This window comes from Steroidobacter sp., assembly GCF_016790065.1.
GTDB lineage: Bacteria > Pseudomonadota > Gammaproteobacteria > Steroidobacterales > Steroidobacteraceae > Steroidobacter.
In genome coordinates, this window is record NZ_JAEUPY010000505.1 from 1 (window position 1) to 40763 (window position 40763).

Here is a 40763-nt window from a genome sequence, read left to right on the forward strand (position 1 = left end):
GCCCGAAGCGCAAGCTCTCGCCTTCGACGTTGTGGAAACAAACGTTCAGCACGCCGGCCACGCGCTCGGTGGGATGACCGTTCAGCTCGACGCCGCCGATGTCATTCAAGCCCTGCCACAGCCGCTCACGCAGCACACTGAGGCGAGCGACGTCCGCTTCACGATCACGCTCGCCGAGTTCGAACGCCAGGCCCATGCCGACGATCTGATGGGTCGGCAACGTGCCCGAACGCAGACCCGTCTCTTGCCCGCCGCCGTAGAACAGCGGCCGCAAGCCCAGCGGCGGCCGGCGACGCACGTACAAAACGCCAATGCCCTTGGGGCCATAAGCCTTGTGCGCCGTGAGTGATAACAAATCGATGTTCATCGTCTCGACGTTCAACGGCAGCTTGCCGGCGCTTTGCGCAGCGTCGACATGGAACGGGATGTTTCGCTCGCGACAAATCGCGCCGATGGCGGCGACGTCCTGAATCACGCCCGTCTCGTTGTTGACGTGCATGAGCGAGACCAACTGGGTATCAGGCCGCAACGCTTCGCGCACCTGTTCCGGCCGCACGATGCCGTCGCTGCCAGGCTTGAGCCAGGTGACCTCGAAGCCTTCTTTTTCGAGCTGCTTGAAGGCATCGAGCACCGCTTTGTGCTCGGTCTTGGCAGTGATGACATGACGGCCGCGATCCGCATGAAAGCGAGCAACGCCGAGGATCGCAAGGTTGTCCGACTCAGTCGCACCCGACGTCCAGATGATGCATTCCGGCCGCGCGCCAATTGCCGCTGCGACTTGTTGCCTGGCCTTCTCCACCATCGCTCGAGCGCGAGTGCCGAAGGTGTGGCCGGATGAAGGATTGCCGTGCGCGCCGTCGGGACGCAGGCATTCGATCATCAGCTCGGCGACCCGAGGGTCGACGGGCGTGGTGGCGGCGTAATCGAGATAGATGGTCTTGGCGGAATTCATGAGGACACAGACTTGCCGGCCGTGCGTCGGCGCGCTTGCACGGCGGTCAGGATGCCACGAAGGATGTTCATTTCGTTCTGATCCAGGCGCGCGCGATTGAACAAGCGTCGGATGCGCGCCATCAGATGACCGCCACCGGTGCGGTCGCGAAAATCGATGTCTTCCAGCACGCGATCGAAGTGCTCGTACAGCAACTCCATTTCGCGCGCGGTGGCGAACGGTACTTCAGGTGGTTGCGGCGTGGGTGCGCCGGGGCGAGTCGCCAACATGATGTCATATGCGATGACCTGCACGGCCATGGCCAGATTCAGCGAGGCGTACTCGCCGGCGGTGGGAATGGTCACCAGCCGGTGGCAACGAGCCAGCTCGACGTTCGACAGCCCGTACTTTTCCGAGCCGAACACCAACGCGACATTGCCGAGCTGAGCGGCCTCAGCCACCAGCTGAGCGCATTCGCGCGGCTCCACTAGGTCGAAGCTCAAATAGCGATGCCGAGCACTGGTGCCGACCACGAAGCCGCAATCGGCAATGGCGTCGTCGAATTCCTGGTGCACCCGGGCCGCTTCCAGCACGTCGTCTGCACCGGACGCGCGCGCCGTTGCCTCCGCATGCGGAAAAGCCTTGGGCCGCACCAGGTGCAGCTCATTCAGCCCCATGTTTTTCATGGCGCGCGCCACCGCACCGATGTTACCGGGGTGGTTGGGATCGACCAGGACGACACGAATACTCATCGTAATGGGGTATTCTAACGCCCCCCGGCAGTTTCGCTGCCACGCTCTTTACCATCCCCTGCCCCTACCCTGGTCCGTTGCTTCGGATCGGGGGTTCGTTCGAGGTTTCGTCGCATGCAGCCTTTGCTCAATATCGCCGTCCGTGCCGCCCGCCGTGCCGGAGAAGTCATCGTTCGCGGTATGAACCGCGTCCATCGCCTCGACATTCGCCAGAAGGGGCAGAACGATTTCGTCTCGGAGATCGACACCCAGGCCGAGATGGAAATCATCGAGACGGTGCGTAAGAGCTACCCCGATCACGCCTTCCTGGCCGAGGAAAGCGGTTCGCACGGCGGCTCCCCCGATAGCGAATTCGTGTGGATCATCGATCCGCTCGACGGCACCACCAACTACTTGCATGGCTTTCCTCAATTCGCCGTTTCCATCGGCGTGCAGCGTCGTGGGCGCATGGAACACGCGGTGGTTTACGACCCGCTACGACAAGAGCTGTTCACCGCTTCTCGCGGCGAAGGCGCGCAGTTGGATGGCCGACGCATTCGCGTCAGCCCGCATGTGGGCTTGGACCGGTCGCTGATCGGCACCGGCTTTCCTTATCGCACCAACTTGCATTGGCTGGACAACTACATGGCCATGTTCAAGGCGGTGACTCAAGCGACTGCCGGTATCCGCCGGCCGGGCGCGGCAGCGCTGGATCTGGCTTACGTGGCGGCGGGTCGACTCGATGCGTTTTGGGAGTTCGGGCTGTCGCCTTGGGATACGGCGGCGGGGACTCTGCTGATTACTGAGGCAGGCGGGTTGGTGAGTTCGCTGCAGGGGACGGAGTACAAACAGGGCGGCAATATTTTGGCCGGCACGCCGAAGGTGCATGCGCCTTTGCTGGAGCTACTGGCTCCGCACGTTCCGCCCGAACTGACCTGACAATAAAAACGGCCGCTGGACCTGAAGCCCAGCGGCCGTGTTTCCTACCTTACTGTGACGTTACTGCTTCTGGCCAAGCGGGCTGCGCTTGTAGCCGTAGACGGCGTACACGACCAACCCGATGCCGGCCCACACAAAGAACGTCAGCTGCGTGCGCAGCGGCAGCGAGAACATCAAGAACGCGCAGCCAGCCATCGCCAGCGGCGCAACGATCCACACGCCAGGGGCGCGGAACGGGCGATGACGATCCGGCTCGCGCTTGCGAAGAATCATCACGCCAGCGGCGACCGTGAGGAACGCGAACAGCGTGCCGCTATTGGAAAGATCGGCCAGCACGCCGACCGGGAAGAACGCAGCGAACACCGTAACCGCAAGACCCGTGACGATCGTCACCACGTGCGGCGTCTGGAACTTGGGATGAATGCGGGTCAGCGCCTCGTTGAACGGCAATAGCTTGTCACGCGCCATCGCAAAGAAGATGCGCGTCTGGCCGAACAACATCATCAGAATCACCGACGGCAGCGCCAGGAACGCGGCCAAGCCGATCAGCTGCGACACCTTCTTCCAGCCGATCTGATCCAACACGTGCGCCAGCGGCTCGCCGCTGCACACCAGCTTGTCGGCCTCGGCCGGCTGACGGCAGGCGATCGCCATGTCGGCACTGCCCGGCTCATAGGCCAGGTTGGTGGCGGGATCGATCACCGGCTGCGCGCCGATCGTACCCACGGCGCCACCGGCGACCAGGATGTAGAAAATCGTGCAGATCACCAAGCTGCCGATCAAGCCGATGGGCATGTTGCGTTGGGGGTTCTTGGTTTCCTCCGCTGCGGTGGAGACCGCGTCGAAACCAACGTAAGCGAAGAAGATGGAAGCGGCGGCGCCGGCGATGCCCATGCCGGAGATTTCACCGATGAAGCCGTTCGGCGAGAACGGTTCGAAGTTGTCCATGTTCATCACCGGCACTGCCAAGGCGACGAACAGCGTCAACGCAGCGACTTTCACGCTGACCAGGATCGCGTTCACGGTGGCGCTCTCACGCGTACCGAGCACCAGCAGACCAGTGACCAACAGAGCGATCACGGCAGCCGGCACGTTCATGATGCCGCCGACATGCAGGCCGCTGGTGAAGGCCGCGGGGAGGTCTATGCCAAAGGATCGTTCCATCAAGCCGACGAAGTAATTCGACCATCCGACCGAGACGGCGCTGGCGGCCACCGCGTATTCCAGGATCAGGGCCCAGCCCACCATCCAGGCGACCACTTCGCCGAGCACTGCATACGAATAGGTGTAGGCGGAGCCTGAGACCGGCACCATCGCGGCCAGCTCTGCGTAACACAACGCCGTGACGGCGCAGACGAAGCCGGCGATCACGAACGACATCATCATGCCGGGACCGGCCTTTTGCGCGGCCTCCGAGGTCAGCACGAAAATACCGGTGCCGATCACGGCGCCGATGCCGAGCATGGTCAACTGGAACGCGCCCAGGGTGCGCGCCAGCGATTTCTTCTCGGCGCTCGCCAAAATATCGGCGAGAGGTTTGATACGCCAATTCATTATGTCGGTTTCCTCGGATCTGCAATGCCGGCACTTGGACCGGAATTAAGGGAACACACCGCGCGCCAGCAGCCTGGGGTGCAAGGCGGAGCGGATCATAGGCTCATCGGCCAGCGCACGTCACCCGACTTGCGCTGCATCCGGCGGCTCGAAACATGGGCGCACCGTCGCGGTCCACCCGGTAAATCGCGGGCACCGTAACGGGGCTAATATCGGTAAAGTCGCGCCCATCAATGGGCTTTTGAGAAACTCGATTCGCTATGAACGACGTCCTGCTGGTGATGTTCGGCGTCACGATCACCTCGTGGAAGCTGGTCGGCTACCTCGGTGTGTTCCTGTTCGCCGGCCGCTGGTTCGTCCAGCTGGCCGCGTCCAAGGCTTCCGGCAAGCCGGTCATGCCCACCCTGTTCTGGTACATGAGCGCCGTCGGCAGCGTGCTGCTACTGGCCTATTTCATCTTCGGCAAGAACGACTCGGTCGGCATCATGTCGAATCTTTTCCCGCTGTTCGTCGCGCTCTATAACTTATATCTGGACACCAAGAACAAAAAGCGTCTGGCGGCCCTGGGATGACCGGAAACACGAAAAAAAGCCAGGATCGCTAAGCGCTCGTCTCGCTCGGTTAACTCGAGCGCACTTGGAGTCAAGACGAACGAGCGCTACGACTCCACCAGCGTTTCCTACTCTTCCTCGATTTTCTTACGCAATTGCACCGGCTCTTCCGGCGGATGGCGCCCCTTGCGTACCCTGATGTTCAGCATTTCCACCGCCACCGAGAACGCCATGGCGAAGTAGATGTAGCCCTTGGGGATGTGGAAGCCCACCGACTCGCCCAGACCTTCGCCCACCAGCGCCACGCCGATCAGGATCAGGAACGCCAGGGCCAGCATCTTGACGGTCGGATGCCGGTCGACGAAGTCGCTGATCGGGCCGGCCAGGAACATCATCATCAACACGGCCACGACCACCGCGGCGATCATCACTTCGACGTCGTCAGCCATGCCGACCGCGGTGATCACCGAGTCCAGCGAGAACACGATGTCGATGATGGCAATCTGAATGATCACCGAGTTGAACGTCGCTCGGCCCTTGGATTCGCGCTGTTCCTGCTCGCCTTCCAGACTGCCGTGAATCTCCATGGTGCTCTTGGCCACCAGGAACAAGCCGCCGCCGAACAAGATCAAGTCGCGGCCCGAGAAGCCGTGGCCCATGACCGAGAACAGTTCCGCCGACAGGCCCATCACCCAAGTGATCGACAGCAACAACAGGATGCGCGTGATCATCGCGAGCGCCAGACCGATGGTGCGGCCTCGGGCGCGCTGTTCGGGCGGCAAGCGTCCGACCAGGATGGAAATGAAAATGATGTTGTCGATGCCGAGGACGATCTCCAGGGCCGTCAGCGTCACGAACGCCAGCCATACCTGAGGATCGGTCAAAAATTCCACAGTCGGGACCTCATGCAATAAAAGTCATGAATCTCAATCGTTGCGCAGATCGACGGCACCGCGCGCAGCTTCGCGCCGGGTCGACCACAACGATGCCACTACACCGATCGCCAGGAAGCCGACGATCACACCGAGCGAAATGGCGTGCGGGATTTCCAGATGATGATGCAACATCATCTTCACGCCGACGAACGCCAGGATAAAGATCAGGCTGAACTTGATGTACTTGAACATCATCATCAGACCGGCAATGGCGAAATACAGCGAACGCAGGCCGAGGATGGCGAAGGCGTTCGAAGTGAAGACGATGAACGGCTCTTGCGTGACCGCGAAGATGGCCGGGATGGAATCGACTGCGAACACCACGTCGGCGAAGTCCACCAGCAACAACGTGACGAACAACGGTGTGGCGGCCTTGGCGCCGTTGACCACGGTGAAGAAGCGTTCGCCATCGAGCTGGTCGGTGACCGGATAAACGCGCCGGGCGATTTTCACCAGCACGCTCTTGCCCGGATCGAACTCGTCATCCTCGCTCTTGAGCATGCGCGCCGCGGACAGCAGCAGGATGGCGCCGAACACGTAAAACATCCAATCGAACGCATGGATCAGCGCCGCACCGGCCGCGATCATCGCACCACGCAACAGGATGGCGCCGACGATGCCCCAGAACAGCACGCGGTACTGATACTGACTCGGGATCTTCATGTAGGTGAAGATCACGGCGATCACGAAGATGTTGTCGACCGACAGCGACCACTCGAGCAAGTAGCCGGTGATGTATTGAATCGCGGCTTCAGAACCGCTGGGCGAGTCCGGGGCAACTCGCCAATCGAACCAGTGGTGTTCGTAAACGCCGTACACCAGGCCGGAGAACGACAGCGCCACCAGCACCCACACCACGGTCCAGCCGAGTGCCTGGCGGACGCTCATCTCTTTGGATTCCCGGTGCAGGACCACCAGGTCCAGCGCCAGCACGCCGAGATACAGAGCGAAGAAGACTACCCAGACCATCCAACTCATGGCAGTGCCGCTATTGCTGGTGTTATTGCGGTATCCGCCATGAGGCTCTCAGGTTCCGGGCTCGTTATGGAATCGCGTCGAGCTCGGAGGTGTCTTTCTTTTGTTCGATCAAGTCCTGCGCCGACAGCTTCATGTCCAGCGCCAGCGCGCCGGCGACGTAGATCGATGAGTACGTGCCGACCAGGATGCCGATGGTCAGTGCCCACGAGAAGCCACGCAGCGTCTCGCCGCCTTCGATCAGCAACACCACCACCACCAGCAACGTGGCGCCCGAGGTGATGATGGTTCGGGACAACGTCTGGTTGATGGACGCGTCCATGATTTCTTCGGCCGAGGCTCGGCGCATCGAGTGGAAGTTCTCACGTACCCGGTCGAACACCACCACGGTGTCGTTGAGCGAGTAACCGATGACGGCCAGGATGGCGGCCAGCACCGCCAGGTCGAACGGAATGTCGGTGACCGCGAAAAAGCCCAGGATCAGCAACGGATCGTGCAAGGTCGCGATCACGGCGCTGACACCCATCTTCCATTGGAAACGGAACCAGGTGTAGATGCCGATCAGCACGAAGGTGAACAGGATGGCCAGGCCGCCTTGGTTGGTGAGCTCCTCGCCCACCTGCGGGCCGACCACTTCGGCACGACGCAGCTCGACATCGGGATCGATCTTTTTCAGCGCGTCGGTCACCGACTTGCTGACCTGGTTCACGTCCTGGCCCTCGGTGGGCAACAGACGCACCAGCACCGTGTGCTCATCGCCGAAGTTTTGTACTTGAGCTTCGTGGAAGCCCGCTTCGGACAACGCGCCACGCGTGCGTTCGATGTTGGCCGTCTTGGGATAAGCGAACTCCAGCACCACGCCGCCGGTGAAGTCGATGCCCAGATTCAAGCCGTGCACGAACAACAACACGATGGACGCGATGATGGCCACGCCCGACACCCCGTACCACACCTTGCGGGTGTGCATGAACGGGTACTTGGTGACCTTGTGGAAGAACTCCATGGCGGTACTTCCTTAAATGGACAAGTGGTCGAGACGACGACGACGACCCCAGATCGCATGGACCAGGGCGCGGCTGCCGACTACCGACGTGAACAGGGACGTGACGATACCGAGCGTCATCACGATGGCGAAGCTGCGGATGGTGCCGGTGCCGAACGCGAACAGCACCACGCCGGCGATCAACGTAGTGACGTTGGAGTCGGCGATGGTGGCAAAGGCTTTTTCGAAACCGACATTGATCGCCGCCAGCGGCGAGTTGCCGTTGCGTAACTCTTCGCGAATACGTTCGTAGATCAGGATGTTGGCGTCGACCGCGATACCCATGTGGAAGACCACGGCAGCGATACCCGGCAACGACAACGAGGCTTGCAGCATCGACAACATGCCGACGGTGAGGATCAAGTTCGAGAACAACACCAGGTTGGCGATCCAGCCGAACGCGCGGTAGTACACCGCCATGAACGCGAACGTCAGCAACAGGCCGATGGCCATGGCGCGAATGCCGCGATCGATGTTGTCCTGACCCAGGCTCGGGCCGACCGAACGCTGCTCGACGATGGTCTGCGGAGCGGCCAGTGCACCGGAACGCAGCAGCAACGCCAGCTCGCGCGACTCGACCGCTTGCAGGCCGGTGATGCGGAAGCGCGACGACAGCACGCTCTGGATGGTCGCGGCGCTGATCACCTTCTCTTCGGTACACAGATCGCCGTTACGCTGACCTTCGCAGCGCTCGCCCTGCGCCAATTGTTTCTTTTCGATGTACACCACGGCCATGCGCTTGCCGACGTTGTCGCGCGTGGCTTCGAGCATCGACTGACCGCCGCGCGCGTCGAGCTGCACGTTCACTTCGGGCGAACCTTCGGAGAAGCCGGAAGTGGCATCGGACAACTGCTCGCCAGTGGCGATGATGTCGCGCTTGAGCAGGATGGGCCGGCCGTCGCGTTCCTTCAGCAGCTTCGAGCCGATGGGCACGCGCTTGGTCTGTTCGGCCTCGTAGGGATTGTTGGTCTCGTCGACCAGGCGGAATTCCAGGGTCGCGGTGGCACCGAGCACGCGGATCGCTTCGTTCGGATCCTGCACGCCGGGCAGCTGCACGACGATGCGATTCACCGCCTGCCGGGTCACGATGGGCTCGGAGATGCCGAGTTCGTCGACGCGATTACGCAGCGTGGTGATGTTTTGTTGAACCGCGATGTCCTGGCGGCGTTTGACTTCGGCCGGGGTCATGCGCATTTCGATGACCGGACCTTCGGCGCTTTGGCTGGTGGTCAGCTGAATGCCGCCATCGGGCGTCTTCAACGCGTCCTGCGCCTTGCTCAGATCGTCCGAGCTACGCAGTGACACGCGCACCACATCGTTCACCGTGGTGACGGCGCCATAGGGAATACGCTTGTCACGCAGAGTGGTGCGAGTGTCGCGCTCCAATCGATCGATGGCTTGCACGACCGCGCCTTCGACATCCACTTCGTACACGAAATGCACGCCGCCCCGCAGATCCAGGCCGAGACTCATCGGCTTGATGCCCCAACGGCGCATCCAATCCGGAGCGCGCGAGGCCGTCGACAAGGCCACCAGATATTCGCCTTCGCCATGGCTGGCGATGGCGGTGCGGGCCTTGCCTTGGGTCTCGCTGTCTTTGAAGCGCAACACCAAACGGTCCTTCTGGGTGTAGGACGCTTCCACCGGAATGCTGTCGGCGTCGAGCAGCCCTTGCACTTTGTCGGCGCTGGCCTGGTCCATGGCCTGCCGGTCGTTACGTGACAGCTGTAGCGCCGGCCCCTCGCCGAACACGTTGGGTAACGCGTACAGCGTGCCGACCACCATCACGATGATGACCAGCCAGTATTTCCACTTGGCGAATTGATACATGTGTAGTTGTGAGTCGCGGATAGCGCCGGCGGCTGGGCACCGGCGCTACCGAAGGAGTTAGACGCTTTTCAACGTGCCCTTGGGAAGCACTTGCGCCACGGCATGACGCTGCACCTTGACGTTGACGCCAGGAGACACTTCGACGGTGAGGAACTGCTCGCTGACCTCGGTCACTTTGCCGAGGATGCCGCCGTTAGTGACCACCTCGGCGCCCACTTCCAGTGCAGTCACCATGGCGCGATGTTCTTTGGCGCGCTTGGTCTGCGGCCGGATCAGCAGGAAATAGAACACCACGAAAATCAGCACCAGCGGGCCGAACGTGGTCAGGAAATTGGGTTGGGCCGGGGCGCCGGTCGCCTGCGCGGCTGCGGTGGAGATCAACCAATCCATCTTGCAATGCCCCCGAAAACTACTAAAAACTAACGGAAAACCTAAGGAAACGGCCGCTGCCGACGCATGCGAGCGCGCACCCGGAGGCCTGCCGGGCCGGCGAAAGAGCGGCGCATTATACACACCGCCCCCCACGCCACTATCCAGATGCTCACTGCCGTACACTGTGCAGCCCTCTGAGTCGCCCGGCGAGGCCGAACCCTCTACATGCTTTCCCGCGATCTGCTGATCTTGCTGCTGTTGATCCTGTTGAACGGATTCTTCGCGCTGTCGGAAATGGCGCTGGTCGCCGCCAAGCGGGCACGTCTGCAGGCCGCCGCTGACCAGGGTCGCGCCGGCGCCAAGTCAGCCCTGGCCCTGATGGCCGACCCCACCACCCTGCTGTCGGCCATTCAGATCGGCATCACCGTCATCTCGTTCGTCACCGGCATCTACAGCACCAACGTATTTGCCGATCCATTGGCCCGGCAGCTGGTAGACCTCGGCCTGCACGCCCGCTACGCCGAAGAAACCGCCTATGTGGTGGTAGTGGCGCTGGTGACCTTCGTGTCCTTGATCCTGGGCGAACTGATGCCCAAGCGCGTGGCTTTGTTACACGCCGAGTCCTTGGCCGTGATCATCGCGCCGGTGATGCGCTTGTTCGCCACCGCCATGGTGCCGTTCGTCTGGTTGTTGCGCGTGACCGTGAACCGACTGCTGAAACTATTACCGGTGTCGTCTGCGCCTCAGCAGGCAGTCACTGAAGACGACGTGCGCGCGCTGGTCGCTGAAGGCACCACTGCCGGTGTATTCCTGGCTTCAGAGCGCCGTTTGCTGGAAGGCGTGCTGGCACTGGCCGACCGCAAGGTCGGCTCCATCATGATTCCGCGTCAGGACGTGATCTGGCTGGACATCGAAGAGCCCATCGAAGTGCTGTGGCAACGAGCCAAGGAAAGCGGCCATGCGCGCTTCCTGGTGTCGCGCGAAAAGTTCGACAACCTGCTCGGCATGATCACGCTGGCCGACATGAGCGAAGCGCTGCACCGGGGCGAACTGGATCCGGAACGCGACCTGGACCCGCCACTGCACATTCCCGACTCGATCTCGGTGTTACAGCTGTTGGATCAGTTTCAGCGCTCCAGCACCCACCTGGCGGTGGTGACCGACGAATACGGCGAAATCGAAGGCATCACCACGCCCATCGACATTCTCAAAGCGATCGCCGGCGAGCTGCCTGACCTCGGCAGTCGCGAGCGCGCCGAGTACGTGCAACGCGAAGACGGTTCTTGGCTGGTGGACGGGCACATGCCCATCGAAGAGTTACAACAGCGCTTGGGCCGCCGTGACATGGGCGGCCGCGACTATCACACCGTGGCCGGCTTCGTGCTCGCCCGCCTCGGCCGCATTCCCAAAGCCGGCGACACCCTGACCTGGCGCGATCTGAAGATCGAGATCATGGACATGGACGGCGTGCGCATCGACAAGATCCTGCTACGCAAGACCGTGACGACGACTTAAGGCTGGTGAGTCGAGGTCGCCACGTCGTCCTTGGTGGAATGTTCTTCCAACCATTCGCGCCAGATGGCGAGCGACACCGCCAGCAACACCGGGCCGATGAACAAGCCCACCAGGCCGAACGCCAGCACACCGCCGAGCACACCGAACACCACTAACAGGAACGGCATCCGGGTCGCGTTGGAAATCACCAGCGGCCGCACGATGTTGTCCACCCAGCTGACCAGAATCAGACCCCACAGAATCAGGCCGACGCCGTCGACCATCTCGCCGCGGATCAATGCCCAGGTCGCGAGACTGCCCCACACCATCGGCGCGCCGAACGGAATCAGCGCAATGATCACGGTGACTGCACCCATCAACACCGGCGCTTCCACACCGAAGATCCAGTAGCCGATGCCGGCCACCACACCCTGCGCCAACGCGCCGAGCATCAACGCATACACCACGGCTTGGGTCGTGTAGCCCGCGGCGTCGATGTAATCGTGCACGCGAGGGCCCAGAATTCCTTCCAGCACAGCCCGCGCTTCACGCATCAATCGCGGCCCGTCTCGCAACAGGAAGTACATCGAGAACACGGCGAAGAACAGCTTGGCGATGTTACGACCCGCGCCACCGATGAGCCGCGTCACTTCCACCGACGACTGTTCCATCATCACCAGGAACTGACCACGCAACGCCTTCGGATCGGCAGCGAGTTGATCCAGGATTTGCTGAGCTTGCGCGCCCACGTACGGCAGATCGCGAATCGCTTCCGGCAGCATCGGATGCTTGGCCAGGAATTCCTGGATCTCGGCATACGCAGCCACCGCCTCGACTCGTAACATCAGGATCAGCCACACCAGCGGCACGACGATGATGATGGTGACGATGATGGTGCTGATGAGTGCCGCCGGCGGACTGCGCCCGCCACACATTTTCAACACGCGCAAATGCATCGGCCAGGCCACGTACGCCAGGATCGCGCCCCAGATCAACGGCACGATGAACGGCTGCAGGACCGTGAAGGTCAACAGCAGAATGCCCAGGATCAAGCCCGAAACTAGCAGGCGGCGAAACCAAGGCGCGGTGGGCAGATCGGCGAGCATGCAGTGTTATGAATCGCTAAATCGGGCGAGGGCGGGTGTCATTCGCTGGCATCGCTGCGTGACCGGCGCGCATAAAAATCCGCGACAAAGGCCTCGAAACGCTGCTCGTCGATGGCAGTGCGCATGGACTGCATCAGGGACAAATAGAAGTGCAGATTATGAATGCTGCCGAGCCGCGCGGCCAGGATTTCGCCGCAGCGGTCCAGGTGACGCAAATAAGCTCGGGTGTAATTCGTGCAGGTATAGCACGGGCACGCTTCATCCACGGGTCGGGTGTCAGTCTCGTACTGAGCATTGCGAATCCGAACCACGCCAGTGCTGGTGAACAGGTGACCGTTGCGAGCATTGCGTGTCGGCATGACGCAATCGAACATGTCGACGCCCCGGCGCACCGCTTCGACCAAGTCCTCGGGCGTGCCCACCCCCATCAAATAGCGCGGCTTATCGGTGGGCAGGTGCGAAACGATGCCATCGAGCATGCGCTCCCGCTCCTCTTTGGGCTCGCCGACGGCCAGACCGCCGACGGCATAACCGTCGAAACCGATCTCTCGCAAACCCGCGGCCGATTCCTGGCGCAACGCTGTATACATGCCACCTTGAACGATGCCGAACAGCGCATTGGGATTCTGTAGCCGATCGAACTCGGCACGACTACGCAACGCCCAACGCAACGACAGCTCCATCGACCGACGCGCTTCCGCTTCGGTCGCCGGATAGGGCGTGCACTCGTCGAAAATCATAACGACGTCGGAGTCGAGATCCTTTTGCACTTGCATGGATCTTTCCGGCGTCAGCATCACGGCATCGCCATTGATGGGCGAGCGGAAGTTCACGCCCTCTTCGGTGATCTTGCGCATGGTGGCCAGGCTGAACACCTGGAAGCCACCCGAGTCGGTGAGTATCGGCTTGTCCCAATGCATGAACCGATGCAGCCCGTCGTGAGCCCGAATCACCGGCATGCCCGGACGCAACATCAAATGAAACGTATTGCCGAGCACGATCTGCGCGCCCATGCCGACGAGCTCTTCCGGCGTCATCGCTTTCACGGTGCCGTAAGTGCCGACCGGCATGAAAATGGGCGTCTCGACCACGCCGCGAGGAAAAGTCAAACGGCCGCGACGCGCGCCGCTATCGGAACCCAAAAGTTGAAACTGCATTCCCATGAACTAACGACGCTCCAAGAACATCGCATCACCGTAGCTGAAGAAACGATAGCGCTGCGCGACCGCATGTTTATACGCATCGATGACCTGATCGAAGCCACCGAACGCACAGACCAGCATCAATAGCGTCGATTCGGGCAAATGAAAATTCGTGACCAACGCATCGATCACGCGAAACTGATACCCCGGCGTAATGAACAGTCGCGTCTCGCCCTCGTAAGGCTGCAACGTTTCCAATTGCGCCGCTGATTCCAACGAGCGCACCACCGTCGTACCGACGGCGACCACTCGCCCGCCGCGCGTTTTAGTCGCAGCGATGGCGGCACAAGCGTCGGCACTCACACTGATCCGCTCGGCGTGCATGCGATGTTGTTGCAAGTCGTCGACGCGAATGTTTTGAAACGTGCCGGCGCCGACATGCAATGTCACAAACGTCGAGTCGATACCCTTGGCCTTGCAACGAGCCAGCACTTGATCGTCGAAGTGCAGCCCCGCCGTCGGCGCCGCAACTGCACCCGGCTCGCGTGCGTAGATGGTTTGATAACGATCCGCATCGTCTGCTTCGGCGCCACGGTCTATATAAGGAGGCAGCGGCATCGCGCCGTACTGTTCGAAATAAGCCAGCGGCTCGACGTTGAGCTGCAGCTCGAACAGATCCTCGTGACGAGCGATGAAGCGTGCTTCGGCACCGCCGGTCAGAGCCACCGGCGCGTCGGGTCGCAGCGGCTTGCCGGCTTTCACATGCGCGAGAATGCGATTTCCCTCGAGCACTCGCTCGAGCAGGACTTCCACTTGCCCGCCGGTGGGTTTCACGCCATGCACGCGCGCTGGAATCACCCGCGTGTCGTTGAAAACCAGCAGATCGCCGGGATTCAGCAAGTCAGGCAAGTCGGTGAATTTCAGGTCCTGCAGCGGCGCTGCCAGCGCAACGTGCAGCAGCCGGCCTCCCGCCCGCTCGCGCGGAGGATGTTGAGCAATCAGATCGACCGGCAGGTCGTAAGCGAAGTCGCTGCGCCGCATGGGGCGCGCAAGGTAGCAGAGAAAAGCCGCTGGTGGTGGAACCAGCGGCTTTGGGGTTGGGGGGCGCAGCCACGCCCCTCAAGGGGACTCGATCAGGGGACCGGGTTACGCCGGCTCATCAATGACAATACTGAGGCCCCGCTCCGGGCCACCCGGGGGCGGCGGTGGTAGTGGCACGGCGCTGCCGGGCCCTGGGCCCGGTCCGATGATGATGTTGCCACGAGGGCCGTTGGGCCCGCGGGGCCCAGGACCGCCGGGTCCTTCCGGACCGTCCAGTCGATGCTCGAAAATCATCGGCCCGCTCCGCGCCCCGATGGGATCGTCCGGCACCGTGATATCGAACGACACCTTCTTCTTCTGGCGCAACACGTTGAGCGTCAGCTTCTCGCCGGCCTGATAAGAACCGAGGATGCGAAACGCGTGCGACGGATTGGCCGGCGTGCGTCCGTCGATATCGACGATCACGTCGCCATCTTCCAATTTCAGGCGGCTGTCCGACGGCGCACGCACGACCAGCAAGCCCTTCTCAGTACCGAAGTACTGACCCAGCTTGGGAGTGAGCGGCACCAGTTCAGTCGAGCCGAACACACCGACCGCGCGCATCGATGCCAGCGGCGAGACCGCGAAGCCCGGCCCACCGCCTGCGAACTTGCCACGCATGGCCACCGGCGGAACGGCGAACAAACGATCCGGCGCTTGCGGCGTCACGGCGACCGTCGCGACCTTGTTATCGCGGCGATACTTGATCTGTACCTTCTCGCCCGGCTTCACGTTGCCCAACTCATTGAGCAACACCTCGCGGGGAGACTGCTCGCCATCGCGCTTCAGTTGCTTGTCGCCAATGGCGAGTAGCACGTCACCTGCTTTCAAGCCCGCGCTTTCGGCCGCGCCACCCGGGCTCACGCTGAGCACCGGAACACCTTCGGCCGGCTCTTCGCCGCGCGGTCCGAGGTTGATTCCTAGCAAGGCGCGCGGCGGACCGAACGCCGCGAACGGGCGCATCGACGGCACCGAGTTCTCAGACATCGACATGCTCAACTCGGCGACTTCGCGCGCCGCCACGTCGAGCCGGCGGCGAGCATCTTCGAGCTTCTTCTCGATCTCAGCCTGTGACTCCGCGGGCTTCTTCTCGACTTCCGCCGCCGTGACCGATGCCGTGGCGACCACCGCGGCAATGGCCAGCAATGCGACGCGAATCCGCTTCGTCGAACGCAATGATCTGGTGTGCATGCTTGGTACTCCTAGTATCAAAACCAGAGCGCGCCGGCTTCCGCGTAGCGCACCTTCACCAGCGAATCCATCAATTCCACGCGCTCGCGCCACAACTGCCGCGACTGCGCTTCGCTCAAATCGCCTTCGGGCGCACTGGAGAGCTGGAAGTCCAGCCACTGAATGCGCTGCTCGATCGTGTCGATGGTCGCGGCCGTGGACACGCGCTCGATGCGAGGCCGATCGGGCAGCTTGCGCAGGAGCTGTTCGAGTTCCTGCGACTGAGCGACCAACTCATTTACATGCGGGATCGCGTCCTCGACCTGAGGCACCACCTGCGCCAACTCGGCAGCCGCGTCGGCATTGCGCCTGTCGGCATAGCCCGTGACCAATGCGATTACTGTCAGAGTGATCGCCGCCGCGGCCGCGGCCGCCAGCCCGACCCGATGCGGCCGCAGTCCGCGATTATGTTCAGGGACGGTTTGACGGATCCGATCCCACGCCAGCGCTGGCGGCTCGAACTGCGGCAACGCCTGCAATTCCCCACGGATCGTGGACAGGCGCTGTAGCTCACCGGTGCAAATCGGGCAGGCGCGGACGTGCTCGGCCACCTCTGCCGGCACCGGCTCGGCGTCCCGCAGACTCAACAAATGCTCGATACGTGCGTGCATGACGATGATTCCGCCGGTTGCTCCAACAGCTCGCGCAAACGGGCATGCGCCCGCGACAGCTGCGACTTCGAAAAGCTCGCCGTCCGTCCCAGCAAGCGCCCAATCTCCGCGTGTGTGTAACCCTCTACGTCGTGCAGCCACACCACACTGCGCGTCAGCGCAGGCAAGGTAGCCAAAGCACGCTCCACGTCGGCACTCGCCGCGGCCTGCGCATCCGGATGCGACGCCGTGTCCAACAGCACCACTGGCGCGGTCGACTCGTCATCGTCGTTATCCATGTACAGCAGGCTGCGATGCCACGGCGAACGCAAGTACATCAAGCACTTGCTGACCGCGATACTCCTCACCCAACCGCCGAAAGCCCCCTCCCCGCTATACGCTCCCACGTTGCGGAGAACCTCCACGAAGGTCTCTTGGAACAGCTCGTCGGCAATGGCCGCGCGCACCACCAGGCGCCGGATCAGGGAATAGATGGGCCGGCGACAGGCCAAATAGATGACCTCATGGGCCCGCGCCTCGCCCGCCTGGGCTGCCCGGACCACTTCAGCGGCGACCTCGATACCCTGAAAGTGCGACATCGTCAGGTTGGATGCCGCCCGCGACCAAAAGGTCGCAAAAAAGTGGTTGTGGCCGGCCCGCGACTATCCGCTATAATCGCCGCCCTTCGTTTCCCCCCGTAGCCGGTGTGGCGGAACTGGTAGACGCAGCGGACTCAAAATCCGCCGCCCTTAAAAGCGTGTGGGTTCGATTCCCTCCACCGGCACCATCTCCCCCGCGGGAAACGTTCGAGCTCAAAAGTCGGCAGTAAAGCCGATGCCACGGCGACGCGGGGCCGGCGGATTCATAAGCTCCTGGATGGCCTTCAATATTCCCGTGATCGCCTGATCATGAGTCGCGAGCTTGCGCTCCAACTCAGCAAACTTCCGCGCCAGCTCTCTGTTGGAAGCCAACAAATCGCGCAACTGGACGAATGCCCGCACCACGTGGATGCCCATCGTCACGGCGCGCGGTGAGTTCAAAACGTTGGCCGCTTGAATCGCTCCGTGTTCGGTGAAGGCGTACGGCAAGTGCTTCACGTTGTAGCCCCGGCTGAGTTGGAACATGAAGTCTCCGGGAAACCGATCGGCGTTGCGCTTCACGGCCTCGTTGAGCCGGCCGGTCTTCACGCCGTAGATCGCTGCGAGGTCGCGGTCCAGCATGACTCGAAGACCTAGCATTAAAAGGATCAAAGAGCTCGCGCCGCCCACCGCGATAGTGATCCGTGAAGCGCACGCACCCGAGTTACGCCAAAGCACCGCCACTGTTACGATTCCGCGATCAACTTGCATGCGAGGTGAGTCGTGAGGACACGGAACACGTCAGTGGTGACAATGGCCATTGCGACCACACTGTGGGCTGGCGTTGCAAACACAGCCGAGCAACCGACGCCACCGACAAACGCCATAGCCGCCCGAGTAACAGCGCTCGCGGACAGTTACGTGGCGGAGTACGCCAAGACGTTTCCAGAAGCGGCGACGTTCAGCGGCATGACGCTCGAACATCACGATGGTTTAACAGATAACTCGCTCGCGGCACTGAAGCGCTGGGAAGCGCAAGAAGACAGTTGGGCCAAAGAACTCGCCAAGATCGATTCGGCGCAACTATTTGGTAAACCGGAATGGGTGGCGCTGGGCTTCTTGAGAGAAGCCGTGGAAGCGTCACGGCAGTTGCGAGTTTGTCGTTATGAGTTGTGGCCAGTGAATCAAATGGCCGGCTGGCCCTATACCACCACTCAGCTGGCCGCGATTCAGCCGGTGGGCTCCGAGCAGGCGCGCAAGGAAGCACTGGCTCGGTGGGGCAAGTTACCGCGTTACTTGAACAACGAACTGGACAATCTTCGCGAAGGGCTGCGCACCGGCTACTCCACACCGAAGGCGAATGTGCAGCTGGTCATCGAGCAAATAGATCAAATGCTCGCCAAGCCGGTCGAGCAATGGCCCATGTTCGACCCGGCGACGCGCGATGAATCGCCGGAGTTCAAAAAGGCTTGGGCCGAGCTGCTGAGCAAACAAATCAAGCCGGTGGTGGAACGTTACAACCAGTTCTTGAAAACCGAGTACCTGGCCAAGGCGCGCGAAGCCATTGCGGTCACCGCCAATAAGAATGGCGAGCAGTGCTATCAAGCGTCGTTCCGCAACTACACGACGCTGGATCGCCCCGCCAAAGAAACGTTCGAGCTGGGGCGTCGCGAAGTGGAGCGCAACCTGGCGACGGCGCTGGAGATCGGTAAGAAGGACCTGCAGGCCAACGATCTACCGACCCTGCTCCAGCGTTTGAAACAGGACCCGACGAACCATTTCACCAGTCGTGACGAACTACTCAAGTACGCGCAGTCAGCAGTGAGCCGCGCGAAGGGTCACATGTCGAAGTGGTTCGCGCGCGTTCCCAAGGCAGAGGTCGTCGTCGAACCCTATCCCGACTTTCTAGAGAAAGGCGCGAGCGACAGCTATTGGCCCGCCGCCGAGGACGGCAGCCGGTCGGCGATGTATCGGATCACGCTCTATTCCTATGCCGAGACCACGCGCGCGAACGCAGAGATCACAGCGTTTCATGAAGCGTATCCAGGCCATCACTTGCAGATCGCGCTGGCCGTCGAGCGTCCCGCGGCACACCCGATCACACGCTTGGTCGGCAACTCAGGATTTGTGGAAGGCTGGGCTCGTTATGCCGAGGGGCTGGCGGAAGAAATGGGTTTGTATACTTCCAAGTACGCGCTCGCCAATCGACGTTTGTGGCCGGCACGCGGCATGATGATCGACCCAGGCATTCACAGGCTGGGCTGGACACGAGAGCAGACCATGAAGTTCGCCACCGAGAGCGGCCGCTTTGATGCAGAGACCGTCAAGTCGTTGGTCGATCGAGTCGCCATTCTGCCCGGCCAGCTCACCGCCTACGACACCGGCGCGCTGGAGTTCTTCGCGCTTCGCAAACAAGCCCAGGAAACATTGGGCTCACGCTTCGACATTCGCGAGCTCCACACCGTGCTGCTGGAGAACGGTTCAGTAACGCTGCCCATGCTGCGTGAACACGTGACACACTGGCTGAAGAGCAAATCACAATGAGCCAAGCGCATCGCAATCCCCTGCCCGGCGTGCCGGCGGTCGAGTCGCCGTTCTTCGACGACATTTTCGTGCCCGGGAACTGCAGCGCCGAGGAACTGCGCATCGCCAAGGATTTGCGCGACAACGGTTACGCAGTGTTCGACTTTCCGGATGCGGACATTCAGGCCAAGGCTGAACGGATCAAGTCGGCACTACACGGCCGCTATCCTTGGACGCAATGGCGCAGCGGCAAGGCCGACATGCGCGTACAGGACGCATGGAAAACGAATGACGACGTCCGCTCGGTCGCGATCAATGCAGGCGTGCTGGAGTTGCTCAGCAAGCTGTACGGTCGGCAGGCCTGGCCGTTTCAAACCTTGAACTTCCCGGTCGGCACCGAACAACACTTCCACACCGATTCGATTCATTTCTCGTCGGTGCCGGAACGGTTCATGTGCGGCGTGTGGCTGGCGTTGGAAGACATCGGCCCGGAGCAAGGTCCGCTCGAGTACTACGCCGGTTCGCATCGCTGGCCCATCTATACCAACGAGCACGTCGGCTTCGTGCCTCGCGATGGCGTCAACGATCAAAGCACGTATCACGAAGTCTGGCGGCGACTGGTCGAACGCACCGGCGTGCGTCGCGAACAATTTCATGCTCGTAAAGGCCAGGCGCTCATCTGGGCATCCAACCTGCTACACGGCGGTATGCCTCATCTGGATAAATCCAAGACGCGTTGGTCGCAAGTCACGCACTACTACTTCGAGGACTGCGCGTACTACACACCGATGCACTCGGATCCCTTCCGAGGCCTGGTGGCATTTCGACATCTGACGGATCTGCGAACTCTGCGGCCGGTCATCAACTCCTTCAGCAACAACCGCATTCCGCCCGCCTTCCTCAAGGCGTCTCGTGCCGGCTTCGAACCGTTCGCGCGGCTACGTCGCAGCTACAACCGATTTCGTCGAAAGCTGGCCCGACGCTCCGGTGGTGAGCGCGGGATGGAATAATCCCGCATCACTAATCTGCGTTATAGCGCAGATTAGCTGACCAAATGACCAATAACATGCATTATTTTGCATGTTATGTGGCTAGAGCTGTACATCGCGCACATGACTGGACAGCGGTACTCACGCGATTGCACGACCGCAACGAAGATCGTCGTGCACGAGGGTTACGCACCGTTATCGATGTCGAGCGAATCGCAAGTTCCCTGCGAGAGTGGGCCGACACTATCGCGCAATTACCGACGATCATGACGGAATGCGAGGTCGACGCCGCCCTCGTTGCACAGCGCAAGCCGGAGATCGAGCGCTTGGCCACCAGCCTGAGTAAACTCCAAGGAGTGCGCTGATGCGACGTGTGCATCGATCTTTGGATAGCGACCGCATCTCCGAGTTACGCGAGCAGCTGAACTCGGAGATTCCACCCTCCGACCTGGCCATCGGCGACGTGATTCGGCACATGCGGCTGATCACCAAAAAATCGCAGAGCGAATACGCCAAGCTGTGTGGAGTAGCGCCCCGAGCACTGGCCGACGTCGAATCCGGCACTGGCAACCCGCGCTTGAGCACGTTGCAGGCGTTACTTAGACCTTTCGCGTGCGACGTGGGCGTGGTGCGCCTCTCCGACGAGGAGTTGCGTAAGAGACGATCAAGCGTCCAGTAACTGCCGGATGCGCTCAGCCAGTTGCGAGCGATTGAAAGGCTTGGTCAGCAGTTCGGCATTCTCATCCAGCTGACCCTGTTGAAACATTGCATCCTGCGCGTATCCCGTGGTGAACAACACTGGCAGTTCGGGGCGCACCAAGCGGACCTTCTCGGCGAGCTCGCGACCGTTCATGTGCGGCAAGCCGACGTCGGTAAATAACAAACGAATTTCCGGATGAGCATCGATCAGCCGTAGCGCCGACGGACCGTCGGCGGCGTACAGTACCGAGAAGCCCAGCTCCTCCAAACATTCGATGCTGTACGAGCGGACGTCTTCCTCATCCTCGACCACGAGCACCGTTTCGTTGCTGGCGCCGCGAGGCGCGTCGCGATGGCGCTCGGGCCGAACCGTCGATTCCGCATCGACGCGCGGCAGATAGATCTTGACCGTGGTGCCGTGGCCGACCTCGCTCAGCAGCTTCACCGTACCGCCGGATTGTTTGACGAAGCCGAACACCTGGCTCAATCCCAACCCCGTACCCTGTCCCACCGGCTTGGTCGTGAAGAACGGATCGAAGGCACGCGCGATCACTTCGCTGGACATACCGGCGCCGGTGTCGGTCACGCAGATCACAGCGTGCAGGCCAGGCTCCAAATCCCCCAACCGCAACGCTTCGTCGGCATTCACGTCGACCTGGTGAGTTTCGATGCTCAGCGTGCCCTGGCCCTCCATCGCGTCCCTGGCGTTCACCGCCAGATTCAGCAACGCGCTTTCCATCTGATTGGCATCGACGCTCACCTGACCCACACCGGCACTGAGCCGCGACTGCACTGAGATGCCTTCGGGCAAGGTGCGACGGATCAGCTCGAGCAAAGTGGTGACGAGCTGATTCACGCCGGTCGGTTTCGGATTGAGCGGCTGTCGGCGTGCGAACGCGAGCAGCTGATGCGTCAGAGCGGCAGCACGCTCGGCACCTCGCGACGCGTGCTCGATCGCACGCTGCGAGCGCTCGTCACCTGCAGCAGAGCGACGCTGCACGGTATCGAGATTGCCCAGAATCACGGTGAGCAAATTGTTGAAGTCGTGCGCCACGCCGCCAGTGAGTTGACCGATGGCTTCCATCTTCTGCGCCTGATTCAGCTGTTCTTGAATCAGCCGCCGCTCGGTCATGTCGCGAGTCACTTTGGCGTAGCCCACCAGCTGCCGATCCGGGCCGTAGATCGGATCGATCAACACGCTGGCCCAGAAACGCGAGCCATCCTTGCGTACGCGCCAACCCTCGCCTTCGAACTTGCCGGCGCTGGCGACCAGACTCAGCGAGCGCGCCGGCAAGCCTTTGGCGCGATCCTCTTTGGTATAGAACTCGGAGAAATGACGACCGATGATTTCACCGGCGCTGTAACCCTTGATGCGCTCGGCGCCAGGATTCCATGACGTCACACGACCGTTCGCGTCGAGCATGTAGATGGCCGCATCGGTAACGCCGGCCACCAGCTGCGCGAACTGCCGCTCCGCCCGGGTCAATTCTTCGGCAAGGACCAGCGCTTGTCTCTGCAGATTTTGGTTCAGCTCCCGCAACTCGCGCGCGACGCGGCCACGCTCCAGTGACTCCCAACAACGGCTGGCCACCAGTTGCACCAGATCGACCTCTTCCTGTCGCCAGCGCCGCGGCCGAATTTGATGAACCGCCATGGCGGCCGAAAACTTTCCCGCCTTCAGCAACGGCACGCAAATCACCGAACGGATCTGCATGTGGCGGTAGCTGGCCAGCACACTCTGACTGCGCGGGTCGGTCTCGGAGTCTTCGACGATATACGGCTGACCGAGCCGCATCAGGCGCAAACACTCGGCGCCGAACTCGGAGAAGCGATAGCGACCGACCGCGCTGGGCACGCCGTCGTTGTAGTCGCCGGTCAGGTTGAATGTGTCCAGGTCGCTTTCGACGTCCGCGTAGGCGCAGCGGTTGACCTGTAAGTGCCGGCCAAGGGCGCTGGCCGCCGCCTGCACGATCTCGAGCGCGTCCAGCAACGGCCGGATGGTCTGATCGAGCGACAGTAAGAATTCGTAGGGTGCGGTCGGGGGCGGCACTTCTCTCATTAGCCGCCCATATGCCATTTGCGTTCCGGCCGTGCAAGTACACACGCCAGGCCGACGGAGGGACGACGGGCCGGGTAACTCCCCAGCCCGTCAGCAAGTTCCCTAGCTAGGTGAACCGCCTAGAACTTGACCGTCGCGCTCACGTGCAGGAACCGGCCCAACATGTCGTAGTACCCGTCCACCGTGTTGAAGTAGTTGGTGGAGATGTTGAGGCTGACCAGCGGCGGCTCCTTGTCGAGGATGTTGTTGACACCCGTGACGATGCTGATGTTGTCGCCGACCGCGAAGGTGCCCGACAAGTCGAAGAAGCTCTGCGCGTTGATGCCGGCGTCGATACCCGAGCTGGCGCCCGGATTGTCGACCGCACCGAAGTAACGCCAGCTCAGCGTCGTCGACCAGAAGCTGTCCGAAGCGTAGGTGGCCCCGAAGGTGTGGCGCCACTTCGGCGTCGGGAAATTACAGTTGCTGCTGTACAGCCCTTCGCACGAGAAGCGCGAGCCCGACACGCCTTTGACGTTCTCCTGGAACTTCTTCAGGAAGCGGCTGCCGTTGAGCGAGAACCGCACGTCGCCGGCGCCGATCGGCAGCGCATAGTCGAAGTTGAGGTCCACGCCGCGGTAATGCCAGGCGCCGAGATTGGCGTTGGTGGCCGCGATGTAGCCGCCCGAACCGCTCAACAGATCCAGCCACAGGTTGCCGTCAGCGGCACGATTGATGAGACCGCACAGCGACGCGTCGCCAGTCAGGGCGCACTGGTTGAGGGCGGTCGACGCACCCACCGTACCGATCACGTCATCGATCTTGATGTCCCAGTAATCGATGGCGATGTTCATCCGATCCAGCGGCGAGATCACCAAGCCGAGGGTGATGGTATCGGCCTGCTCGGGATCCAGGTTCTGGTTGCCGCCGGTCAACTGGTTGAACTGGCCGACCGGATTGGCGGTGACCGAGCCATAGCGGCTCGGATCCACGCCAGTGCGCGCACACTGCTCAGCCGAATACAGCGGAGTGGCACCGGCGCAAGGATCGGAGCCGTTCCACAGACCATTCGACTGTGGCTCGAACAACTCAACCACGTTCGGAGCACGCACCGCGCGGTTGAAACCGCCGCGCAGTTTCAGTTCCTGAGTCGGCCGATAGTTCAGACCCGCCTTCCAGGTGCTCTGGGTGCCGGACAGGTTGTAGTCGGAGTAGCGATAGCCGAGCTCGGCCGACAGATTCTGTACCCACGGCAAGTTTTCGACCAACGGCACCGCGGCTTCGACGAAGAACTCAGTCACGTCGTACGAACCCTTGGTGTCCTGCTGTTGCGTGCGACCCAGAATGTCGCCCTGCTTCTGCGGATCGTCGAAGTAGGTGCCGAATGTTTCTTTGCGGTATTCGGTACCGAGCACCAACGCGACCGGATTGGCTGCCGAAGGAATGGTCAATGGCAGATCGCCCGAGACGAACGCGCTCGTGACATACGTGCTCGCATCGCCATCGATGTAGTGATCGCTGGTCATGTAGTCCAGCGCGGCCTGCGTAACGCCGCCTGGTGTGAACACCATGTAGGGCTGGCAAGCGCCGCCGGAGACGCAAACGATGTTGCCGTTGATGTCGCGAGTGAGGTTCACGGCATTCAACACGCGACTACGCACGAACACATTCGTGCCCTGCTCGGAGCTGGTGGTGTTGCCGTACAGGAACGACACGTCGTAACGCCAGTTCGACGTGATATCGCCCTTCAAGCCGGTGACGGCGCGGAACGAGTTGTAGACCTTGTCCCAATAACGCGCCTGGCCTTCCACGTTACGCTTGTACAGATTGACGGTGAACGTGTCGGTGGGCGCCAGATTCAAACCGCCAGCGCCGCAAATCTCGGCCGCTTGTCCGGCGCTCAGGATTGGGCTGTCGCAACGGATGGTCGCAGGCATACCGAACGTCGCGGTCTCGTCGTAGTAGTTACGAGTGTCGGCTCGCATGAAGTTCAACTCGAAATACGCCTTGGCGTGGTCGTTGATTTCGTAGTTGACGAAGGCACCGGCGCGCAGGCGCTTGGCCGGGTGGCGCATCGACAGGTTGTTGCCCCAGTTGGCCAGATTGTTGTCGTAAGGCACCAGGCTGCCGTTGTCCGCGAGCATCATTTCGGCATCCAGCTCGGGGAAGTAATAATTCGGCCGGCCGGCTTCGAACGAGCCGCTACAAGTTGCGTCGGAACCGAGTGCGCAGGAGGTGTAGTCACGCGCGCTCATCCGCAACAACGAGCTCTTGTCAGCACCGAGATAAGCGGTGACGTGACCGGCACCGTCAGCGAACTTGCCGCCGGCCGCGATATCGATCTTGTACTGCTCGCCGTCGAAGGAATTACCTTTGGCGTACCACTCCTCGCCACGCGCATCCATCGCACGCGACACCATCCTGTTGTCGTTGTTGTGCTGGAAGGCCGAGGCGCCGGTAGAAATCTTCAGACCTTCGAACTCCGTATCCATCACGAAGTTGACGACGCCAGCGACGGCGTCCGCGCCATACACCGACGACGCGCCGCCGGTCAGGATTTCGACGTTCTTGATCAAGCCGGGAGGCACCAAGCTCGGATCGGGAGCAGCGCTGCCGTAACCACCCGCTTGCAAGCGGCGGCCGTTGACCAGCACCAACGTACGCTGCGAACCCAGGGCGCGCAGATTGACGAAGGTTCGGCCCGACTCGCTTTGCTCAGTGCGCAGCTGAGGCATGTGCATCAGCATTTCTTCGGTGCGGATATAGCCACGCTGTGCGATCTCGACTTCGCCGAGCACCGACACAGGACTGACGGCTTCGATGTCTTTACGAACCAAGCGCGAGCCGGTGACCACGACTTCCGCAACGGTGTCGGAGGTCGCTGGCGCGGCGGATGTCGAAGAGGGTGGCTCCGCTGGCCCTTGGGCTTCAGCGGCCACTGCGTTGAAGTGAGCCAGCGTCGCGGTGACCGCGAAGGCGAGCAAATTATTCCGGCGGGTAAATTTTTTCAGCATCTCGACAACCTGTGACTCGGGTCTTCATTGACCTGACACAGGGGTGTCGATCCGCCATCGGAATTCCGGCAAGCGAAATGCGAGGCCGGGGTGCACTAAGCAACCCCGGCCCCAAATCTTCAACTTACGTCAGGAGACTCCCGGCAAGTTTAGAACTTGACCGTCGCGCTCAAGTGCAAGAACCGACCCAACATGTCGTAGTAACCATCCACGGTGTTGAAGTAGTTGGTAGAGATGTTGAGGCTGACCAGCGGCGGCTCTTTGTCGAGAACGTTGTTCACGCCGGCAACCACGCTGACGTTGTCCGCAACCTGGAACGTGCCCGACAAGTCGAAGAAGTTCTGCGCGTTGATGCCCGAGTCGATACCGGTCGTGACCGCCGGATTATCCACTGCACCGTAGTAACGCCAGGAAACTGTGGTCGACCAGAAGCTGTCCGAAGCGTAGGTCGCGCCGAAGGTATGGCGCCACTTCGGCGTCGGGAAGTTACAGTTGGCGCTGTACAAGCCTTCGCAAGAGAAGCGCGAACCGGCCAGACCTTTGACGTTCTCACGGAATTTCTTCAGGAAGCGACTACCGTTCACCGAGAACTTCACGTCGCCAGGACCGAACGGCAAGCTGTAATCCATGCTCAGGTCCACGCCGCGATAGTGCCAGGAACCCAGATTGGCGTTGGTGGCCATGATGTAGCCGCCCGAGCCGCTCAACAGATCCAGCCACAAGTTGCCGTCCGGAGCACGGCGAATCAGGCTACACAGTGACGCTTCGCCAGTCAGCGCGCACTGGTTGAGAGCCGTCGACGCACCCACCGTACCGATCACGTCCTCGATCTTGATGTCCCAGTAATCCAGAGTGATGTTCATCCGATCCAACGGCGACAGCACCAGGCCCAGGGTGATGGTATCGGCCGTTTCCGGATCGAGCTGCGGATTACCGCCGGTGAGCTGGTTGAACTGACCCACCGGATTGGCGGTCACCGAGCCGTACTGGCTCGCCGACACGCCAGTGCGTGCGCACTGTGCAGCGCTATACAACGGGTTGGCACCGGCACAGGGATCGGAACCGTTCCACAAGCCGTTGGCTTGCGGGCGGAACAACTCGACCACGTTCGCCGCACGCACCGCTCGGTTGAAACCGCCGCGCAACTTCACTTGCGAGATCGGGCGATAGTTCAAACCCGCCTTCCAGGTGTTCTGTGCACCGGACAAGTTGTAGTCGGAATAGCGGAAGCCGAGTTCCGCCGACAGGCTCTGCACCCATGGCAAATCTTCGATCAACGGCACCGCCGCTTCGACGAAGTACTCCTTGACCTCGTAGGCACCATTCACGTCTTGCTGACGCGTGCGGCCGAGGATGTCGCCCTGCTTCTGCGGATCGTCGTAGAACGCACCGAAAGTCTCCTTGCGATACTCGGCACCGAGTACCAAGGCAACCGGGTTGCGCGCCGTCGGCATCGTCAGCGGCAGATCGCCGGAGACGAAGGCGTTGGTCACATACGTGCTGGCGTCGCCGTCGATGTAGTGATCCGAGGTCAGATAGTCGAGCGCGGCCTGCGTGATGCCGCCCGGCGTAAAGACCATGTACGGCACGCAAGAGCCGCCGGACACGCACACGATGTCGCCGTTGCCGTTGCGAGTGAGGTTCACAGCATTCAACAGGCGGCTGCGGACGAACACATTCGTGCCCTGCTCCGAGCTGGTGGTGTTGCCGTACAAGAACGACACGTCGTAGCGCCAGCTGCCGGAGATTTCACCCTTCAAGCCGGTGACCGTGCGGAACGAGTTGTAGGTCTTGTCCCAGTAGCGGGCATCGCCTTCGACGCTGCGCTTGTACAGGTTGACGGTGAAGCTCTGAGTCGGCAGCAGATTCAAACCGCCGGCGCCGCAGATCTGCGCGGCTTGGGCCGCGCTCAACAGCGGGCTGTCGCAACGGATGCTGGCCGGCACGCCGAAGGTCGCCGTTTCATCGTAGTAGTTACGAGTTTCGGCGCGCATGAAGTTCAGCTCGAAGTACGGCTGCGCATGCTCGTTGATCTCGTAGTTGATAAAGGCACCGCCGCGCAGACGCTTGGCCGGATGACGCATCGACAGGTTGTTGCCCCAGTTGGCGAGGTTATCGGTGTACACCGACAACGTGCCGTCGTCCTGCAGAGTGCGTCGACCCACGGGGTTCGCGAAAATGAAATTCGGATCGCCGGCTTCAAGCGAACCGCTACAAGTCGCGTTGGCAGCGAGCGCGCAAGAGCTGTAGTCGCGCGCGTTCATGCGTAACAACGAGCTCTTGTCGATGCCCAGGTAGGCACTGATGTGGCCGGCGCCGTCCATGAATTTGCCGCCCGCCATGATGTCGAGCTTGTACTGTTCGCCGTCGAAAGAATTGCCCTTCGCGTACCAATTCTCGCCACGCGCATCCATCGCACGCGTCACCATGGTGTTGTCGTTGTCGTGTTGGAAGGCAGACACGCTGCCGGTCATCTTCAGACCTTCGAAGTCGGTGTCCATCACGAAGTTGACGACACCCGCGACCGCGTCGGCGCCGTACACCGACGAGGCACCGCCGGTCAGGATCTCGACGTTCTTGATCAGGCCAGGAGGCACGATGCTGGCGTCAGCAGAGGCGCTGCTATAACCGCCCGACTGCAAACGTCGGCCGTTGACCAACACAAGAGTACGCTGCGAACCGAGGCCACGCAGATCGACGAACGTGCGACCCGATTCGCTCTGGAAGGTCTGCAGCTGCGGCATGTGCATCAGAATTTCTTCTGTGCGGATGTAGCCGCGCTGAGCGATCTCCACTTCACTGAGCATGGTGATGGGGCTCACCGCTTCGATGTCTTTACGCTGGAGTCGCGAACCGGTCACCACGACTTCAGCGAGACTGTCGGTGCTTTCCGCCGCACCGGCCGCCGTTTCGGCTGGAGCCGGCGCTGTTGCGCGCGCATCGCTTGCAGTTTGTTGATAAGCGGCATTCACCATGCTCGCCTGCGCCAGACGGATCGGACGCACCGGCCCCATCGTCGTTTCATTCGAATGGCCGTTCGCGGCACGCGGCGTGCTGGTGATCAGCAGTGCGTTGCCCTGCTCCTTGATGATGAGCTGCGTGCCTTCGATGAGTTTTTCAAACGCCGCGCGCGGCTCCATGACGCCGCTGATGCCGGACGTGCGCAAGCCTTGCAGCTCACGGCTCGGATAAACCACATCGACATTGAGTTGTTTGCCGAGCGATTCCAGTGCGTCTTGCAGGTTACCTGCAGAAACATTGACCGCTCTTGGTGCATCGGCCAACGCCGTTGCTATATTGAAGTGCGCTAGTGCCGTAGTGACGGCGAAGGCGACCAGAGTGTTTCGAATCGTTTGCGTCTTCAGCATGCATAAACCCCATTGCTCGGTTCTTGTTGACCGCACGCAATGTCAGTCGAGCGAGATTCGAATTTCCGGCAAGTCAATTTGCGCGCAATACGATGCGCTCCTCTTCCACCGCTACTTGAATGGGAAAACCTTCCGACAACAAATTCGCGAACGCCTCGGGTTGCGTGGCGCGAAAGATGCCGCCGATCTGCAAGGCTCCGACGCGTTCGTCTTCGATCACCAGCTTGCGCGTGTTGTAACGATTGAATTCGTCCACGGCATTCGCTAAAGGTGTATCGCGGAATGTGAGCACGCCGGCGCGCCAGCTGAGCGTGCGCTCGATATCGGCAGGCGCTTCGGTTTGCACCAGCATGTCGTCGCGGCGCGCGCGCACGATGGAGCCAGCCTTCAACGGCCCAGGCGGCGGCACATTCTTGGCGGCCGTTTCCATACGCACCGTGCCTTCCGAGACGACCAATCTCATTTCATCGCCTTCGCGACGAACCGAGAAGGCCGTGCCGACGGCGATGACGCGTTTGTCGCCTGCCACCACCACGAACGGCCGCTTGGAATCTTTGGCGACTTCGAAGAAAGCTTCGCCATGTTTGATCTCGACGCGCCGTTCGGCTTCGCTGTACGCGACTTCTACCTGACTATTAGTATTGAGCGTCAGACGCGAGCCGTCGTTCATCGGCACGTGCTGCATGCCGCCGACCACGGTGACATGCGTACCTTGCGGCAATTGCAGAGCCTTGAATGCCACCACGCTCGCACCGACTGTCAGCACGATGGCCGCAGCTAGCGAGCGCCAACGTAATTGCCGGTCGGCGAGTTGCGGCCGCTGCGGAGGTGCAGCGACGCTTGGTACTGAGGCGATAGGAGCAGGCGTAACGGCTGTGTTGCCGACCAATGCCTGCAGGCGGCCGGTCTCCTGCCACGCGGCGTTCAATCGGTAATAGGCCACTCGATGACTGGCGGATTCCGCCAACCATTGTTCGAGCGCAGCCGCATCCGCATCGCTCCACGTTTCCGAGTCGCGACGCGCGATCCATGCAGCGGCGGCTTGCTCACTATGTTGTCTACTCTCCATGTTGGGGCTCAACCGGTCGCACTGATTCCTCGTCGATACGTTTGGCGCAGCTCGGCGCGGTGCCATGCAAAGCATTCGCCAGCAAGGCGATCCCGCGAACCAAGTGACGCTCCACCGTGGCCTCGGCAATGCCGAGCCGTTCGGCGATCTGCTTTTGCGACAAGCCTTCCACACGCTTCATCCACACTACTTCCCGGCAACGCGGCGGCAGCCGGTCGAACAGCCTGGACAGCCGTTGCACCTGTTCCCGGCCAGTCGCGCGACGTTCAGGGGAAACCTCATCTATGAGGACGTTCAAGGAGTCCACATCCTCCAACAAATCGATAGCGACGATGCGCTCGCGGCGTACTCGGTCGATCAGCAAGTGCCGGGCGACGCCGAACAGGAAGGCACGGGGTGAGTGCGGCAGCTTGCGCTCCGCCCCCTCCAGCACACGCACATAGATGTCGTGCCGGATGTCTTGAACGTCGTTCTGATTGAACCAGTTGCGCGCGAGGAACCGCACGAGGGCGGCCTCGTGAATCAAGATCTCGCGGCGGAACCAGTCCTCGAGTGTTTCTTGCACGGCTTGGACCATACCCGGACGGCGGCCAGACATACAGCAAATCAGCCCGGCCACTTAGCAAAACAGATCGCTTGCAGGATCTGCTTCGCTCGTTCGACTTAGTTAAAATGCCCGGTAAAAACCCTCAACGGGCGGGCAGCTTGTGCAGGCGGCGCGCGTTGTCCGCCAGGATCATTTTGGCGTAGCGCACGGCGTCGTCCTTGGTCAGCACGCCGTCGTCCACCAGCACCGCCATGGCCTTGGCCACATGCTTCTTGGCCCACTTGGCGCCCAGATAAAAGAACTCGGGCACGTGATAGGCATCGCTGCCGTACATCACTTTGGACAACGGCGCGGTTTCGAAGGTCTCCAACAGCCGCTGATACAAGCCGCGGTTCACGAACGGCGCCATGATGGACATGTCGTACCAAACGTTGGGGAAGATGTGCGACATGTACGCCGCTTCGGCATGGTGCGGAAAGCCTGCGTGCAGCAGCACGATCTGCACCGGCTTTTGCGGGAACTCGACCGGATAGCGCACCACGTTTTCCAGCTTGTACGGATAGTGGGTGCTGATCTTGTCCTGGCCTTCGCCATTGCCGGCATGGATGTGCAACGGAATGTCCAGCTCGTAAGCCACCGCGCAGGTTTCCCAGAGCAGGAAGTCCTGCAGGGTTTTCCAGAACGCGGGGCGCCAGGTGCGATCGTAAATGCGCTGCTTGTCGGCTTTGGACAGCTTGCGCCACTGTTCCCACGCTTGTTCGCCCTGCGACGGCGTCACCGGCTCGACGTCGGCGCCGCTCAGTTTGACGATGCCGGACTTGATCGCGACGCCGCCGTCTTCCTTGGTCAGTTTCTTCAACTGCGCGCGATACTTGGAGACCAGATCGGCCACCGGAATGTCTTCGTCCAGGAAGCGCCAGGCGCCGGCGGTGACCACGTCGTACACCTTCATCTTCAAGGCCTTCTTGAAGTCTTCTTGCTTGGGCTCGGGCAGAGTCCATGCACCCAGCGAGCCTTGCACCAGCGCGCCTTCCAGCTGGGCGTCGCCGAACATGTCGTTCACGTAGCGCCAATAGTTACCGCTGGTGTACTCATTGCGAGCGGCAATCACGTCCTTGAGCGTGGGCTTACAGCGCAGGAACACCGCCATCTCTTTGGTGAGCGCCTCGACAAAGGTGGTGGAGCGCATCTGTTCGACGACTTCGTCGAAGCGCTTCTGGATGCCGTACTTGCGGTCCAGGCGTTTGCGTTCGTCCGGGTCGGCGGCCCGCCATTGTTCGTAGACGGTTTTGTCCTGACCCGGCTCGGCAGGGAAATACGCGTCCAGCATCCAGGCGCTGAGCGCCAGCGTTTCCAGGAAGATTTCTTCGGTGACCGGCGCCAACGCCGGGAAGCCATGCGAGTGCACGTCGAGCACTGGCACGGTTGCCAACGCTTCGATGAGTTCGTTGGCGGTGTTGCCGGTGGCGCGCTCAGCCGCGGCTGCCGGCTTGTTGGCCACTACCCCTGCGGCACCCGCAAGCCCCAACAGAGACATGATGTGTCTGCGATTGAACAACGCCTTCTCCCCGTGTCGTGTAAGCGAACGCGGGGAACAATACGTGCTGTAACTCGCAGCGCCAAGCGCTACCAGCGATCGACAACTCGGTTGCAGGAAACCACCGAGTCGTTCGACGTAGATAAGTTGGGCTGAGTAGGCTTACGGTTCAGCCCATGCCTCGTTCCAATCGATGCCCTTGTAGTCGGCCAGTTCCCAATAGAACTTGCTGCGTGGCCGGGCGTGATTGCCCACCTCATCCAAAGTGAGCGAATCGTACAAACGCCCGTTGAGCATGGTGTAACGCACCGAGTTGGCGTTGGCCACATTGTCGAGCGGATTGGCGTCCATCACGATCAGGTCGGCGAGCTTGCCCACCGCCAGCGAACCGATCTGCTTTTCCAGTCCCAAGGTGGTTGCGCCATTCAAAGTCGCCGCACGCAGAATATGATGATTGCTCATCCCGCCCTGAGCCAGCAGTTGCATCTCCCAATGCATGGCCAGCCCCGGCACCTGACCGTGCGAGCCGACATTCACCCGCACGCCTGCTTCATCCAGCTTCTTGATGGAGCGCGCCACGGAGTGGATGCCAATCTCATAGACTTCTTCAGCCGCGTGAATACCCGTCATCCCACGCACGTGCGGAGGCGCTGAGCCCCGCAGCCCAAGCGGGCTGTAATGACTGATGGTCTTCTGCACGAAGCGCCGGATCTTCGGATCCTCCCAGGCGCGCGTGTTCTGATACATATAATTCTCGCCGTACAACTCGCCGAACAGCACGACCAACGTCGGCGTGTTGGCAACGCCGCCCCGCCCCATCAGCTGCACCACGTCGTCGTAGTAGTTGGCCACCGAGATGCTGTGCTCGACGTTGGTGTGACCGTCGAGATAGCTATTGATGATGTTGTAGTAGCCGTCACCCTCGATGTCGACCATCACATTGAAATCGCGCCCCGCCTTGACCAACTGCTGACGCTGGCTGCGTGACGGCTGTTTGTAACTCTTGATGACGATGCCGCCGAGCGCACGCTTACGCTCCATGACCACACGCGCGTCGTCGTAGTTCGAGATCGGCACATACTTGGCGCTCGGCGTCTTGCTACGGCCGTAGATCACATGGCCGCTTCCGATCCAACGCGGGCTCACGGTGATGCCAGCACGATCAGTCTCACCGCTCTCGTAGCTGTTGACCTCGGAGCTGTAGGGATCGAAGTTGGTGGTCACCCCGAACGCGAGCGCGGCGTAGCGACCGGCTTGCTTTTGAGGCAACAGGCCTTCGCCACCCGAACAGCATTCGATATGGCCGTGCATGTCGATCAAGCCCGGCATCACGGTCTTGCCAGCGACATCGATGACCTTCGCACCCGCGGGAATCGCCACGGCGCCTGTTTCGCCCACGGCGACAATGCGATTACCGGTCACGACCACGGTGCCGCGTTCGATGATCTGATCGCCTTGCATGGTGATGACTCGGCCATTGGTCAAAGCCAACGTGCCGGAGGGAACATCGGACGCGACCTCCAGCCCCAACGTCGCATACGACTTCGGCGGCGACGCCCCGTTAGCAAACATCGCGGCAACATCGACGCGATACAACGACGGACCCAGCACCCAATGCAATGTCTTCGAATCAACGGACCAGGCCAAAGCCTGACCGCCCAACTCGGTCAGCGCTGCAACCGGCATTGCTTTGTTAGTCGCAGTGACCAGCATCGGTGTGCCCGTCTCGAGGTACGGCACCACGTAGTACTGCTGCAGCTCACGGAACGCTATCCAACGCAGATCTGGGCTGACGACGACGTCGAGCACGTCGGAGTTCGGCGTGTAAGCGTGCAAGCGTTGATCGAAGCCTTCGATGTTCACGCTGTGAAGCTGAGTCGACACCTCGCTATCACGCTTCGTGACAGTGAAGTAGATGCGCTTGCCATCGGGCGAGAACATCGGCGTCTCGCCATCGTCCGCGACACGATGTGACTGGCCACTGGCGATATCGACCCAGTAGATGCCGGCCTTCGCACCGTACCCGCCAAGATTCTTGTCGCCGGTTTGAATGCGATAGACCACGCGCTTGCCGTCAGGAGAGATGGACGGTTGACGCACGACGCCGCGGCTCTTCACCAGCGTCTTCGCGCCACGACCGCCAGCAGCACTGATACGAAGCGCACCGCCGCGCTCGTCATGCCACTCGACGAAGGTCAGTTGTTTGCCATCGCGCGAATACATGGGCTCGTACTCGAACGCGTCGCCTTTAGTGAGTCGCACTGGCGTGCCGTTCGGCAGCGGCTTGGACCACAACGCACCCAGCGAATTGAACACCAAGCTGTTGCCATCGGCTGCCGGCGCCAGCTGACGCACGATGCGCACCGGAAATTTGTCCGGCGCCAGATCGTTCGAAACGCGCAGCGGCTCAGTCACACGATGCTTGGCCAGCACACGAAACGGAATCTCCGTCGCTGCGTGCCCTGCCTGCGCGTCCACACCGGTATCCACACGCAGCAACTTGCCCTTGCCCCAGATGGCCACGTGACGATTGTCCGGAAACCAATCGAAGCGTGGGAAGTAGCCGGTCTGCAGCCAGTTCTCGGCTTGAGCATCGCGATCCAAATCATCGAACACCGGACGCTGTCGGCCGGTCTCGGTATCATAGACGAACAGCACCGTCTTGGTTTTCACGCGACGAACGAAGGCGACTTGCTTGCCGTCGGGAGAGATCTGCGGCGTGGTCGCACTACCGAAGCCTTGCAACAGCGATTCGGCTTCGCCGGTGCTCAAGTTCCGCCGCTTGATGGCGAAGTTGATGTGGTTGGCGTCGATATATGTGAACGGGTCGTTGAGTCGCTCGGTGTAATACAGATAGCGACCATCGCTGGAGAAGCGCGCTTCCTGCACGTCGCGCTGATTCTTCGGCCGATCCACCAGCACGCGTCCTGCGCCGCCAGCCACATCGAACAAGCGGATGTCGGACGTGTACATCTCGGCTTGAACATTTGAAATATGAGTAACGGCGACGGTACGGCCGTTCGGCCCCCACGTCGGCGACGCCAGAATGTCGACCTTCTCATGCGTGATCTGCCGCGGCGAAGAGCCGTCGACATTCGACACCCACACGTTGGAGACGCCGGTGATGTCGCTGAGATACAGCAACTGTTTGCCATCGGCGCTAAAGCTCATCGCGGTTTGAGTCGCTGGCCCGCCGTGCAGCAACGTCGCGTCGCCACCGGTCACGGGCAAACTATAAATATCGCCGAGCAGATCGAAGACCAACGTCTTGCCGTCGGGACTGACATCGACACCCATCCAGGTGCCTTCGGTCACTGTGAACTCGACGTCTTTATAAGGTTGGCCGGTGTTGGCGATGTCCCAGTCGGCAGCCATCGCCCCAGTGCTACACAGGAGCGCCAGCACGGCGCTCCTTACTCGTCGTTGAATCACTCTCGCCCCTGCAGTCAGCAAAATTGATATCAGAATTTATAGCCGACCTTGAAGCCAATGGCGCGCGGCCGCGTGCGGTTGGCATTCAGGAAGCCGAAGTTCGGATCGATCCACTTATTCTGGTTGGTCAGATTGGAACCGAACAACTCGACCCAGGCCGCGCCGATTTCCAAACCGACGCGAGCATCGACCAGGCTGATCGGCTCGGTCCGCTGCGGCAGGTTGGCCGCCGGATAGTTGGAACGCACCACCAGCGTCACTTCATCGCGATAGCTGTAGTCGACGCGCGCATAGCCAGGCAGCGAGCCCACATCGAAGCCGTAGTTGGCACCGGCAGTGAAACTGAACTTCGGTGTGTAATCCATCGGATCGCCCGGCAGGTTGGTGGCGCTGGTGGCATTCACCTCGGTGATCTCGCTGTCGATGTACGCAGCTGTGGTGTTCAGCGTCAGCGCATCGGTGGCACGCCAAGTGATACCGCCTTCGAGACCTTTGACCTCGGCCTTACCCACGTTGCTGGTCAGCTGTTGCAGCGGCGGAGTGCCGCCGGGCACGAACACCAGACCACGACGCAGCATGTCCGAATAGTCCGTGTAGTAAGCAGCCAGTTCGATCTGCGCACGCCCATCGGCGATCAAACCCTTCAAGCCCAGCTCGTAGCTCCACACTTCTTCAGGCTGATAGTTCGGCTGGATGCCGCGATTGAAACCGCCTGTGCGGAAGCCCTTGCCAGCACTCACGTACACATTCATGTCATCGGCGACTTTGTACGAGGCATACACACGCGGGTCGAACGAGTTGAACGAATCCTCTTCGCGCAACGAGCCGTCGAAAGTCATTTGCTCATCTTCGAAGTAGCGCGCGCCCAGGCCGAGTTGCAGGCGTTCGGTCAGATCGTAAGAAACATCCGCGAACACCGCGTAAGATTTCCATTCGTCGATGTCGAGGTAGTAGTAAGTCGGATCGACGGTGCCGTTGTACAAGGTGTCCGAGTACGATTCGAACTTCTTGTCCAAGGTGCGGTAGTAGGCGCCGAAGGTCCAGGAGAACGGTCCGTCGCCCGTGGACGCCAGCCGCACTTCTTCAGTGAACGAACGCGCTTTCCAGAAACGTTCGTCGTTGCCTTCCAGCAGATTGTTGAAGTTCGTCTCGGGGCCGCCCTTGTAGGCATACGGCGAGACCTGGCTGTGATCGACGTACGAGCTGGAACTCATCAGCTGCGCGCCACCCAGATCGTAAGTCAGTGTCAGGTTGTACAGATCGTAGTCGTACTCTTTGGGCACCAGCACTCGCGCCGGATCGATAGCGACGAACACCGTGCGATCGGCGTTCTCATAACCCTGGCCGAGCTTGCTCTCGTTACGATGGATGACCACCATGGCCTCGGCGGTAAACGCATCGCTGAGCTGCCACAGCGCCTTGCCGCGCACGTTGACCAAATCCTGATTGTTGCCGTTCTTGATGCCGGCCTCGGGCTGATCCTGCCAACCGCCGCCCTGCTCCAGAGTCGCGGCCAGACGTACGGCGAATTTATCCGTAATCAGCGGCAGGTTGACCACGCCGGTGAACGCTTCTTTGCTGTCGCCACCGTCGATGAAGCTCTGCGAGGCTTCGACGCGGCCACTGAACGCATCCAGTTCCGGCTTCTTGGTGATGAAGCGAATCACACCCGCCACCGAGCCTTGACCGTACAACGTGCCCTGCGGACCTTTGAGCACTTCGACTCGTTCCAGATCGAGCACGCGCGAATCGAGCTGTTCGATGCCGATGGTGAGCGGTGCTTCGTCGAGATACACGCCGACCAGCGCATCGCTACCGTACAGGTTACTCATGCCTCGCATGAAGATGACGTTCTGACCCGGGCCATCCTCGTGCATGGTCAGGCCAGGCACCGCAAAGGACAGATCCTGCGCCGAGCTGATGCCGCGTTGTTCCAGATCAGTACCGCTGATTGCGGTAATCGACACCGGCACTTCGATCAAACGCTGCTCGCGCTTCTGCGCTGTTACGGTGACCTCCTCCAGCACGGCCTCCGACTGCGCCAACGTAACCGCCGGTTGCACCGCCGCTGCCAACGACACCGCCAGCAGCAGCTTACTTTCTTTGAACATTCTCTCTCCCCATGTTGGTTTAATCGAGGCACACCCCGTCGCTGTCATTTATAGTCAAAGTCGGCACATCGCCGCGCTGACAAGCCCGCAACACCGGTGTGAGCCGCACACCACCGCAAGCCGCAACGACAGCCTTGCGCAGGAGGTGACGAATCGGCACCATGCGTGAGACGGATACGCAGCTGCCAGCCACGCTCCGCATATCTCCATGGAGGTTTCAGCATTGCCCCTGACGGGGTGAGGTGATCCGTGCGTACAGTTTCCAGTGTCAGTGCTTCCGCCAACGCTGCCGGCAGCACTCACAGCCCCGCTAGCCCTGCCGATAAAGATCACAGCTCGTTGGCCATGAACGACGAAGCGCTGCGCGCTCGCATGCCCAGCTCGCAGTTGCTGTCCCGGCGTGCGTTGCCGCCCTTCGAGACCTTACGAGCCTTCGATGCCATCGCCCGGCTGGGCGGGGTGCGTAAGGCCGCTCAGTACTTATGTCGTGACCATGCCGTGGTCAGCCGCCATTTGCGTGCCATCGAGGATTGGACCGGCACCAAATTGATTCAGCGGACCGCCGCCGGCAGCGTACTGACCGAGGATGGCATTCGCTATCACCGGGATATTGCCAGCGCGTTGGATATCATCGCCCGCGCCACCGTGGATTTGATCAAGCGCGGCGACAACCGTTGCCTGCACATCCGTTGCATGCCGGGCTTTGCCTTGCATTGGCTCTCGGGCCGGCTGGGCGATTTCGAGAAATCCAACCCCGGGCTGGACGTGGAACTGCAACCGGCCAATCGCAGCCCCGAGTTCCTGTCGCCCGACACCGATATCGAGATTCGGCTGGTCGGCACCTACCGTGCGCCTCTGCAAGTGCCGCCGCATTTACGCAGTGTAGAAATCGCCCGGGTGCCCATCATCGCCGTGGCCAGCCGCGCTTATCTGGCCGGCGCACCGGCGCTGCGCGAGCCGCGCGATTTGTTGAAGCACCAGTTGTTGCATGAACAGGATTCGGACGGCTGGCGTCGTTGGCTGGCCGCCAGCGGGGTCAGTGAAGAAGGCGAGCTGCCCGGGCCGCGCCTGTGGCAAGGCCATTTGACGCTGGAAGGCGCGCGCTTCGGTCGAGGCATCGCGTTGACCAATTCATTGATCGCCGCCGAAGACATGGCTGAAGGCCGGCTGATCGATGTCGCTTCTCAAAAGCCTGCGTTCGCCACGCAGACCGGCATCTATCATTTCATCTCGCGCGCCGATCGTTGGCAGTCGCGGGTGATCGAGCGCTTCCGGCACTGGCTCACCGCGACCATCGCCAAAGAGCACCCGGAGATGGTGCCCTCCAACTGAGCCCAGGAATGAGCCCAGGAGTGAGCTCAGTTCGGCTCTTCGAGCAGCACTCGGCTCGCCGCCAGCGCGTTGACGTTGCCTAGCTTGTTATCCGCAACCTTGGTTCGGGTCGCGAACACCGCGGCCTGCTGATTGCCGTACAAGCCGTAACGCGCATTGCCCTCGACCGTCGAGCCGGTGATGTGCGCGGCTGAGCTGTCGTAGGCCGTGATGGCGCTCGAATCGTTGCCTCTCACCACAGAGTTGCGCAGACGCAGATAGGCCGTCTCGTGCAGCCACACACCGACGTGGCCGTCGAGCACTCGCAAGTTCGTCACGTCGAGCTGGGTATCGCCGCGACCGCTCAAACCCATCTTTTGAAACTTCTCGATACTGACGTCATCGATACGGACTTTGCTGTCGATGGCGAAGATGCCATGGCCGTCGTAGATATCGTCTTCTTCGATGGCATAACGAAAACCCGAGATGCTGAGATGACTGAGGCTCACCTCGGCATTACGAATGACGATGGCTGAGGTGGGCAGCTTGTCGTTACCGGCAAGCACTACGCCAGGCTCGCCGACCAGAGCCACGTCCTTGTCGTCGATGACGACGAACGCGCGCACCATCAGATCGCGAAACGGCACGTCTTGATACGCCACCGGCGTGTAACGACCAGCACGAATCCGAATCGTGTCGCCATCTGCAGCGCGCGCGACCGCTTCAGGAAGCGCTTTATCGCCCTTGAAATCACAGTCCGCGGCCTTCGCAGCCGCCGGGCAAACCGTCCAGGTCTTGGCGACACAAACGTTTGCTGTAAGCGCCAGCACTGCCGCCAACGCTACTACTGCTCGGCCCATGACTTCTCCCAATCGATGTTGTTCGGTGCGCGATTTGCTTCCCAGAAAAACTTGCCGCGCGGCTTAGCGTAATTGCCGATCTCGTTCATGGTGTTGGCGTCGTACAGACGGCCGTTGACCATGGTGTAGCGCACGCTGTTGCTGTTCTGGATGTCTTCGAGCGGATTCTTGTCCAGCACGATCAG

Annotated in this window: 33 protein-coding genes and 1 tRNA gene; 9 read left to right on the forward strand and 25 right to left on the reverse strand. The window is 61.2% G+C overall.

The genetic code is table 11. The features are described 5' to 3' along the window. Together JNL55_RS20935 and JNL55_RS20940 are read right to left on the reverse strand one after the other, a co-directional pair. Positions 1-952 (reverse strand): cysteine desulfurase family protein (locus JNL55_RS20935; RefSeq protein WP_293858324.1); only part of this gene is annotated, 952 nt, incomplete at its 3' end. Beyond that, positions 949-1683 carry an RNA methyltransferase gene (locus JNL55_RS20940; RefSeq protein ID WP_293858327.1) on the reverse strand — a complete coding sequence of 245 codons (735 nt, stop codon included), beginning with the start codon at positions 1681-1683 and terminating at the stop codon, positions 949-951. The genes JNL55_RS20940 and JNL55_RS20935, both read right to left, overlap by 4 nt. Positions 1684-1797: 114 nt before the next feature. On the opposite strand from JNL55_RS20940, the gene JNL55_RS20945 reads away from it, so the two are divergent. Then, positions 1798-2601 (forward strand): inositol monophosphatase family protein, encoded by an 804-nt coding sequence (locus JNL55_RS20945; protein WP_293858330.1) that lies wholly within the window; start codon positions 1798-1800, stop codon positions 2599-2601. A 60-nt stretch (positions 2602-2661) separates the two neighbouring features. Here the strand turns inward: JNL55_RS20945 and JNL55_RS20950 are convergent, their stop codons facing one another. After that, positions 2662-4155 (reverse strand): amino acid permease, encoded by a 1494-nt coding sequence (locus tag JNL55_RS20950; protein ID WP_293858333.1) that lies wholly within the window; start codon positions 4153-4155, stop codon positions 2662-2664. A 260-nt stretch (positions 4156-4415) separates the two neighbouring features. On the opposite strand from JNL55_RS20950, the gene JNL55_RS20955 reads away from it, so the two are divergent. Beyond that, positions 4416-4727 (forward strand): lipid-A-disaccharide synthase N-terminal domain-containing protein, encoded by a 312-nt coding sequence (locus JNL55_RS20955; protein ID WP_293858336.1) that lies wholly within the window; start codon positions 4416-4418, stop codon positions 4725-4727. Positions 4728-4834: 107 nt separating this feature from the next. Here JNL55_RS20955 and JNL55_RS20960 read toward each other — a convergent pair whose 3' ends face one another. The 5 genes from JNL55_RS20960 to yajC form a co-directional block, all read right to left on the reverse strand. After that, complete coding sequence (locus JNL55_RS20960) at positions 4835-5599, reverse strand: TerC family protein (RefSeq protein WP_293858339.1); 765 nt, start codon at positions 5597-5599, stop codon at positions 4835-4837. 33 nt (positions 5600-5632) lie between these two features. Beyond that, on the reverse strand, positions 5633-6619 hold the full coding sequence (locus JNL55_RS20965; protein ID WP_293858342.1) for a TerC family protein: 987 nt from the start codon (positions 6617-6619) through the stop codon (positions 5633-5635). Positions 6620-6683: 64 nt separating this feature from the next. Next, positions 6684-7619, reverse strand: a complete 936-nt coding sequence (gene secF, locus JNL55_RS20970) for a protein translocase subunit SecF (RefSeq protein ID WP_293858345.1) — start codon at positions 7617-7619, stop codon at positions 6684-6686. A 12-nt stretch (positions 7620-7631) separates the two neighbouring features. Then, positions 7632-9488 carry a protein translocase subunit SecD gene (gene secD / locus JNL55_RS20975; RefSeq protein ID WP_293858348.1) on the reverse strand — a complete coding sequence of 619 codons (1857 nt, stop codon included), beginning with the start codon at positions 9486-9488 and terminating at the stop codon, positions 7632-7634. A 57-nt stretch (positions 9489-9545) separates the two neighbouring features. Further along, the gene (yajC, locus tag JNL55_RS20980) at positions 9546-9878 is read right to left on the reverse strand and encodes a preprotein translocase subunit YajC (RefSeq protein ID WP_293858351.1); all 333 of its coding nucleotides are present in this window, start codon (positions 9876-9878) and stop codon (positions 9546-9548) included. Positions 9879-10085: 207 nt separating this feature from the next. On the opposite strand from yajC, the gene JNL55_RS20985 reads away from it, so the two are divergent. After that, positions 10086-11375, forward strand: a complete 1290-nt coding sequence (locus JNL55_RS20985; protein ID WP_293858354.1) for a hemolysin family protein — start codon at positions 10086-10088, stop codon at positions 11373-11375. Here JNL55_RS20985 and JNL55_RS20990 read toward each other — a convergent pair. The 6 genes from JNL55_RS20990 to JNL55_RS21015 form a co-directional block, all read right to left on the reverse strand. Beyond that, positions 11372-12460: an AI-2E family transporter gene (locus JNL55_RS20990; protein WP_293858357.1), complete on the reverse strand. Its 1089-nt coding sequence runs from the start codon at positions 12458-12460 to the stop codon at positions 11372-11374. The two genes, JNL55_RS20985 and JNL55_RS20990, sit on opposite strands and share 4 nt — an antisense overlap. Positions 12461-12498: 38 nt before the next feature. Beyond that, positions 12499-13617, reverse strand: coding sequence for a tRNA guanosine(34) transglycosylase Tgt (gene tgt / locus JNL55_RS20995; protein ID WP_293858360.1), 1119 nt, complete (start codon positions 13615-13617; stop codon positions 12499-12501). 9 nt (positions 13618-13626) lie between these two features. Further along, entirely contained in the window at positions 13627-14643 is a 1017-nt protein-coding gene (gene queA / locus JNL55_RS21000; protein ID WP_293858363.1) for a tRNA preQ1(34) S-adenosylmethionine ribosyltransferase-isomerase QueA, read from the reverse strand. 105 nt (positions 14644-14748) lie between these two features. After that, positions 14749-15873, reverse strand: coding sequence for a PDZ domain-containing protein (locus tag JNL55_RS21005; RefSeq protein WP_293858366.1), 1125 nt, complete (start codon positions 15871-15873; stop codon positions 14749-14751). 17 nt (positions 15874-15890) lie between these two features. Further along, positions 15891-16523, reverse strand: coding sequence for a hypothetical protein (locus tag JNL55_RS21010; RefSeq protein WP_293858369.1), 633 nt, complete (start codon positions 16521-16523; stop codon positions 15891-15893). Next, positions 16496-17101: an RNA polymerase sigma factor gene (locus JNL55_RS21015; protein ID WP_293858372.1), complete on the reverse strand. Its 606-nt coding sequence runs from the start codon at positions 17099-17101 to the stop codon at positions 16496-16498. Before JNL55_RS21015 ends, JNL55_RS21010 begins: the two co-directional genes overlap by 28 nt. A gap of 101 nt (positions 17102-17202) precedes the next feature. Between JNL55_RS21015 and JNL55_RS21020 the strand changes: the two genes are divergently transcribed. Beyond that, a tRNA-Leu gene (locus tag JNL55_RS21020) sits at positions 17203-17289 on the forward strand. Between the two features lie 25 nt (positions 17290-17314). On the opposite strand, the gene JNL55_RS21025 is transcribed toward JNL55_RS21020, so the two are convergent. Next, on the reverse strand, positions 17315-17740 hold the full coding sequence (locus JNL55_RS21025) for an ORF6N domain-containing protein (RefSeq protein ID WP_293858419.1): 426 nt from the start codon (positions 17738-17740) through the stop codon (positions 17315-17317). 153 nt (positions 17741-17893) lie between these two features. Between JNL55_RS21025 and JNL55_RS21030 the strand changes: the two genes are divergently transcribed. The 4 genes from JNL55_RS21030 to JNL55_RS21045 are packed head-to-tail and all read left to right on the forward strand — an operon-like array spanning position 17894 to position 21271. Then, positions 17894-19624 carry a DUF885 domain-containing protein gene (locus JNL55_RS21030; protein ID WP_293858375.1) on the forward strand — a complete coding sequence of 577 codons (1731 nt, stop codon included), beginning with the start codon at positions 17894-17896 and terminating at the stop codon, positions 19622-19624. Beyond that, on the forward strand, positions 19621-20613 hold the full coding sequence (locus JNL55_RS21035) for a phytanoyl-CoA dioxygenase family protein (protein WP_293858378.1): 993 nt from the start codon (positions 19621-19623) through the stop codon (positions 20611-20613). Before JNL55_RS21030 ends, JNL55_RS21035 begins: the two co-directional genes overlap by 4 nt. Positions 20614-20657: 44 nt before the next feature. Further along, on the forward strand, positions 20658-20957 hold the full coding sequence (locus tag JNL55_RS21040) for a hypothetical protein (protein WP_293858381.1): 300 nt from the start codon (positions 20658-20660) through the stop codon (positions 20955-20957). Continuing rightward, positions 20957-21271 carry a helix-turn-helix domain-containing protein gene (locus JNL55_RS21045; RefSeq protein WP_293858383.1) on the forward strand — a complete coding sequence of 105 codons (315 nt, stop codon included), beginning with the start codon at positions 20957-20959 and terminating at the stop codon, positions 21269-21271. The genes JNL55_RS21040 and JNL55_RS21045 overlap by 1 nt, the downstream gene beginning before the upstream one ends. On the opposite strand, the gene JNL55_RS21050 is transcribed toward JNL55_RS21045, so the two are convergent. From JNL55_RS21050 to JNL55_RS21085, 8 genes are all read right to left on the reverse strand, one after another. Next, entirely contained in the window at positions 21257-23350 is a 2094-nt protein-coding gene (locus tag JNL55_RS21050) for a PAS domain S-box protein (protein WP_293858386.1), read from the reverse strand. The two genes, JNL55_RS21045 and JNL55_RS21050, sit on opposite strands and share 15 nt — an antisense overlap. A gap of 119 nt (positions 23351-23469) precedes the next feature. After that, the gene (locus JNL55_RS21055) at positions 23470-26343 is read right to left on the reverse strand and encodes a TonB-dependent receptor plug domain-containing protein (protein ID WP_293858389.1); all 2874 of its coding nucleotides are present in this window, start codon (positions 26341-26343) and stop codon (positions 23470-23472) included. A gap of 149 nt (positions 26344-26492) precedes the next feature. Then, complete coding sequence (locus JNL55_RS21060) at positions 26493-29711, reverse strand: TonB-dependent receptor (protein ID WP_293858392.1); 3219 nt, start codon at positions 29709-29711, stop codon at positions 26493-26495. Between the two features lie 73 nt (positions 29712-29784). Continuing rightward, positions 29785-30780, reverse strand: a complete 996-nt coding sequence (locus JNL55_RS21065) for a FecR family protein (RefSeq protein WP_293858395.1) — start codon at positions 30778-30780, stop codon at positions 29785-29787. Continuing rightward, the gene (locus JNL55_RS21070) at positions 30770-31345 is read right to left on the reverse strand and encodes an RNA polymerase sigma factor (protein WP_293858398.1); all 576 of its coding nucleotides are present in this window, start codon (positions 31343-31345) and stop codon (positions 30770-30772) included. The genes JNL55_RS21065 and JNL55_RS21070 overlap by 11 nt, the downstream gene beginning before the upstream one ends. A 124-nt stretch (positions 31346-31469) precedes the next feature. Next, on the reverse strand, positions 31470-32885 hold the full coding sequence (locus JNL55_RS21075) for an amidohydrolase family protein (protein ID WP_293858401.1): 1416 nt from the start codon (positions 32883-32885) through the stop codon (positions 31470-31472). A gap of 141 nt (positions 32886-33026) precedes the next feature. Continuing rightward, a complete protein-coding gene (locus tag JNL55_RS21080; protein WP_293858404.1) occupies positions 33027-36269 on the reverse strand; it encodes an amidohydrolase family protein in 3243 nt (1080 codons plus the stop codon). A gap of 56 nt (positions 36270-36325) precedes the next feature. Continuing rightward, on the reverse strand, positions 36326-38407 hold the full coding sequence (locus tag JNL55_RS21085) for a TonB-dependent receptor (protein WP_293858407.1): 2082 nt from the start codon (positions 38405-38407) through the stop codon (positions 36326-36328). Positions 38408-38656: 249 nt separating this feature from the next. Here JNL55_RS21085 and JNL55_RS21090 point away from each other — a divergent pair, with 249 nt between their 5' ends. Next, positions 38657-39739 (forward strand): LysR substrate-binding domain-containing protein, encoded by a 1083-nt coding sequence (locus JNL55_RS21090; RefSeq protein WP_293858410.1) that lies wholly within the window; start codon positions 38657-38659, stop codon positions 39737-39739. A gap of 26 nt (positions 39740-39765) precedes the next feature. Here the strand turns inward: JNL55_RS21090 and JNL55_RS21095 are convergent, their stop codons facing one another. Continuing rightward, positions 39766-40578, reverse strand: a complete 813-nt coding sequence (locus JNL55_RS21095) for a right-handed parallel beta-helix repeat-containing protein (protein WP_293858413.1) — start codon at positions 40576-40578, stop codon at positions 39766-39768. Continuing rightward, the coding region (locus JNL55_RS21100) for a hypothetical protein (RefSeq protein WP_293858416.1) at positions 40563-40763 on the reverse strand (201 nt) is incomplete at its 5' end. The genes JNL55_RS21095 and JNL55_RS21100, both read right to left, overlap by 16 nt.

Bases quoted from the DNA above. Each gene is read 5' to 3' on its own strand.
- secF (WP_293858345.1), bottom strand. From the start codon at position 7,619: ATGGAGTTCTTCCACAAGGTCACCAAGTACCCGTTCATGCACACCCGC.
- JNL55_RS21045 (WP_293858383.1), top strand. From the start codon at position 20,957: ATGCGACGTGTGCATCGATCTTTGGATAGCGACCGCATCTCCGAGTTA.
- JNL55_RS21095 (WP_293858413.1), bottom strand. From the start codon at position 40,578: ATGGGCCGAGCAGTAGTAGCGTTGGCGGCAGTGCTGGCGCTTACAGCA.
- JNL55_RS21085 (WP_293858407.1), bottom strand. From the start codon at position 38,407: ATGTTCAAAGAAAGTAAGCTGCTGCTGGCGGTGTCGTTGGCAGCGGCG.
- yajC (WP_293858351.1), bottom strand. From the start codon at position 9,878: ATGGATTGGTTGATCTCCACCGCAGCCGCGCAGGCGACCGGCGCCCCG.
- queA (WP_293858363.1), bottom strand. From the start codon at position 14,643: ATGCGGCGCAGCGACTTCGCTTACGACCTGCCGGTCGATCTGATTGCT.
- JNL55_RS21010 (WP_293858369.1), bottom strand. From the start codon at position 16,523: ATGCACGCACGTATCGAGCATTTGTTGAGTCTGCGGGACGCCGAGCCG.
- JNL55_RS21050 (WP_293858386.1), bottom strand. From the start codon at position 23,350: ATGAGAGAAGTGCCGCCCCCGACCGCACCCTACGAATTCTTACTGTCG.
- JNL55_RS20940 (WP_293858327.1), bottom strand. From the start codon at position 1,683: ATGAGTATTCGTGTCGTCCTGGTCGATCCCAACCACCCCGGTAACATC.
- JNL55_RS20945 (WP_293858330.1), top strand. From the start codon at position 1,798: ATGCAGCCTTTGCTCAATATCGCCGTCCGTGCCGCCCGCCGTGCCGGA.
- JNL55_RS20955 (WP_293858336.1), top strand. From the start codon at position 4,416: ATGAACGACGTCCTGCTGGTGATGTTCGGCGTCACGATCACCTCGTGG.
- JNL55_RS21065 (WP_293858395.1), bottom strand. From the start codon at position 30,780: ATGGAGAGTAGACAACATAGTGAGCAAGCCGCCGCTGCATGGATCGCG.
- JNL55_RS21015 (WP_293858372.1), bottom strand. From the start codon at position 17,101: ATGTCGCACTTTCAGGGTATCGAGGTCGCCGCTGAAGTGGTCCGGGCA.
- JNL55_RS20985 (WP_293858354.1), top strand. From the start codon at position 10,086: ATGCTTTCCCGCGATCTGCTGATCTTGCTGCTGTTGATCCTGTTGAAC.
- JNL55_RS20965 (WP_293858342.1), bottom strand. From the start codon at position 6,619: ATGAGTTGGATGGTCTGGGTAGTCTTCTTCGCTCTGTATCTCGGCGTG.
- JNL55_RS20990 (WP_293858357.1), bottom strand. From the start codon at position 12,460: ATGCTCGCCGATCTGCCCACCGCGCCTTGGTTTCGCCGCCTGCTAGTT.
- JNL55_RS21055 (WP_293858389.1), bottom strand. From the start codon at position 26,343: ATGCTGAAAAAATTTACCCGCCGGAATAATTTGCTCGCCTTCGCGGTC.
- JNL55_RS21035 (WP_293858378.1), top strand. From the start codon at position 19,621: ATGAGCCAAGCGCATCGCAATCCCCTGCCCGGCGTGCCGGCGGTCGAG.
- secD (WP_293858348.1), bottom strand. From the start codon at position 9,488: ATGTATCAATTCGCCAAGTGGAAATACTGGCTGGTCATCATCGTGATG.
- tgt (WP_293858360.1), bottom strand. From the start codon at position 13,617: ATGCAGTTTCAACTTTTGGGTTCCGATAGCGGCGCGCGTCGCGGCCGT.
- JNL55_RS21030 (WP_293858375.1), top strand. From the start codon at position 17,894: ATGGCCATTGCGACCACACTGTGGGCTGGCGTTGCAAACACAGCCGAG.
- JNL55_RS21060 (WP_293858392.1), bottom strand. From the start codon at position 29,711: ATGCTGAAGACGCAAACGATTCGAAACACTCTGGTCGCCTTCGCCGTC.
- JNL55_RS21005 (WP_293858366.1), bottom strand. From the start codon at position 15,873: ATGCACACCAGATCATTGCGTTCGACGAAGCGGATTCGCGTCGCATTG.
- JNL55_RS21040 (WP_293858381.1), top strand. From the start codon at position 20,658: ATGACCAATAACATGCATTATTTTGCATGTTATGTGGCTAGAGCTGTA.
- JNL55_RS21025 (WP_293858419.1), bottom strand. From the start codon at position 17,740: ATGCTAGGTCTTCGAGTCATGCTGGACCGCGACCTCGCAGCGATCTAC.
- JNL55_RS20950 (WP_293858333.1), bottom strand. From the start codon at position 4,155: ATGAATTGGCGTATCAAACCTCTCGCCGATATTTTGGCGAGCGCCGAG.